Annotated in this window: 52 protein-coding genes, 1 tRNA gene, 1 riboswitch and 1 other annotated feature (2 of these 55 cut by a window edge); of the genes, 8 read left to right on the forward strand and 45 right to left on the reverse strand. The window is 50.3% G+C overall.

The window, feature by feature from the left end; genetic code table 11:
- The 3 genes in view from LAJLEIBI_RS10385 to LAJLEIBI_RS10395 are tightly spaced (at most 11 nt apart) and all read right to left on the reverse strand, a layout consistent with a single transcriptional unit that may run on beyond the window.
- Positions 1-103 carry the start of an ABC transporter permease gene (locus tag LAJLEIBI_RS10385; RefSeq protein ID WP_006441993.1) on the reverse strand. Its footprint begins 1,052 nt before the window's first position, so the window shows 103 of its 1,155 coding nt (coding positions 1-103); it begins with the start codon at positions 101-103; the stop codon falls past the left edge of the window.
- The gene (locus LAJLEIBI_RS10390) at positions 90-1,217 is read right to left on the reverse strand and encodes an ABC transporter permease (protein WP_006441994.1); all 1,128 of its coding nucleotides are present in this window, start codon (positions 1,215-1,217) and stop codon (positions 90-92) included. The genes LAJLEIBI_RS10385 and LAJLEIBI_RS10390 overlap by 14 nt, the downstream gene beginning before the upstream one ends.
- A gap of 11 nt (positions 1,218-1,228) precedes the next feature.
- Complete coding sequence (locus tag LAJLEIBI_RS10395; RefSeq protein WP_006441995.1) at positions 1,229-2,158, reverse strand: ABC transporter ATP-binding protein; 930 nt, start codon at positions 2,156-2,158, stop codon at positions 1,229-1,231.
- A gap of 115 nt (positions 2,159-2,273) precedes the next feature.
- On the opposite strand from LAJLEIBI_RS10395, the gene LAJLEIBI_RS10400 reads away from it, so the two are divergent.
- Genes LAJLEIBI_RS10400 through LAJLEIBI_RS10410 form a run of 3 tightly spaced genes read left to right on the forward strand, consistent with a single transcriptional unit; the run spans position 2,274 to position 6,110 of the window.
- Positions 2,274-3,335 (forward strand): sensor histidine kinase, encoded by a 1,062-nt coding sequence (locus LAJLEIBI_RS10400; protein ID WP_006441996.1) that lies wholly within the window; start codon positions 2,274-2,276, stop codon positions 3,333-3,335.
- Positions 3,336-3,341: 6 nt separating this feature from the next.
- Positions 3,342-3,962 carry a response regulator transcription factor gene (locus tag LAJLEIBI_RS10405; RefSeq protein ID WP_006441997.1) on the forward strand — a complete coding sequence of 207 codons (621 nt, stop codon included), beginning with the start codon at positions 3,342-3,344 and terminating at the stop codon, positions 3,960-3,962.
- A 33-nt stretch (positions 3,963-3,995) separates the two neighbouring features.
- Positions 3,996-6,110: a glycogen debranching protein gene (locus tag LAJLEIBI_RS10410; protein WP_006441998.1), complete on the forward strand. Its 2,115-nt coding sequence runs from the start codon at positions 3,996-3,998 to the stop codon at positions 6,108-6,110.
- Positions 6,111-6,169: 59 nt separating this feature from the next.
- Here the strand turns inward: LAJLEIBI_RS10410 and LAJLEIBI_RS10415 are convergent, their stop codons facing one another.
- The 7 genes from LAJLEIBI_RS10415 to LAJLEIBI_RS10445 form a co-directional block, all read right to left on the reverse strand.
- Entirely contained in the window at positions 6,170-7,531 is a 1,362-nt protein-coding gene (locus LAJLEIBI_RS10415) for an MATE family efflux transporter (protein ID WP_006441999.1), read from the reverse strand.
- A 349-nt stretch (positions 7,532-7,880) separates the two neighbouring features.
- The gene (locus LAJLEIBI_RS18695) at positions 7,881-8,876 is read right to left on the reverse strand and encodes a collagen-like domain-containing protein (RefSeq protein WP_050765467.1); all 996 of its coding nucleotides are present in this window, start codon (positions 8,874-8,876) and stop codon (positions 7,881-7,883) included.
- Positions 8,877-9,007: 131 nt separating this feature from the next.
- On the reverse strand, positions 9,008-10,195 hold the full coding sequence (gene dnaJ, locus LAJLEIBI_RS10425) for a molecular chaperone DnaJ (protein ID WP_138262075.1): 1,188 nt from the start codon (positions 10,193-10,195) through the stop codon (positions 9,008-9,010).
- Positions 10,196-10,315: 120 nt separating this feature from the next.
- Positions 10,316-12,196 (reverse strand): molecular chaperone DnaK, encoded by a 1,881-nt coding sequence (gene dnaK, locus LAJLEIBI_RS10430; RefSeq protein ID WP_006442003.1) that lies wholly within the window; start codon positions 12,194-12,196, stop codon positions 10,316-10,318.
- Between the two features lie 37 nt (positions 12,197-12,233).
- Complete coding sequence (gene grpE / locus LAJLEIBI_RS10435) at positions 12,234-12,929, reverse strand: nucleotide exchange factor GrpE (protein WP_006442004.1); 696 nt, start codon at positions 12,927-12,929, stop codon at positions 12,234-12,236.
- A 5-nt stretch (positions 12,930-12,934) separates the two neighbouring features.
- On the reverse strand, positions 12,935-13,978 hold the full coding sequence (gene hrcA, locus LAJLEIBI_RS10440) for a heat-inducible transcriptional repressor HrcA (protein WP_006442005.1): 1,044 nt from the start codon (positions 13,976-13,978) through the stop codon (positions 12,935-12,937).
- Positions 13,979-14,245: 267 nt separating this feature from the next.
- Positions 14,246-14,539: a hypothetical protein gene (locus LAJLEIBI_RS10445; RefSeq protein ID WP_006442006.1), complete on the reverse strand. Its 294-nt coding sequence runs from the start codon at positions 14,537-14,539 to the stop codon at positions 14,246-14,248.
- A gap of 175 nt (positions 14,540-14,714) precedes the next feature.
- Here LAJLEIBI_RS10445 and LAJLEIBI_RS10450 point away from each other — a divergent pair, with 175 nt between their 5' ends.
- Together LAJLEIBI_RS10450 and LAJLEIBI_RS10455 are read left to right on the forward strand one after the other, a co-directional pair.
- The gene (locus LAJLEIBI_RS10450) at positions 14,715-15,443 is read left to right on the forward strand and encodes an ABC transporter ATP-binding protein (protein ID WP_040434705.1); all 729 of its coding nucleotides are present in this window, start codon (positions 14,715-14,717) and stop codon (positions 15,441-15,443) included.
- Position 15,444: 1 nt separating this feature from the next.
- On the forward strand, positions 15,445-16,290 hold the full coding sequence (locus LAJLEIBI_RS10455; protein WP_006442008.1) for an ABC transporter permease: 846 nt from the start codon (positions 15,445-15,447) through the stop codon (positions 16,288-16,290).
- Positions 16,291-16,350: 60 nt separating this feature from the next.
- Here LAJLEIBI_RS10455 and LAJLEIBI_RS10460 read toward each other — a convergent pair whose 3' ends face one another.
- Genes LAJLEIBI_RS10460 through LAJLEIBI_RS10470 form a run of 3 tightly spaced genes read right to left on the reverse strand, consistent with a single transcriptional unit; the run spans position 16,351 to position 19,119 of the window.
- A complete protein-coding gene (locus LAJLEIBI_RS10460) occupies positions 16,351-17,667 on the reverse strand; it encodes a replication-associated recombination protein A (RefSeq protein WP_006442009.1) in 1,317 nt (438 codons plus the stop codon).
- Entirely contained in the window at positions 17,654-18,457 is an 804-nt protein-coding gene (locus tag LAJLEIBI_RS10465) for a tRNA threonylcarbamoyladenosine dehydratase (protein WP_006442010.1), read from the reverse strand. Before LAJLEIBI_RS10465 ends, LAJLEIBI_RS10460 begins: the two co-directional genes overlap by 14 nt.
- Before the next feature lie 20 nt (positions 18,458-18,477).
- A complete protein-coding gene (locus LAJLEIBI_RS10470; protein WP_006442011.1) occupies positions 18,478-19,119 on the reverse strand; it encodes a polysaccharide deacetylase family protein in 642 nt (213 codons plus the stop codon).
- A gap of 258 nt (positions 19,120-19,377) precedes the next feature.
- On the opposite strand from LAJLEIBI_RS10470, the gene LAJLEIBI_RS10475 reads away from it, so the two are divergent.
- Positions 19,378-20,748, forward strand: coding sequence for an MATE family efflux transporter (locus LAJLEIBI_RS10475; RefSeq protein WP_006442012.1), 1,371 nt, complete (start codon positions 19,378-19,380; stop codon positions 20,746-20,748).
- A gap of 575 nt (positions 20,749-21,323) precedes the next feature.
- On the opposite strand, the gene LAJLEIBI_RS10480 is transcribed toward LAJLEIBI_RS10475, so the two are convergent.
- On the reverse strand, positions 21,324-21,893 hold the full coding sequence (locus LAJLEIBI_RS10480) for a flavin reductase family protein (protein WP_006442014.1): 570 nt from the start codon (positions 21,891-21,893) through the stop codon (positions 21,324-21,326).
- Between the two features lie 24 nt (positions 21,894-21,917).
- Positions 21,918-23,564: a putative manganese-dependent inorganic diphosphatase gene (locus tag LAJLEIBI_RS10485; protein ID WP_006442015.1), complete on the reverse strand. Its 1,647-nt coding sequence runs from the start codon at positions 23,562-23,564 to the stop codon at positions 21,918-21,920.
- Positions 23,565-23,759: 195 nt separating this feature from the next.
- On the opposite strand from LAJLEIBI_RS10485, the gene LAJLEIBI_RS10490 reads away from it, so the two are divergent.
- Complete coding sequence (locus tag LAJLEIBI_RS10490; RefSeq protein ID WP_006442016.1) at positions 23,760-24,446, forward strand: S1 RNA-binding domain-containing protein; 687 nt, start codon at positions 23,760-23,762, stop codon at positions 24,444-24,446.
- Between the two features lie 14 nt (positions 24,447-24,460).
- Here LAJLEIBI_RS10490 and LAJLEIBI_RS10495 read toward each other — a convergent pair whose 3' ends face one another.
- The 6 genes from LAJLEIBI_RS10495 to LAJLEIBI_RS10520 all read right to left on the reverse strand — a co-directional run bounded on the left by LAJLEIBI_RS10495 (position 24,461) and on the right by LAJLEIBI_RS10520 (position 32,700).
- On the reverse strand, positions 24,461-24,877 hold the full coding sequence (locus tag LAJLEIBI_RS10495) for a C-GCAxxG-C-C family protein (RefSeq protein WP_006442017.1): 417 nt from the start codon (positions 24,875-24,877) through the stop codon (positions 24,461-24,463).
- A 29-nt stretch (positions 24,878-24,906) separates the two neighbouring features.
- Entirely contained in the window at positions 24,907-26,829 is a 1,923-nt protein-coding gene (locus tag LAJLEIBI_RS10500; protein ID WP_006442018.1) for an NAD(+) synthase, read from the reverse strand.
- A gap of 27 nt (positions 26,830-26,856) precedes the next feature.
- Complete coding sequence (gene hslO, locus LAJLEIBI_RS10505; RefSeq protein ID WP_006442019.1) at positions 26,857-27,732, reverse strand: Hsp33 family molecular chaperone HslO; 876 nt, start codon at positions 27,730-27,732, stop codon at positions 26,857-26,859.
- Between the two features lie 20 nt (positions 27,733-27,752).
- The gene (locus LAJLEIBI_RS10510) at positions 27,753-28,508 is read right to left on the reverse strand and encodes a class I SAM-dependent DNA methyltransferase (protein WP_006442020.1); all 756 of its coding nucleotides are present in this window, start codon (positions 28,506-28,508) and stop codon (positions 27,753-27,755) included.
- A 161-nt stretch (positions 28,509-28,669) separates the two neighbouring features.
- Positions 28,670-30,604 carry a hypothetical protein gene (locus LAJLEIBI_RS10515; protein WP_006442021.1) on the reverse strand — a complete coding sequence of 645 codons (1,935 nt, stop codon included), beginning with the start codon at positions 30,602-30,604 and terminating at the stop codon, positions 28,670-28,672.
- A gap of 17 nt (positions 30,605-30,621) precedes the next feature.
- The gene (locus LAJLEIBI_RS10520; RefSeq protein WP_040435355.1) at positions 30,622-32,700 is read right to left on the reverse strand and encodes an efflux RND transporter permease subunit; all 2,079 of its coding nucleotides are present in this window, start codon (positions 32,698-32,700) and stop codon (positions 30,622-30,624) included.
- A gap of 198 nt (positions 32,701-32,898) precedes the next feature.
- On the opposite strand from LAJLEIBI_RS10520, the gene LAJLEIBI_RS10525 reads away from it, so the two are divergent.
- A complete protein-coding gene (locus tag LAJLEIBI_RS10525; RefSeq protein WP_040434709.1) occupies positions 32,899-33,498 on the forward strand; it encodes a TetR/AcrR family transcriptional regulator in 600 nt (199 codons plus the stop codon).
- Between the two features lie 53 nt (positions 33,499-33,551).
- On the opposite strand, the gene LAJLEIBI_RS10530 is transcribed toward LAJLEIBI_RS10525, so the two are convergent.
- The 24 genes from LAJLEIBI_RS10530 to LAJLEIBI_RS10650 all read right to left on the reverse strand — a co-directional run.
- Complete coding sequence (locus LAJLEIBI_RS10530) at positions 33,552-34,577, reverse strand: branched-chain amino acid aminotransferase (protein WP_006442024.1); 1,026 nt, start codon at positions 34,575-34,577, stop codon at positions 33,552-33,554.
- Between the two features lie 107 nt (positions 34,578-34,684).
- Positions 34,685-35,200: an acetolactate synthase small subunit gene (gene ilvN / locus LAJLEIBI_RS10535; protein WP_006442025.1), complete on the reverse strand. Its 516-nt coding sequence runs from the start codon at positions 35,198-35,200 to the stop codon at positions 34,685-34,687.
- A 15-nt stretch (positions 35,201-35,215) separates the two neighbouring features.
- Complete coding sequence (gene ilvB, locus LAJLEIBI_RS10540; RefSeq protein WP_006442026.1) at positions 35,216-36,937, reverse strand: biosynthetic-type acetolactate synthase large subunit; 1,722 nt, start codon at positions 36,935-36,937, stop codon at positions 35,216-35,218.
- A 51-nt stretch (positions 36,938-36,988) separates the two neighbouring features.
- Positions 36,989-37,257 (reverse strand) — a binding site (T-box leader).
- A 41-nt stretch (positions 37,258-37,298) separates the two neighbouring features.
- Complete coding sequence (locus LAJLEIBI_RS10545; RefSeq protein WP_006442027.1) at positions 37,299-38,492, reverse strand: glycosyltransferase family 4 protein; 1,194 nt, start codon at positions 38,490-38,492, stop codon at positions 37,299-37,301.
- Positions 38,489-38,980 (reverse strand): dihydrofolate reductase, encoded by a 492-nt coding sequence (locus LAJLEIBI_RS10550; protein ID WP_006442028.1) that lies wholly within the window; start codon positions 38,978-38,980, stop codon positions 38,489-38,491. The genes LAJLEIBI_RS10545 and LAJLEIBI_RS10550 overlap by 4 nt, the downstream gene beginning before the upstream one ends.
- 12 nt (positions 38,981-38,992) lie before the next feature.
- Complete coding sequence (gene thyA / locus LAJLEIBI_RS10555; RefSeq protein WP_006442029.1) at positions 38,993-39,841, reverse strand: thymidylate synthase; 849 nt, start codon at positions 39,839-39,841, stop codon at positions 38,993-38,995.
- A gap of 115 nt (positions 39,842-39,956) precedes the next feature.
- The gene (locus tag LAJLEIBI_RS10560; RefSeq protein ID WP_006442030.1) at positions 39,957-40,241 is read right to left on the reverse strand and encodes a DUF2325 domain-containing protein; all 285 of its coding nucleotides are present in this window, start codon (positions 40,239-40,241) and stop codon (positions 39,957-39,959) included.
- A 30-nt stretch (positions 40,242-40,271) separates the two neighbouring features.
- Positions 40,272-40,703, reverse strand: coding sequence for a flavodoxin (locus LAJLEIBI_RS10565; RefSeq protein ID WP_006442031.1), 432 nt, complete (start codon positions 40,701-40,703; stop codon positions 40,272-40,274).
- Positions 40,704-40,734: 31 nt separating this feature from the next.
- Positions 40,735-41,343: a DUF3793 family protein gene (locus LAJLEIBI_RS10570; protein ID WP_006442032.1), complete on the reverse strand. Its 609-nt coding sequence runs from the start codon at positions 41,341-41,343 to the stop codon at positions 40,735-40,737.
- A gap of 248 nt (positions 41,344-41,591) precedes the next feature.
- On the reverse strand, positions 41,592-42,023 hold the full coding sequence (locus tag LAJLEIBI_RS10575; protein WP_006442034.1) for a MarR family winged helix-turn-helix transcriptional regulator: 432 nt from the start codon (positions 42,021-42,023) through the stop codon (positions 41,592-41,594).
- Positions 42,024-42,116: 93 nt separating this feature from the next.
- Positions 42,117-42,830 carry a DUF554 domain-containing protein gene (locus LAJLEIBI_RS10580; RefSeq protein WP_006442035.1) on the reverse strand — a complete coding sequence of 238 codons (714 nt, stop codon included), beginning with the start codon at positions 42,828-42,830 and terminating at the stop codon, positions 42,117-42,119.
- A 137-nt stretch (positions 42,831-42,967) separates the two neighbouring features.
- Positions 42,968-43,528, reverse strand: coding sequence for a folate family ECF transporter S component (locus LAJLEIBI_RS10590; RefSeq protein WP_040434712.1), 561 nt, complete (start codon positions 43,526-43,528; stop codon positions 42,968-42,970).
- A gap of 67 nt (positions 43,529-43,595) precedes the next feature.
- Positions 43,596-43,696: riboswitch (THF riboswitch) on the reverse strand.
- 22 nt (positions 43,697-43,718) lie between these two features.
- On the reverse strand, positions 43,719-45,107 hold the full coding sequence (locus tag LAJLEIBI_RS10595; protein WP_006442038.1) for an MATE family efflux transporter: 1,389 nt from the start codon (positions 45,105-45,107) through the stop codon (positions 43,719-43,721).
- Between the two features lie 16 nt (positions 45,108-45,123).
- Complete coding sequence (locus LAJLEIBI_RS10600; RefSeq protein WP_006442039.1) at positions 45,124-46,410, reverse strand: homoserine dehydrogenase; 1,287 nt, start codon at positions 46,408-46,410, stop codon at positions 45,124-45,126.
- 91 nt (positions 46,411-46,501) lie between these two features.
- The gene (locus LAJLEIBI_RS10605) at positions 46,502-47,041 is read right to left on the reverse strand and encodes a nitroreductase family protein (protein WP_170254064.1); all 540 of its coding nucleotides are present in this window, start codon (positions 47,039-47,041) and stop codon (positions 46,502-46,504) included.
- Positions 47,042-47,132: 91 nt separating this feature from the next.
- Positions 47,133-47,205 (reverse strand) — tRNA-Gly (locus LAJLEIBI_RS10610).
- Between the two features lie 156 nt (positions 47,206-47,361).
- Positions 47,362-48,585 (reverse strand): S24/S26 family peptidase, encoded by a 1,224-nt coding sequence (locus LAJLEIBI_RS10615; RefSeq protein WP_006442041.1) that lies wholly within the window; start codon positions 48,583-48,585, stop codon positions 47,362-47,364.
- Positions 48,586-48,704: 119 nt separating this feature from the next.
- Positions 48,705-49,208 carry a hypothetical protein gene (locus LAJLEIBI_RS10620; RefSeq protein WP_006442042.1) on the reverse strand — a complete coding sequence of 168 codons (504 nt, stop codon included), beginning with the start codon at positions 49,206-49,208 and terminating at the stop codon, positions 48,705-48,707.
- A gap of 131 nt (positions 49,209-49,339) precedes the next feature.
- Positions 49,340-50,254 carry a LysR family transcriptional regulator gene (locus LAJLEIBI_RS10625; RefSeq protein WP_006442043.1) on the reverse strand — a complete coding sequence of 305 codons (915 nt, stop codon included), beginning with the start codon at positions 50,252-50,254 and terminating at the stop codon, positions 49,340-49,342.
- A gap of 15 nt (positions 50,255-50,269) precedes the next feature.
- Positions 50,270-52,057 carry an aspartate--tRNA ligase gene (aspS, locus tag LAJLEIBI_RS10630; protein WP_006442044.1) on the reverse strand — a complete coding sequence of 596 codons (1,788 nt, stop codon included), beginning with the start codon at positions 52,055-52,057 and terminating at the stop codon, positions 50,270-50,272.
- 28 nt (positions 52,058-52,085) lie between these two features.
- Positions 52,086-53,357: a histidine--tRNA ligase gene (hisS, locus tag LAJLEIBI_RS10635; protein WP_006442045.1), complete on the reverse strand. Its 1,272-nt coding sequence runs from the start codon at positions 53,355-53,357 to the stop codon at positions 52,086-52,088.
- The gene (gene hemZ, locus LAJLEIBI_RS10640; protein ID WP_006442046.1) at positions 53,342-54,808 is read right to left on the reverse strand and encodes a coproporphyrinogen dehydrogenase HemZ; all 1,467 of its coding nucleotides are present in this window, start codon (positions 54,806-54,808) and stop codon (positions 53,342-53,344) included. The genes hisS and hemZ overlap by 16 nt, the downstream gene beginning before the upstream one ends.
- A gap of 98 nt (positions 54,809-54,906) precedes the next feature.
- Positions 54,907-55,527, reverse strand: a complete 621-nt coding sequence (locus tag LAJLEIBI_RS10645; protein ID WP_040434713.1) for an MBL fold metallo-hydrolase — start codon at positions 55,525-55,527, stop codon at positions 54,907-54,909.
- A 15-nt stretch (positions 55,528-55,542) separates the two neighbouring features.
- Positions 55,543-57,671: the 3' portion of a RelA/SpoT family protein gene (locus tag LAJLEIBI_RS10650; RefSeq protein ID WP_040434714.1), read on the reverse strand. The gene runs 214 nt beyond the window's last position; 2,129 of the gene's 2,343 nt are visible here — the last part of the coding sequence; its start codon lies off the right edge, out of view; its stop codon occupies positions 55,543-55,545.

The raw sequence follows: 57,671 nt of genomic DNA on the forward strand, positions 1-57,671 counted from the left end.
TGGTCTGGACCATAACGGCAATCGTGATAAATATAACCAGATACATAAACATCATGCCGAGGTTGCGCTTAACCATGATCATAAATCCTCTAAATACTGTCATAACGTTCCCTCCTCACTGACATAAACGCGATCCCTATGAAAAGTACGCTCATAAGCGCAAGAATAAGCAGATTTCTTGTAAATCTCTCCGTATCGTTGAACACACCCATACAGTAAAACGTATCACTTAATACCGCCGCCGGGTTGATCCGGTTGATGATCGGGCAGTTCTGCTCTATTATATTTTTCATGTTGCCGAACATCAGGCCCGCAAGAAATCCCGGAAGCAGCGTCATCATAACTGTCAGCCCCATCTTGATGCCCTCGCTCATCCTGCTCACACATCCGAGCATAATACCCATCGACACCCCGATCATGCTGCCGAGTAAGTCTACGAGCAGGATCTGTGCTATATTCCCGCCAAGCTCAATACCAAATCCAAACCTGACGACAAGCGTCAATATTACAATATTGATAAACTGTATAAAAAACAGTACGGACATATCCGTGAGCACAAGCCATAGTTTATGGGTCGGCGTCACGCTTCTTCTCGCCCCGAGGGCCGACAGATTGGCCTGCCCGTCAAGACTTGCCTGCACGCCGAGAAATGCACCCGACAGACATGCATAGGCAATAAGCGCAAAGAAATACGAGACATTCGGATCCATCGTCTTGCCGCCGAGACTTATCTCCTCCGTCATTGTCTGCCATCCGTCCAGCGCTTCTACCGCCTGCATCAGCCGATCGGGATGTTCCCGGGCGATCTTCATAAGCATGTTGGCATTCTTATTGTAGCTGTCCAGAAGCGACTTTAAAATGCTCGTATTTATGTCCGACTTTGCAACCGTGAGCGACGGTTCAGTGTCAATGTAATAGATTCCGGTGATCTCATCGCTTTTTAAGTCTTTCAGCGCTTTCTTTTCATCCGTCTTTACGATCTTAAGTGTCTCACCGTCCATCTCATCCAGAAAGGCACGGAACGCACTTCCCTGATCGGATTCCACATCGCGCTCAACTACAGCTACGCGGATCGTCTCCATCTCTTCCCCTGTCATACTGTTTCCAAAAGAAACAAAAAAGAATATACCGAGAATGATAGGAAACGCAAGTGCCCAGAACATAACGCTCCGTTCCCGGACCGTCTGTAAAAATCTGTATTTAATCAGATGCAGCATACTCTTCCCTCCTAATCCCTCAGCTCAGTCCCGGTGATCTCCAGAAATACGTCGTTCAGTGTAGGCAGCTCTGAAAATACCCTGCCAAATGAAATGTCCTGTTCTTCCATATAATGCAACACTCTCACAAGATTATGTTTCGCTCCGCTCAGCCTGATCTTTAACGTCTGCTCATCGTAAGACACGTCAAATACATGCGGAAGCTCCTTTATCTGTGCCAGATGCTTCTCTTCCAGAGCTGCTGCCTGTATCGTGATCGTCTCGCCTGTCTTGATCATGCTCTTTAACTCTTCCTTTGTCCCTGTGGCCAGCACACGCCCGTGGTCAATGATGGCTATTCTGGAGCAGATCTGTTCCACCTCTTCCATATAATGTGATGTATAGATGATCGTCGAGCCCTGCCTGTTCAGCTCCATGATCCCTTCCAGTATTTTATTCCGGCTCTGCGGATCGACCGCCACGGTAGGCTCATCCATGATGATAAGCTTCGGTTTATGGACGATTCCACAGGCGATGTTCAGCCGCCTCAGAAGTCCGCCTGATAATTTCTTCGGCCGCATCTTCGTATAATCTTCCAGTCCGACAAAACGGATCGCCTCATCGACCAGTTCCCGGCGTTTTCCTTTATCCCGCACATACAGGCCGCAGAAGTAATCAATATTCTCTCGCACGCTCATCTGCTCAAATACCGCCACATTCTGCATGACTACACCGATTTCTTTTTTGACGCTGTAACTGTCCGGCCTCATCTCTTTTCCCATGACCGTGATCGTCCCCTTGTCATATTTCAAAAGCGCCAGCAGACAGTTGATCGCCGTCGTCTTCCCGGAACCGTTCGGACCGAGCAGTCCAAATATCTCTCCTTCGTGTATCTCAAGGTTTAAATGGTCCAGCGCCAGCAGGCTGCCGTACCTTTTTACCAGATTTTGTATCGTGATCATGTTTAAATGCCCTCCTTCTCCTTTTCTACTTGTAGTATACCTTCCGCCGCTTTATAATGTAAGTGTCACGTGTCAGCGCTTAAAATGACATTTGTCACAAGATAAGGAGAACTCTATGAAACGAATACTTGACCAGCTCGTCCTTCTCATATTCAGCTTTACAACTATATTACTGATGCACATAGATACCGCTTTTATCATATCTTTTCTGACTGCCGTCATCTATATCTCTGCCAACTATTTTGTCGATTCACGAAAGTTCCACTTTCTGTCTTCTGCCTTCTATATTTTGCTGGCTGTCTTTTTCCCTGTTCTTCTGTACTTCCTTCCGGCGGTCCTTTACACCTGTCTCTGGTACGATAACTATATCGGTCTGGCCGCAGTCTGTGTTACTGCTCTTTGCAGGATCCTGCCGCTCTCCTGGCCGCTGTTTCTCCTTCTCGCGTTCGGCTGCGGCATATCGCTGCTCCTCTGTTTCCAGACAGACCGGTATGAACAGCTGGAACAACGGTTTAAACAGACACGGGACGACAGCACGGAACGGAATCTGCTGCTGAAGGAAAAGAACCACGCGCTCCTTGAAAACCAGGATTATGAGGTGTACACCGCTACTTTAAAAGAACGCAACCGCATCGCCCGGGAAATACATGACAATGTGGGACATATGCTCACCCGCTCTATCCTGATGACAGGCGCTATACGGACGGTGAACAAAGAGCCTGCTTTAGAGTCTTCCCTGATACAACTGGAAGAGACGCTCAACACTGCCATGACAAATGTCCGTGAAAGCGTACATGACCTGCACGATGAATCCATAAACTTAAAAGAAGCGCTCACAGGTCTTACCGACACCTTCACCTTCTGTCCGATCCATCTGGACTATGATATGGGCTATGACGTGCCAAGAGGCATCAAATACAGCTTTATCACGATCGTAAAAGAGGCGCTGAATAACATCATACGCCACAGCAACGCGACTGACGTTCACATTATCGTCCGGGAACACCCCGGGCTGTACCAGCTTGTGATCGAGGACAACGGAACCGTAAAGAGCCGCGGAAGCGGCCTTGGCCTCACTAATATGAAAGACCGGGTGGAAACACTGCGCGGTACGATGCAGCTGCAGACCGAAAAAGGCTTCCGCATCTTTATTACAATACCAAAAAGGGAGGATTAACTGACTATGAATATACTCGTTGTAGATGATGACATACTCGTCTCCAATGCTCTGAAAACGATACTGGAATCTGATGACACCCTCCATGTGGCGGGTACCGGAGAGGACGGGGAGGACGCAGTGCGGCTTTACGGCGAACTGAAGCCGGACGTACTGCTCATGGATATCCGCATGAAAAAACTGAACGGACTTGACGCGTCCCGCATGATCCTCTCCGATTACCCGGACGCCCGTATTCTTCTTCTGACTACATTCTCAGACGATGAATATATCGTGAAGGCTTTAAAATGCGGCGTAAAGGGCTATCTGCTCAAACAGGATTACAACAGTATCATCCCCGCAGTCAAAGCCGTACACACAGGACAGACCGTATTCGGGACAGAGATCATATCCAAGATCCCGGATCTGCTGCAGAAAAAAAGTGGATTTGACTATGCGTCCTGCGATATCGGCGAAAAAGAATATACGCTCATCACCCTCGTCGCGGACGGCTTCAGCAACAAGGAGATCGCCGAAAAAATGTTTCTGAGTGAAGGAACTGTCCGTAATTATCTGAGCAACATACTGGATAAACTGGACCTGAGAGACCGGACACAGCTTGCGGTCTTCTACTATCAGCATCTGTAACTGCCCACCACACCCATAGAAGGAGGCATCTGCATGACAGATCTAGACTATGACACACTTGAACTGGATACACCCCTGGCACCGGCCTATCATCATCTGAAGCCGCTTGACACCGTCAACGGCTTTAAAATACGCCCCGGCTTTTATGACCACAACGGCGCCTGGGCAATGCCCAACGGCGTAATCTTCACCGTACATTCCCAGGGAGCGGTATCGTGCGAGATACTGCTGTACCACCGCACGGAGACGCAGCCTTACGCCGTCATTCCCGTACCGGACTGTTACCGCATCGGCCACGTGTTCTCCATCTTTATCTTCGGCCTTGATGTGGAAAAATTTGAATATGCGTTCCGGCTTGACGGGCCGTATGACCCGGAGAAAGGCCTGCTTTTCAGCAAAGACAATATTCTCATCGACCCGTACGCCAAAGCCGTCACCGGCCAGAGCACGTGGGGTAAAAAGGCGAGTTCGGACGGATACCGTGCCAGGGTCGTCAGAAATAATTTTTACTGGGGCGCAGAATCCCCGTCTCAGATACCATTTGATGAACTCATCATCTATGAAATGCACGTCCGCGGATTTACAAAAATGGCCCAGGATGTGACCGCCCCCGGTACCTTTAAAGGTATCATAGAAAAAATCCCATATCTCAAAACACTCGGCGTGAACGCCATAGAATTAATGCCTATCTTTGAATTTGACGAGCTGATGGACCGGCGCACTGTAGATGGAAAAGAGCTGCTCAATTACTGGGGATACAGCACGGTCAGCTTTTTCGCGCCGAACACAAGCTACACATCCGCCGTGGAGTACAACCGGGAAGGACTTGAGCTGAAACAGCTCGTCAAGGCGCTGCACGACAACGGCATGGAGATCATCCTGGACGTCGTGTTCAACCACACAGCCGAGGGAGATGAAAAAGGGCCGGTCTTCTCTTTCAAAGGATTTGACAACAACATCTACTACATGCTCACGCCGGAAGGCTATTATTATAATTTCAGCGGCTGCGGCAACACAATGAACTGCAATCACCCTATCGTCCAGCGGATGATCGTGGACTGTCTCCGCTACTGGGTGGAAACTTACCGCATCGACGGCTTTCGTTTCGACCTTGCCTCCATCCTCGGGCGAAATGAGGACGGCTCCCCGATGGAGCATCCGCCGCTCATCAAGGCGCTTGCCTTTGACCCGATCCTCGGCAACACAAAGCTCATCGCCGAAGCCTGGGACGCAGGAGGACTGTATCAGGTCGGAGACTTCTCCGACCTCAAACGGTGGTCTGAGTGGAACGGACGCTACCGGGACGACCTCCGGGAATTCTTAAAAGGAGGCCTCTGGTGCGCAGGGGCGGCCGCCCAGCGTATGATCGGTTCCCCCGACTTGTATGACCCGGAGATCCGGGGCAAGAATGCCTCCGTCAACTTCATCACCTGTCACGACGGATTTACACTCTATGATCTGTATGCGTACAACACAAAGCATAATGAGGCCAACGGCTGGGATAACACAGACGGGAGCAATGACAACCGCAGCTGGAACTGCGGCGCGGAAGGGGAGACCTCCGATCCTGCGGTGAACGCGCTGCGCAGGCGGATGATCCAAAATGCCTGCCTTGTGCTCATGTGCAGCCGCGGCATACCGATGTTCCTTGCCGGGGATGAGTTCTGCAATACTCAGTACGGCAACAACAATCCATACTGCCAGGACAACGAGATATCCTGGCTTAACTGGGAGATGCTTGAGAAGAATCAGGATATCTTCCGCTTCTTCCGGTTCATGATACATTTCCGCCGCCGGCATGCGTCCATCCGTGGCACCTGCCGCCCGAACCGGTACGGACTGCCGGAAGTAAGCCTGCACGGCGAGACGCCGTGGGATGCCTCCTACGGCGCAGACACCAGAGTCATCGGCATCATGTATGCAGGCTACGACGAGGCGCGGAAAACAGATGATATCATCTACATTGCAGTCAATGCATACTGGGAGTCTGTGACCATCACCCTGCCGGAGCTTCCCGACCATCTCCGCTGGCATACTGCCGCCAATACCGGAGACACGGACCGCACCTGCTTTGAAACACCCGCTCCTCTGGATTCCGGGCACTTTCTCATGGGAGAGCGCTCCAGTATCGTGCTCGTAGCGCAGTAAGGGAGAGCAGGGCCTCTCTCCTTTCAGTGCCCGGACAGACCACAATAAAAGCAGACCTATCAACTGCATTGGCGTATGAGTTTCTTTTTTGCCCATACGTTACTTTTAAAATATAATAATCCGACGGCCGCGGGCAATATGGGAGAAACTGCCTGACCGATATATATTCCTGAAAAACCGATATCAACTGCAAAAGCCAGCAGCCAGCATACAGGAAGCCGGACAACTGCCGCGTCCAGAAGTGCATTTACCATAGCGGTACCCGCGGAGCCAATGCCGATCGCAAAGGAGTCAAACGTGTACATGACCGCGTAGATCAAACTGTTAATACCGCAGCATATTCTCAGATACAGGACACCGCCTTTGATGACTTCTGAACTTTCCGGTTCAAACAGCATGATGATCTGTTCTGCAGACAGCTGCACAAAGATAACTGCCATCAAGGTAATACATACATTCAAATACAGCCCGGTCTTTGTTGTCTTTCTCACGCGCTCCATATCATCCGCGCCCATATTCTGCCCTGCCATAGCAGTGACCGCCTGCCCGACAGCCCAGCATGGCATACCCGCAAATGTGTTGACCTTAAGGCCGACGCCGGACGCCGCGGCAACGGATACTCCGAAATTGTTGAGCATCCCTGTGATCAGAAGATAAGAGACATTGACAACTGCCATTTGAACAGCGGCAGGAAGCCCAACCTTTAAAATAGCCCTCAGTGTACCCCATCTTACGACAAAGCGGTTTAACTCAAAATCAAAGACAGCTGTTTTCTTTTTCAAGTAAACGATGGAGACAAAAAGCGAACCCCCCTGCGAAAAAACAGTTGCGCAAGCGGCGCCTGCTGTTCCCATACCGAACGGACCAACTAATATAAAATCCAGCACAATATTTACAACAGCCGCAGTCGCAACAAAATAAAGCGGGCTTTTGGAATCTCCCAGCCCTTTCATAACGGAACATACCGCATTGTAGCCAAATACAAATACCGTACCGCAGCAGACGATCTTCATATATTCGCAGGCGTCCTGCATGGAAGCCGCCGGAACATTCAGCACTTGAAAAAGGGGGGCATATACGAACAGTCCTATGACCGTAATGATAAATGAGGCAATGAGGGATATTCCAAATAATGTTCCAGCCGTCTCAATCTGTCCCTGTTCGTCATTCGCTCCTTTATACTGAGCGGTCAAAACCGTGCCGCCCATCGTAATGCCAATGCAGACAGAATTAATGATAAAACTCACCATAGATGCATTGCTGATCGCGGCAAGCCCTGTTTCGCCTACGATATTTCCAACAACAACCATATCTGCTATGCTGTAAACAGACTGCAGCAGATTGGCAAATAATAAAGGAAGTGCAAACAAAATCATTTTTTTGGGTACGCTTCCGGTAGTTAAATCTTGTACTTCTTTCATTTTCACTAATTCCTTTCTCAACACAAAAAAAACAGAGGGGAAACACGGTGACAGTGCGCCCTCTGCAAAAAACTCTAGCTATATGCAAAAGGCAGCAGACAAAACACTGTCTGCTGCCCCAAATATCAAATAAAGATAAGAATACGAGAACAAAGCTCCGGACTAAACTGTCATGCCGGAACAAACCTTGATCTAAACGTTCTCGTATTCATCAGGCTCCGTACAATGCTTTGAAGTATCAAATTGTGCGGAGCTGTAATCAATGCAAAATTTCCCAAATAACATTGTACTCACCTTTTCTTAATATTCTTTATAGTGCAATTATAGCTGTCTCCGTTCCCCTTGTCAATCATGACCATGTACCATAAGCAACGATGGCCGCATTCATCGATAATCCGGACGCCGAAGTGTCGCTATAAAACGAACACCTTACCTCGCCGCCGCTTATCGTCGTACGCTTAAAATAGATTCGTCCGTCTATAGAACCATTCCCAAGAGATGTGACAAGATTGTTGATTGTTATGCCCGCAGGCACTTTCGAGAAATATAAGCTGGATGTAACATACTTTCCAACAGATAACGTCGTACATACGATCCCTGTGAACTGTTTTGCACCATAGAGTATCACAGTTCCGTCTGAATACTTTATTATCTTGTGCCACGACTCCAAACTTGTAATATCTGCTATATATAGTCTGCTATTCACCATATCCGACAGCACCTTCCCCTGCCGGGCATCTAGCGCATATCCTTCCTCTGTAGTTTCAATGTTATTCGCAATATTCACCGGACCGGCCGGACCCTGATCTCCTTTATCGCCTTTTGGTCCCTGGATTCCCTGCGGACCCGGTGCTCCAGCTGGGCCGGTATCACCCTTGTCGCCTTTTGGTCCTTGTGGGCCAGCCACTCCGGGGTCTCCTTTTATACCTTGCGGACCGGCTGTTCCGGGATCGCCTTTGGGTCCTGTGGCTCCGGTTGGTCCCTGAGCTCCAGCCGAGCCGGTATCTCCTTTTGGACCTGTGGCTCCCTGTGGTCCTGTAGCACCCGTCGGACCCTGCGGACCTGTCAGCCCCTGAGGTCCCGTCAAGCCCTGCGGTCCTGTAGCTCCGGTTGCGCCCTGAGGGCCCACCGGACCAGTCTCTCCTCTGTCACCCTTATCGCCTTTCGGACCGGTTGCAGGCACCTGCGTATCTGTATCACCTATGTACCAGTTTCCGTTGGCGCCGATATGCGGCGTGATACCGTCGTCTCCTCTTGCTTTGACTCCCGTGTCATAATTGTTGATAAACCAGTTTCCATTTTCACCGATATAAATTTCCGGTATGAAGTTTGTGTTTTCTTCCATTTTGTGTTCCTCCTCGTTATGTGATAGTTGTATCTTATCAACTGTCACCGGGACAAAGAGGGACACATGTCAGGTTGTTTTAAAACTTTGCATAAAAAGCCCCGGAAAACGTTGGTTTTCCGGGGTTCATATTAATCGTCAAAGGCTTCTTTCATTTTATCCATAAAGCCTTTCTTTTTTCCTTTTGTACCCTTCGTACCTTCATCTTTGTTCTGGTTCAGGGTATTTCCGGTCAGTTCATCGAACTTGCGGAGCGCCTCTTTCGCCTCGGAACTTAAGTGTTCCGGTGTCTGGATGATAAGGGTCACATAGTGGTCGCCGCGCACCTGGGCATTGCGAAGCGACGGTACCCCCTTGCCTTTTAAGCGCACTTTCGTGTCGGTCTTTGTTCCTGGTTTTACAGAGTAGAGTACATCGCCGTCCACGGTCTTGATCTTCACATCCGCGCCGAGCGCTGCCTGGGCAAATGAGATCGGCACGGTTGAGAATATGTGCATATCCTGACGCTGGAAGATCGGATGCCTTGAGACAACCACCTCAACGAGAAGGTCTCCCCTCGGTCCGCCGTTTGCGCCCGGCTCGCCTTTCTCTCTGATGCGCACGCTCTGTCCGTTGTCGATGCCGGCCGGGATAGATACTGCTATCTTTTTCTTGGACGCTACAAATCCTGTACCGGTACAATCCGGACATTTTTCCCGTATGATCTTACCGGTTCCATGACAGTCCGGACAAGTCTGTACATTCTGCACGGTGCCGAAGAAGGACTGCTGCGTGTAGACTACCTGTCCCTTGCCGCCGCACTTGGAGCATGTCTCCGGGGACGTCCCCTGCTTTGCGCCTGTACCGCCGCATTTCGGACATGGGTCTTTCAGCACGACCTCTATCTCTTTTTCACAGCCAAACACTGCCTCTTCAAATGTGATCCTCACGCTCTTGCGGATATTCATGCCTTTCATCGGACCCTGGCTTCCGCGTCCGCGCCGGCCGCTTCCGCCGAACAGATCGCCGAAGATATCTCCGAAGATATCACTGAAATCAGCCCCGCCGAAGTCAAAGCCTCCGAATCCTCCGGCGCCGCCTGCACCGCCTTCAAAGGCAGCGTGGCCGAACTGGTCATACTGACGGCGTTTTTCCGGGTCGCTGAGAACAGCGTAGGCTTCGGAAGCTTCCTTGAACTTCTTCTCCGCCTCCGCGTCTCCCGGGTTCATATCAGGGTGATATTTTTTGGCAACCTGTCTGTATGCCTTCTTTAAAGTTGCGTCGTCAGCATCTTTGCTGACACCGAGCACTTCATAGTAATCTCTCTTTGATTCTGCCATTGTTCATCCCTTTCCTTCATGGAAGTCGACAAAGACAAGTTCCGGGGGACCGGGCTTATACCGCCAGGTTCCCCGGAACAGCCTTCTTACACTGAGCTATAACCGTTCTGCCGAGTGCTCTTAGACTTCTTTGTAATCTCCGTCTACTACATCATCGCCTGCAAATCCGTCTGGTGCCGGACCTGCTCCTGCTCCCATGTCAGGACCCGGACCCTGCTGTCCTGCTCCTGCCTGCGCGCCGGCCTGTTCGTAAACTTTTGTGAACAACTTCTGGGCACTTTCCATCAGCTTTTCCTTACCTGCTTTGATCTCTGCGATCTGAGCGTCCGTAAGGGTCTCTGTATTTGCTTTTTCAAGAATCTCTTTCAATGCCTTGCAGTCAGCTTCTACCGCTTCTTTGTCTGCAGCGTCGATCTTGTCTCCGACTTCACCCATGGCTTTCTCTGTCTGGAATACAAGCGCATCCGCATCATTCTTCGCGTCAATGCCTTCTTTACGCTTCTTATCCTGTGCTTCAAATTCAGCTGCTTCTTTTACTGCCTTATCGATATCGTCGTCAGACATATTAGAGCCGGCTGTGATGGTGATGTGCTGCTCTTTGCCTGTGCCGAGGTCTTTTGCGGATACATTTACGATACCGTTGGCATCGATGTCAAATGTAACTTCGATCTGCGGGATTCCGCGCGGAGCCGGCGGGATTCCATCCAGTCTGAACTGGCCGAGTGACTTGTTGTCTTTGGCAAACTGTCTCTCACCCTGTACAACATTGATATCAACAGCTGTCTGATTGTCTGCGGCTGTGGAGAATATCTGGCTCTTCTTTGTCGGGATCGTCGTATTTCTCTCGATCAGTCTTGTAGCCACTCCGCCCATTGTCTCAATTGACAGTGACAGCGGCGTTACGTCGAGAAGAAGTACGTCGCCTGCGCCTGCGTCTCCGGCAAGCTTTCCGCCCTGTACGGATGCGCCGAGTGCAACACATTCGTCAGGATTCAGGGATTTACTTGGTTCTTTTCCTGTCAGACGCTTCACCTCTTCCTGAACAGCCGGGATACGTGTAGAACCGCCTACAAGCAGTACCTGGCCAAGTTCAGAAGAATTGAGGCCCGCGTCGGAGAGCGCTCTCTTAACCGGCTCTGCTGTCTTTTCTACAAGGTCGTGTGTCAGCTCGTCGAATTTGGCTCTTGTAAGGTTCATATCAAAATGCTTCGGTCCTTCAGATGTAGCTGTGATGAACGGAAGGTTGATGTTTGTCGTTGTAGCGGAGGACAACTCTTTCTTTGCCTTCTCTGCCGCTTCTTTCAGTCTCTGGAGCGCCATCTTGTCTGTGGACAGGTCAACGCCTTCATTTTTCTTAAATTCTGCCAGCATGTAGTCTGTGATCTTCTGGTCAAAGTCATCGCCGCCGAGTCTGTTATTACCTGCAGTAGACAATACTTCAATGACACCGTCGCCGATCTCAATGATAGATACGTCGAATGTTCCGCCGCCCAGGTCATATACCATGATCTTCTGCTCTTTTTCATTGTCAAGCCCGTAAGCGAGCGCTGCTGCCGTAGGCTCGTTGATGATACGCTTTACATCAAGTCCTGCGATCTTTCCTGCGTCTTTTGTAGCCTGGCGCTGAGCATCGTTGAAGTATGCAGGTACGGTGATGACCGCTTCCGTTACTTTCTCGCCGAGGTAGCCTTCCGCGTCGGCTTTCAGCTTCTGAAGAATCATTGCAGAGATCTCCTGCGGTGAAAACTTCTTGTCGTCGATCGTAACTTTGTAATCAGACCCCATCTCTCTCTTGATAGAAGAGATCGTCTTCTCAGCATTTGTGACTGCCTGACGTTTTGCAGGCTCACCTACAAGACGTTCTCCTGTCTTTGTGAATGCCACGACAGACGGTGTTGTTCTTGCACCTTCTGTATTTGCGATAACTGTCGGCTGTCCGCCTTCCATAACAGCTACACAGCTGTTTGTTGTTCCTAAGTCAATACCAATAATCTTGCCCATGATTTTTTCCTCCTGATTTTTATTTTCAAATTTAGTGTTAGTTTGCTACTTTTACCATACTGTGTCTCACTACAGAGTCACGGTACATATAACCTTTCTGGAATTCCTCCGCGATAATGTTCTCGCCGAGCGCCTCATCATCCACGTGCATCACCGCATTGTGGAAGTCCGGGTTGAACTCCTGGCCTACGGCCTCGATCGGCTTCACCCCTATCTCTTCCAGCGTCGTCATAAGCTGTTTGTAGATCTTATCCATTCCCTGTACAAACGGATTTTCCTTCTCCTCCGCTGCGGCGTCAAGTCCGCGCTCGAAGTTATCCACTACCGGAAGGATCTTTTCTATGATATCTTTCGCTCCTATCTCGTACATCTGTGATTTTTCTTTGTCCGTACGCTTGCGGAAGTTATCAAACTCTGCCATCTGACGGGTGAGTCTGTCCGTCAGTTCCTCGATCTTTTCATCTTTTTTATCTTTCTTTGGCTTCTTGCCAAATTTTTTGATCTTTTTGTCGGCCTTTTCAGCCTCGTCGGAATCCTCGTCCCCGCAGTTATCTTTGGCGTCTTCCGCCTCCTCTGCCGTCTTGCCGTCTGCCTCTGTGGCGCCTTCGGCCTCCTGATCTTCCGGCTGCTCATCCGCTGCTTCGGATGCCGCCTTTTTCGCTTCCTCCACTGCCTCTTTTACCATATCTTCTTTACTTTTGTTTTCCTGATTATTTTCCAAGGGTTCTTCCACCTTTCCTAGTCATTATTATGAAACATCTGGTCCAGCTCGTTCTGCAGCTTTTTCATAGATTTGAGCACATGTTCATAATCCATTCTCTTCGGTCCGATAATACCTATCGTGCCCTTCATCCCTTCGCCTAATTCATAGGTTGCGGTCACAACACTGCAGTCTTTCATCGTCTGTACCGGCGTCTCATCTCCTATATATACCTGAATGCCCGTATTGTCTTCCTGTGACAGTGTCTGGGTCACCAGCTCTGTCAGCTGCTGCTTCTCTTCAAAAGCGCTGATGATCTCCTGTGCGCTCTGCTTGTCGCTGAGCTCCGGATATTTGAAAATGTTCGTGGCGCCGCTTGTGTATATCTGCATCTCATCATCGACCTGGATCACATCCGCGACCGCATCGAGCACATGGCCGATGACCTCGCTGTGTATACCTGCCTGCTCTTTCAGCCTTGCGATCAGTCCCAGGTTGATATCTTCGATGGACATGCCATTGAGCGTCGTATTAAGCAGCATATTGAGCTTCAGCAGATTCTCATTGCTGACCGGCTCTTCCATGTCGATTATCTTATTCTTGATAACATTTCCTCCGAGCACGATAACTGCGATCACCTGCTCTTCGTCTACCTGCGAGAGCTGAAGGAATTTTATTTTATTGCCGCTGTTGAGCGGAGTGGATACCATGGTTGCATAATTCGTGCTGTTGGCCAGCACTTTTGCCGCCTGTTTCAGAAGCTGTTCCATCTTGTCTGCCTTGTCGAGCATCTGCTCCTGCATCTCATTCAGCTCCTGTTCCTTCTCCTCCATCAGCATATCTACATAGAGCCTGTATCCACGGTCTGAAGGAATACGCCCTGCCGATGTATGGGGCTGCAAGATGTATCCCATTTCTTCCAGATCCGACATCTCATTTCTGATCGTGGCAGAGCTGAGATTCAAGTCCGTGTACTTGGAAATGGTTCTGGAGCCGACCGGTTCCCCGGTCTCCAAATAGTTCTGGATGACCGCGTGAAGTATCTTCATCTTACGTTCGTCCAGCCTTTGTTCTGATACCATCTATTCGCCTCCTTTACCGGATTTTCAGCCTGTTAGCACTCTTTTAAACCGAGTGCTAATATCTTCGTTTATTAATGTATCACTATAGATTTTATTTGTCAACACTGTTTATACTTTTTTTATATTGAAACACAAAATATTCAGCGCCGCATAAATCACCTCATAAAGCCTCATTGCCCGGGCGACACAAAAATATCCGGGATAGCTGTCAATTTCTCATCTATCCCGGACTGTCTTTATTTCTATGGCCTATGTACCTGCCGCCTTTTAACTGAGCTCCGCTCTCTCTGCCTCCTCCGGCTTAAAATCATTTTCCAGATCGTAGATATTGTGGCCGGTCGATTCGCTGAGCACTCTTCCTTCCAGAGAATAGCACCGGATAAAACGCTTTCCGTCAACACTTGACCAATGTTCCACATCCCATGTAAGATAGCCGTCCTCGTCTGTCTTCTTCTCCTTCAGATACAGATCGACCTGGCGCCCGTCCTTCATTACATTTATAAGGCCTTTTGTGCCGTCGATCTCAACCTCTTCTTTTTTTACTGAATCATAAATCTTCATATAACATATCCTCCTGATCTTGTTTCGTTCTCATAAAATCATTATACCTGTATTGTCCGTAAAACTCAATGGCGCTTCCACATTTTAAAATTACACTTGACTTTTCTTCTGTACTATTATATTATTGTACTAAATCAATAGTACAATTTGCAATACACATAAAGGAGGCATTTACATGAGTGTTATACTGAGAACGAACCATATCACAAAACGGTACGGCAGCCGCCCTGTAGTCAGTGATCTTTCTATGACGATACATAAAGGTGACATCTACGGGTTTATCGGAAAAAACGGAGCCGGAAAGACTACCCTCATCCGGATGATCACCGGTCTCGCCGCGCCAAGCGACGGAAATATCCTTCTGTTTGGAAAGCCCGACCTTCTCGAAGGCCGCAGGAAGATCGGCACAGTCATCGAATCTCCCGCATTTTATCCCGGCATGACCGCCCGGGAGAATCTGATCGCTCAGTGCAGGCTTCAGGGAGAAGACACCGCCCAGGCGGACGAGATTCTGGCGCTTGTAGGCCTTGACGACACAGGAAAGAAAAAAGCCAAAAACTTTTCTCTCGGAATGCGCCAGCGGCTTGCCATCGCCATCGCCTTAACCGGCAGCCCGGAACTGCTCATCCTCGACGAGCCGACTAACGGACTGGACCCGGAAGGCATAAAGGAGATCCGTGAACTGATCCTTAAGTTAAATAAGGAACGGGAGATCACAGTCCTTATTTCAAGCCACATTCTGGGGGAGTTGTCCAAGTTTGCCACGAGATACGGCATAATACATCAGGGGAAACTGATCGAAGAATTCACAGAGGACGAACTGTGGGAGCGCTGCCACGGCTCTGACCCTCATAAGTCCATGGATCTGGAAGATTATTTCTTAAAAAGAATAGGAGGTATGTAAGATGAGGAACTTGCTTAGAAATGACTTTTATAAATTAGGGAAGGCAAAATATTTCTGGGTATGCCTGATCGTGACCGTCGTGCTCGCCGCCGCTTCGGTCTTCCTGTTGGATTTCACCTACAAGATCGCCGGAGATCAGATGTCCGCACAGATGGAACAGCAGCAGAAAGCGCTGGATGATAACGGGGTAAATATAACGACGGAAGGCGTGCCGGCAAGCTACGATGAACTGAGCGCCTCCGGGCAGCTGCTCTCTTTCTTCGCCGGCAACACGACACTTTTGCTTGCAGTGCTCGTCTCCCTCTTTGTCGGAAGTGAATTTAATAACGGTACGATCAAAAATATCGCTTCCAGGAATTACAGCCGCGGCAAGATCTATTTATCAAAACTTATCGTATGCATCATCACGGGTGTCGTATTTACACTCATATATGCCGCTGTCTCAACTGCCGTTTCATCTGCGCTCTGGGGCTTTGGCGACATATCCGCCGGCTACTGGCCCGAATTTTTTAAAGCCGCGGGGATTGAACTGCTGCTCGGAAGCGCCTTTGTATCTATCTTTGTCATGTTCAGTATGCTCATCCGGCAAAACGGCGGTTCACTTGCGGCGAATATATGCTTTCTTGAATTCATCTCACTTCTTGTCATGCTAGGAGAGATGCTTCTCAAAAAGCTGTTCCACATAACCGCCACACTGTCGAACTACCTCATAGACACAAATATGACCGCCGTGTCCGCCGGGCTTACCCGGGCGACCGCCATACGCGGCGTCACAGTCGCCGTGTGCTTTCTGGCTGCCGCAGCGATTATCGGCATCGTCAGCTTTCAGAAACGGGATATCAAATAAGAAAAGAGATGCCGCAGCCTGCTGTAATTCACAGTGGACTGCGGCATTTTTCTCTATCATTTATCTGCTGCGTATATATTCCATCCATTCACTTATCTTTTTCTCATATCCGTTGCTGCCGGCTTCATAAAACCGTGTCCCGGCGATCTCGGACGGAAGGTACTGCTGCTCCACATAATGATGCGGATAATCGTGGGCATATTTATAGCCGATCCCGTGCCCGATCTTCTTTGCGCCCCCGTAATGTGAATCCTGAAGGTGCGGAGGCACTGTCGTCTTATGCTGTCTCACATTCTCCATAGCGTCTGCGATCGCATTTACCGCCGAGTTGCTCTTTGGCGCCGTCGCAACATAGAGTACCGCCTGGGAAAGGATGATCTGCGCCTCCGGCATGCCTATACGCTCCGCGGCCTGGGCTGCGGACACGGCGACGTTCAGCGCCATAGGATCCGCGTTTCCCACATCCTCAGAGGCACAGATCATGATCCTTCTGGCAATAAACTTGATGTCCTCTCCCGCATACAGCATCTTGGCGAGATAATACACCGCGGCATCCGGGTCGGAACCGCGCATGCTCTTTATAAACGCCGAGATCGTATCATAATGATTGTCCCCGGACTTGTCATACCGGACGACTCTCTTTTGAATACACTCAGACGCCACGTCCAGCGTGATGTGGATCTTACCGTCCTCACTCCGCTCCGTCGTCAGAACGCCCAGCTCCACCGCATTCAGGGCATTTCTCGCATCGCCTCCGGCAATGTCGGCAAGGAATTCCAGAGCGTCCTCCTCTATGACGGCCTGGTAGCTTCCCATCCCTTTTTCCACATCCGTAAGCGCCCGGCGGATCAGCGTCCTGATGTCTTCCTTGTCAAGCGGATGCAGCTCAAAGATGCTGGAGCGGGAAATAAGCGCCCCGTTCACTTCAAAATACGGATTTTCAGTCGTTGCGCCGATGAGTATGAGCGTTCCGTCCTCCACGAACGGAAGAAGATAATCCTGCTGCCCTTTGTTGAACCGGTGGATCTCATCGACAAAAAGGATCGTCCTCTTCTGATACATCCCCTGAAGTTCTTTTGCGTGTTTTACGACTTCTTCCATGTCCTTCTTGCCTGCCACCGTCGCATTGATCTGTGTAAACTCTGCGCTCGTCGTGTTGGCTATCACTTTGGCAAGGGTCGTCTTGCCTGTCCCCGGAGGACCGTAAAATATAATGGAGCTCAGCTTGTCCGCCTTGATAGCCCTGTACAGGAGCTTGTCCTTTCCGATGATATGCTGCTGGCCCACCACTTCATCCAGCGTTGCAGGCCTGAGTCTGGAGGCCAGCGGAGCCTCATTATCCATATTCTTTTCTCTGGCGTAATCAAATAAATCCATTTCTTTCTTCACCTCTCTGACGGGGGTCTGTCCCCTCTGCCTCATTTTCACAGGGGTATGTCCCCTTTGCCGCGCTGCCTGCCATGATATCCCTGACCGCTTCGCCTGCTATGAGCAGCCCCGCAACAGGCGGAACAAAGGAAATGCTTCCGGGCAGAGAACGCCTGCTTCCCTTGTCTTCTTCGGATGCTCTGGCAGATATATCCACCGGCTTCTCTTTTGAATACAGTACCTTCAGATGACGGATGCCCCGCGCCCTCAGTTCTCTGCGCATCACCTTGCAGAGCGGGCAGACCGAAGTCCTGCTGATATCCGCGATCTCAAACAGTTCCGCGTGCAGTTTGTTGCCTGTCCCCATACTGCTGATGACAGGTATCCCGTATTCCAGCGCTTTCTCTACTACCGCCAGTTTGGCGGTGACCGTATCTATCGCATCTATGACATAGTCCGGACGCTGCGAAAACAGCTCCTCCACATTGTCCGGCAGTACGAAAGTCTCATAAGTCACCACCTCCGTCTCCGGACAGATATCTTTTATCCTTTCCCGCATCACTTCCGTCTTAAACCGTCCGATCGTACTGTGTGCGGCGATGGACTGGCGGTTGATGTTCGTCAGTGATACGGTGTCATTGTCCACGAGGACGAGACGGCCGACGCCGCACCGCGCCAGCGCTTCAATACAGTGTGAACCGACACCGCCGACACCGAGCACCATCACGGTGCTCTTTCTTAATATATGAAGCTTCTCTGCCCCGATCAGCAGTTCTGTCCTTGAAAATTCATTTATCATAATGTAAAGCCCTGCTCCTTTTATTCCATGATCAATTTATCTGCTGTCACGAACTCAAACCCTTTTTTCTGCAGGATGTCAACAATTCTAAGAGCCGCATCCACAGAGGATTCATAACAGTCGTGCAATAGAATAATATCATTTTCCTCCGTTTCCGTCACTACCTTATTCACAATTTCATCTGTATTCTCTGTCGTCCAGTCAAGCGGGTCCACCGACCACATCACAGGCATCACATCCATCTCAAGCTCCAGATTCTTCTGCCATACGCCGAAAGGCGGGCGCATGTATTCCACGTGTTCTCCTGTGACAGAGGATATCACCTTATCGGTGTCCTCAATTTCTTTCCTGGCCTCCTCGTCAGACTTTTTTGTGATGTCCACATGATGGTATGTATGATTTCCAATAAGGTGCCCTTCCTCGTATATGCGTTTCACAAGATCCGGGTTGTCTTTTGCGTTCATGCCGATCAGGAAAAATGTGGCCTTCACCCCTCTTTTTTTCAGTCCGTCCAGCAGCCTGCCCGTACACTGGGCATTGGGGCCGTCATCAAAGGTGAGGGCGATCCTGGGCGCCTCCCTGACGACCGAAGAATCTACGAAATCGACTGCTTCTTTCAGTTGTCCGGAATCTTCTGCTCCTGTTTTGTTATTCAGATCCATTGATATGCCAAGTATGCTGAACAGGCAAAGCGTATATGCCAATCCACAAAAATAAAGCACTTTATGTCTGCCCGGCCTGCCAGGTATTGCGCGTCTTTTATTCTGATGCTCCACGTTACAGCCTCTTCCTTCTTTCTGACCTGTATACTTCTCTAATGTATATGAATCATAAGAAATTAGTATGAGGCTGATTGCATTATATTTTTTATGGTGGTATAATAGCCCTTGCTGTACTATAACACAAAGGAGGACTCACACATGCCAGAAATACAGAAGCAAGAAAATAAAATGGGTGTTATGCCAATTCCCAGACTGTTAATTACCATGTCCCTGCCAATGATGCTTTCTATGCTCGTGCAGGCTTTATATAATATCGTGGACAGTATGTTTGTCGCCCAGCTCAGCGAAGACGCCCTGACTGCGGTCTCACTCGCCTTCCCGATCCAGACACTGATGATCGCGGTAGCTGCCGGAACCGGTGTAGGCATCAACGCGCTGCTCTCTCGCAACCTTGGGGAAAAGAATTACGAAGGCGCCAACGATGCCGCCAGAAACGGTCTTTTCCTCGGTCTCATCAGCTGTGTCGTATTCGCGGTGCTCGGCGGGATCGGTTCACACTTTTTCTTTGCCATACAGACAGACAACGACGTCATTGTAACATACGGCACACAGTATCTCACGATCATAACTGTGCTCTCCTTCGGCATCTTTCTGCAGATCACGTTCGAGCGTCTGCTTCAGTCAACGGGAAAGACGATCTATAATATGATCACCCAGGGCACCGGCGCTGTCATCAATATCATTCTTGACCCGATCCTTATCTTTGGTCTGTTCGGCTTTCCGAGACTTGAGGTCGCAGGAGCAGCCATAGCTACCGTGATCGGACAGATCGTAGCAGTGACCATGTCATTTTTCTTCAACCTGAAGAAAAACAGGGAGATCAATATCAACATGCGGGGATTCCGTCCTCACGGAAGAACGATCGCCGTCATATACGAAGTCGGCATCCCTTCCATTATCATGCAGGCTATCGGCTCGGTCATGACATTTGGAATGAACAAGATTCTCCTCATGTTCTCCTCCACGGCGGCCGCCGTATTCGGAGTGTATTTCAAGCTGCAAAGCTTCGTCTTCATGCCCATTTTCGGGCTGAACAACGGCATGATCCCGATCATAGCCTTCAATTACGGAGCCAGAAATAAAAAGCGCATCACAGATACGACAAAACTGAGCGTGATCATAGCGGTCGTCATCATGCTGGCCGGTTTCGTTATCTTCCAGACATCGTCCGGTTTCCTGCTGAAAACATTGTTCGACGCTTCTGACAATATGATCGAGATCGGCGTTCCGGCGCTTCGGATCATAAGTCTCAGCTTCCTGTTTGCCGGATACTGTATCATCGTAGGCTCCGTCTTCCAGGCGCTCGGAAACGGTATGTACAGTCTCATCGTATCCGTCGCGAGACAGCTTATCGTGATCCTGCCCGTCGCCTATATTTTCGCGACAGTGTTCGGACTCCACATGGTATGGTGGTCCATCCCCATCGCAGAGATCGTGTCCGTGATTCTCTCCACACTTCTGCTAAAGAGAATCTACCGGCTGAAAGTAAGGCCGCTGGGGGAGCAGTGATTGGGGATTTTGTTGTAGGGATTTGAACAGCTGCAGCGTACGGCAGAAAAACGGCGGCAGGGAGCTGCGGGACATCTCCTATGAATCAAATTCCTTCAACGCGTAAGATTCCCTGGGTAAACCTTAATGGATTAACACTGTGGCAATTACCTTCGGATCCCCATCTATAAATGCGTGCCTGACACACCATAAACTAATATTCACAAACTCTGTTCCTCAGAAACGAGTCTACCCATTTGAGCGTCCCGAGACGGCCTTCAGTTGGGAATGTTTACCGTCTGGAGATGAACAGGCAAAGGGGGCGGGTGTACAGGGTGTGCAGAAGCGCGTTCGGAGGCGGGCGAGGAAGCTGTTGCTGCAGAAGGAGCCGGAATCAGACACGGGAATGTTATCACAAATAACATTCCCGAGAGCCTCTGAGGGAGGAAATCCTTTCAGGATTTCATTCCGAATAGGCTCGGTTGTCTGATTCCGGCTCCTTCTGAAGTTACAGCTTCCCGACTGCCGGAGCGCGCTTCTGCACACCCTGTACACCCGCCCCCTTTGCCGTCCACCGCCACACAAAACACCCCCAACTACCACTTCTTTTTCACACTCCACCCGAACTTCCCAAGCTTTCTGCCCAGCGTCATATACTCCCCGTGGGAGTAAGCCAGAAGACCGGAAGCGTTCAGCTCAAACTTTCCTTTTTTGTCCATATAGTCCTCATCCGCCTGTACGGCGGCAACTTCTGCCATAAACATATGGTGGGTCCCCAGTTCTTTTATCTCGGTCACCCTGCATTCTATATTTACCGGGCTCTCCTCGATCACAGGCGCATAAGAAAGCTTCTGTGCCTTTCCCTTTGTGAGCTTCATCTCTTTCCATTTATCCACATCTCTGCCTGACTTTACCCCGCACCAGTCTGTAGCTCTGGCAAGGCGTTCTGTCGTCAGGTTGACGACAAACTCCCCGGTCTCCTTTATCATATGGTAAGAATACCGCTCCGGCCTTACTGAGATATAAAGCATGGCAGGGTCGGAACAGATGGTCCCTGTCCACGCCACTGTGATGATGTTCGACTCCCCGCTTTTATCAGCTGTGCTGACCATGACAGCCGGCAGCGGATAGAGCATATTTCCCGGTTTCCATAACTGTTTTCCCATTCTTTTCCCTTTCCCCGGCGCGGCTTACTGCTGCAGCACTCCAACGAGCGCAGGTATGAGCTGCTTCTTGCGTGACACCACGCCCTTCAGTATGATTTTCTCAGAGTCTTCCGGCAGATCGAACGCGTCCGTCACATATGCTTTCGCGCCTGTGCCGCAGCACATAAGCTCTGTGGATTCACCCAGTATATCTGTCAGCATGAAATAGATCATCTGCAGGTTGTGCTCTTTCAACACCTTCGGGAGATGTTCCTTGAGCATATCCTTGATCTCCGCCAGCTCTTCCCTGCTCATGGAATTGATCTGTCCAACGCCGAATACGGCGTCGTTGACCGTGAACTGCTTGAAATCCTGGAAACAGATATCTTCCGCGCTCTTGCCCTTCAGACTGCTTCCGGCGTTGAACATCTCCTTGGCCATCTCTTCCATATTGATGTCCGCGATCTTTGCCAGCTTCCTGGCCGTCTGCTCATCCAGCGCCGTGCAGGTCGGTGAGCGGAATAAGAGCGTATCTGATATGATCGCACAGCAGAGCAGGCCCGCCATCGTGCGTCCCGGCTTTATACCTGCCTCCTCGTACATCTGGCAGATGATCGTAGCCGTACAGCCGACCGGCTGGTTGCGGAAGAACACCGGACCCATCGTCTCTATGCTGCCGAGTCTGTGATGATCGATGATCTCTACGATCTCCGCCTCCTCAATGCCGTCCACTGCCTGGGACTTCTCATTGTGGTCCACAAGGATCACTTTCTTCTTACTCACATCCATGAACCGCCGCCTGGATATAAAGCCCTTGAACCGCCCGTGCCGGTCCAGTATCGGGAAATCACGGAATTTCTTCTTCGTCATCACCTCTTTGATATCTTCCACATAATCACTCATACGGAACGTCGTGAGAGGCCCCTGGCTCATAAAATGCTTCACCGGTATGCTCTGGTTGATCAGTCTCGCCGCGGTGAACGTGTCGTGGGGTGTGCTGATTATGACAATGCTCTGCTCTTCTGCTTTCAGGATAAGTTCCTCCGGCACCTCAGCCCCCTGACACACTACGATGCAGCTTGCGTCCACATCCACGGCGCACGCCTGTGACTCATACCGGTTGCCGAGTATCACGAGATCATCCTTCTCGATAAATTCTGCCATCAGATCCGGGTTGGATGCCCCGATGGCCACCTTCCCTTTCGTAAAATATCCGTGTTCATTCCCTGTGACAAGCCTGCCGTCCAGCGTCCTGATAATGTTCTTGTACTGCGTCTTGGCCTTGGACAGGATCGTACTGTCATACACCTCCATGTAGGAAGTGGCGATATCCCCGGTAGAGATGACCCCCACCAGCTCATCCTCCTTCAGCACAGGGATCGTCTTTACATTATTCGCCTTCATCTTTGCCCACGTATCCTTGATGGACACATTTGGCGCAACCCCGTCTATTTTGTGTATATCCATATCTTTAACCTGAAGCTTTACATTTGACAGAAGCGCCGGAGGCTCCACACCGAACTTCTCCAGCACATAATGTGTCTCCTCATTGATCTGTCCGGCTCTTCTGGCAACATACTCTTCCCCGGTGATCTCTTTTTTCAAATACGCATATGCGATAGCGGAACAGACCGAGTCCGTATCCGGATTCTTATGCCCGACCACATACACTTTCCCAGCTTTTTTTCCCATGGTTTCACTCCTTGCAAATTGACCTCTAATAGTAAGAGTGCCATTTTTTGCAGTTTTCGTCAACCTAATTTTTCCACATATATGTTTTTTTCTTTGAACATCCTGTACCTTTTATGCTATACTATTAATAATGTCACATGTCAGACAGTGCGGACCCTGCGGGGCCGCATATTATATGTTAGAAAGGATTTTACTATGAGCGAAGAATTATTACATGATGAAGCAGTAAACGAGCCGCAGACGATGGCGGATCTGGAGGCGCATTTTGACGATGCCAATCCGTGGAATGTCGTAAAGAACTACATGGAAAAAGGCACTGTTCTCCCGGTAAAGATCGAAGGGATCGTAAATGGGGGCGCCATTGCGATGGTGGAAGGCCTGCGCGGATTCATTCCCGCATCCAAGCTCTCCTTGTCTTATATCGAAGATCTGGAGACCTATCTCTTAAAAGATATCGAAGTACAGGTCATTGACGTTGACCAGGCAAACAACCGGCTTGTATTATCTGCCCGCGAGATTCTCAAGGAAAAGGAACGAAAAGAAAAAGAGGCGAAGATCGCAAGCGTTAAGATCGGCAGCGTGGTAAAGGGCACGGTGGAAAGCCTCCAGAACTACGGAGCTTTTGTTCGTCTCGAAGACGGTCTCTCCGGTCTCGTGCACGTATCCCAGATAAGCCAGAAGCGCGTAAAAGCGCCAAAGGATGTGCTCAACACAGGCGATGAGGTCACAGTTAAGATCATCGGGCTCAAAGACGGCAAGATAAGCCTCAGCATGAAAGCCCTCGAAGAAGTGAAAGAAGAAGTTGAGGAAAAGGTCGATATTCCCAAATCCGAAAATATCGGTACAAATCTCGGCGACTTATTCAAGAACATCAAATTATAAAGAACAGGCGGGACTTAATGGTCCCGCCTTAAATATTTATCAACTATCTTTGCCGCGTCTTCCACGCATTTTACACAGCAGGCAAGCGGCTGGCCGCCTTCCTCTGTCTTCAGGTCCCGGCAGTAGAGGGAATGGTTTTTTTCTTTAAATTCCTCCGCCGCCTCCAGTATACTGTCGTATGTTTCCAGCTTCGTGGTCTTCGGATTTTCCATATCTCCCGCGCTCTTTGCAAGACTTATGACGAGAAACATTCCCACAACCGCGCCGCACGTATCCTTAAGTCCGCCCATACCGGAACCAAAGCCTTCCGTCATCCTGAACACATCTTCTTCCTTTACGCCCAGTTCCTCACAATACGCGCAGGCCACTGCCTGGCAGCAGTTGTAGTCCTTTCTGAATTTCTCAACCGCTGTATGCTTATCTGCTGTCATATTCTTCCTCCTTTGCAGAACAGATCCAATTACTGACCTGGCTTGACGCGGGCAAGGTCTTCAAGCCATGACGCCGCGCACGCGTCGCTCGGCATGCGCCAGTCGCCCCTCGGAGAAAGCGCGACCGTCCCGACTTTCGGCCCGTCCGGCAGACAGGACCGCTTAAACTGCTGACCGAAAAACCGCCGGTAAAATGTCTCCAGCCATTTCAGTATGGTGATATTGTCATATTCGCCCTCAAACGCCAGCCTGGCTATTCTGTATATCTTACTTGGTTCATATCCGAAACGGATCATATAATACAAAAAGAAATCGTGCAGTTCGTACGGCCCCACCAGATCCTCTGTCTTCTGAGCGATCTCTCCGTCTTTTGGCGGAAGCAGTTCCGGACTGACCGGCGTGTCCAGCACATCGTACAATATAGCCTTAAGCTCCTCATCCCCGCACGTATCCGCGTAATAATGCACGAGATGTCTGACGAGTGTCTTCGGAACAGACGCATTCACCCCGTACATGGACATATGGTCTCCATTGTACGTCGCCCATCCAAGGGCCAGCTCAGACATGTCCCCTGTACCGATCACGAGTCCGCCGGTCTGATTGGCAATATCCATCAATACCTGCGTCCGCTCTCTCGCCTGGGCATTCTCGAATGTGACGCTGTGATCCTCCGGGTCATGGCCGATATCCTTAAAGTGCAGGCTCACCGAGTCGGCGATCGGAACTTCACGAAGCACGGCTCCAAGCTTCTGCGACATCCTGCACGCATTCTGGTACGTCCGGTCCGTCGTTCCGAAACAGGGCATCGTCACCGCCGTGATGCCCTTCCGGCTAAGCTGAAGGGCATCAAACGCCTTTGCTGTCACAAGCAGCGCAAGCGTTGAGTCCAGACCGCCCGATATACCTACTACGGCGCTGCTGCACCTGGCGTGTGCCAGACGCTTTTTAAGTCCCATCGCCTGAATGGTAAGTATTTCTTCACACCGTCTTGCCCTCTCTTCTCCCGCCCCCGGCACGAACGGCCTGGACGGAAACGTCCTCGTGAGCACTGTATCAGTCTCCTCAATATAAAACGGGATCCTGAATAGCTTTCTCTCCCCGGATGTCTGGAACGTCGTGTTCTTCCTCCGTTCACCTGCGATACGATTTACATCGATCTCTGAACAGATCACTCCGTTTTCAAAACGGCGGCCTGACCGGAGCACCGTGCCGTTCTCCGCAATGATATTATGTCCTCCGAACACGAGATCCGTCGTGGATTCTCCCTCACCTGCGTTGGCATATACATATCCGCTGATCAGCCTTGCGGACTGCCCTTCGATCAGACTTTTCCGGTAAGACTCCTTTCCGACCGTCTCATCGCTGGCCGAGCAGTTGACGATGATCGTCGCCCCTTCCCGCGCCGCTTCAATGCTTGGAGGCACCGGCGACCAGACGTCCTCGCATATCTCCGCGGAAACGACGAGACTGTCCATGACCGTTGACTCGAACAAAAGCTGCGGCCCGAAGGGAATGACCTGACCGTCAAACAGGATCTCCCTTGCCTCCTTTGGCCCCTGGCGGAACTGCCGCATCTCGTAAAACTCACCGTAATTTGGCAGAAATGTCTTCGTCGTAAGTCCCAGTACAGCTCCCCGGTTGAGGGCGGCCGCAACATTATAAAGCTCCCCGTCCACCGAAAGCGGCAGGCCGACGAACACGAGCGCGTCCTTGTCCTTCGCAAAACCGGCGATCCGGTGCAGCGCGCTCCTTGCATCCGTCAGAAGTATATCCTGCGTGAACAAGTCGCCGCACGTATATCCTGTGACGCAGAGTTCCGGAAACACAATGATCTTTGCCCCTTCGTCTGCCGTCTCCTCTATCAGTCTGCATATCTGCTCCGTATTATATGCCACATCTGCCACCCGGATATCAGGGGTAGCCGCTGCCACCTTAACAAATCCCTGTCTCATGATCTTCCTCCGTCCAAACGTTTTTTCTTATCTGCTGCGTTTTATGATCTCTTTTAATTCCTCTATCGTGTAATTGTAGGCGGCGCCGCAGAAATGACATTTTACCTCGATGTCTTCACCGTCGCCGATCATCTCTTCGAGTTCTTTTCTGCCGATACTTGCAACTGCCTTTTCCACACGTTCTTTTGAACAGTCACAATAGAACTGTGTCGGTACCGTGTCTGTGATCTCCAGGCCCAGATCCCCGAGCAGTTCCCCGAGCAGCTGTTCCGGAGAATACCCTCTGTCGAGAAGTTCCGTCACTGACGTCACCTTTTTCAGGTTCTCTTCCAGCCGGCTTATCGTCTCCTCTTTGGCAAAAGGCATGAGCTGTATGATAAAGCCTCCTGCACACCGCACCGTATTGTCGTGATTCATCAGCACGCCCAGGCCGACCGAGGACGGCACCTGCTCCGAATTGGCAAAATAATATGTCAGATCTTCCGCGATCTCGCCTGATACGAGAATCGTCTGCCCCACGTACGGCTCTTTGAGTCCCATGTCCTTGATCACCTGCAGAAGACCGATACCGACCGCTCCTCCTACGTCCAGTTTGCCGTTTTTCGCAGGCAGCATGACGTCCGGGCTGTTGACATATCCTTTTACATGAGCGCTGCTGTCCGCCGTCACCGTGATGCCTCCAAGGGGGCCGTCCCCCCTGACCTGCAGCGTCAGTACATCTGACTCATTCTTCATCATGCTTCCCATCATGGCCCCTGCAGTCAGAAGCCTTCCGAGCGCGGCCGTTGCCACAGGGCTCGTGTTATGGTACGCCCTTGCCGTCTCTGTCATCTCTGCCGTCGTCGCGGCGAACGCTCTTATCTGGCTGTCTGCCGCTGTAGCTCTTACAATATAGTCCTTCATCTATGTTCTGTTCCTTTCTTTTATTTCCCCTGTTCCTGTGCAATGACGCAGATCCGTTCACTCGAACAAAGCGGCGCGTCTTCTGTGTACGCGTCATACGCCGCCAGACAGATAAGCCCGGCCCTTTTCAGTAATGACTGTATCTGCTCAAGCGTATAGCCTCTCTGGTAATGTGTCTCCTGATATTTCCGGTACAGAGGGCTGTCTTCCTCCTGGACAAAAAGTGTCAGCTCATATTCATTGATCTGCTGTTCCCGGTCATAATAATTATCCCAGATAAAACTGCACTCTTCCCGGTCTTCGGCTATGATCCTGCTGCCGAGTATCTCCCTGTATTTATATTCTGTATTAAAGTCAAAGAGAAAGATACCGTGCGGATCCAGATAGTTGTTGACGAGCCGGAATACTTCAAGCAGATCTTCCGGGTCTGTGACGTAGTTGATGGAATCACATGCGCTTATCACCGCGCGCACCGTACCGTACAGTTCAAATTCCCGCATATCCTGCAGCAGGTAAAGTATGGAATGCCCGCTCACAGAGCGCTTGTCCATGGCAATCTGGAGCATGTCCTCCGAGTTGTCGGCCCCGATCATATCATATCCCTGGTCAGCCAGAAGTTCTGTCATGCTTCCCGTACCGCAGCCCAGTTCCAGCACGATGCCTTCCTCTATCCCGTATTTACTTAAGATTCCCACTATATACTCCGCCCATTCTTCATAAGGAACATTGTCCATGAACGTATCATAGACCTGAGCAAAACTTGTGTACGCCTCCATCTCTTTCCTCCTTTGTCCGCTGTGTCATTTTACAATGGCACGTATATAAGTATATCACGCGGCCGACGTTTTATAAAGTAGTGATTCAGACTTCCAATAATAACGAAGGAGAGGAGGATGTATCATCCGCCTCTCCTTCGTTATTATTATACAGATCCGTTCTATTGCGCCGCCTCTGTCTCTATGACGAACTTCGTATTTCCTTCCATACCGTCCCGGATACCGCCGAACGACCTGTAGTTCTGTCCGAGCGTCATCATGGCATTGATCCTGGAGGTCACTCCTTCAATATCACCTTTGAATACTTCTGTCAGCTTATCGATGCCGTCCGCCTTGAACTCCGCCATTCCATCCGCCAGTGTTCCTGCTCCGTCTGCCAGCTGTCCAACGCCAGCCCCCATCTGGCTGCTGCCCTCTTTCAACTTGGAGGTGCCGGTGATGAGCAGGCTGCTCTTTTCATTTAAGGCCGCCGCCCCCTGCTGGAGGGCTGCCGCCCCGTTGTACAGATCCGTCGTCCCGTTTACGAGGTCGCTGCCTCCGGCGCTGAGGTCGCCGAGACCAGACTGGAGCGCAGCGGTGCCCTCCCTTAGCTTTGCGATCCCTGCCTGAAGGGAACCGGCTCCATTTGCCAATGCGCTGACGGTCTGTTTGACCGTGTCCATACTTCCCAGCTGACCGTTCACTTTATCTGCCATATTAGTCTTTATGGCGCTTTTGTATCCTGCCGCAAGGTCGGCCGTAAAGGCAGCCTGATCTGATATCAGATCCCTGGCGTCCGCCGGCAGCTGATTTACAGCCTCCTGTGCCAGCGCGTTTGCAAGCTGTTCCACCTGACCGTCGCTTATCCCTGTCGCGGATGCGCTTTGTAATTCGTTGTTCAGCTTCGTTAATCCTCCGCTCAGATTATTTATTCCTGCAGTGGCCCCGTCCTTCGGCTTATCGAACCCCGCCATCAGCGCGTCGGCTCCTGCTTTGGCGTCATTGATCCCCTGCCGGGCCTTTGCCGCTCCGTTTTTGAGCTTTGCCGCTCCGGCGGCCACCTCACTGCTTCCTCCTGCCAGCTGGCTTACGCCGCCTGCATAAGCGTTGACTCCGTCGGCCAGTTCATTGACGCCGTTTTTTAAGTCGCCTGTCTTACTGTTCAGCGTATTCACTCCGTCGGCCAATGTACTGCTCCCATCCTTCAGCTGCTCCGCAGCGCCGGACAGTTCGTCAATAGAATCTCCGAAGCTTTCAAAATCATTGACATCGCTGAGGCCGAACTTATCCAGCAGATCAGAAGATACGACTGTGATCGTCGTCCCTGCGGACGCTTTTTTGACATCCGCTGTGATCGTCACACTCTCAGGTATCTTTACATCCACATCCTGGAGGCCGAGATTTTCCGTAAGACCCGGGAACCCGAGTCCAAGTACGATATCTTTATCTGCGTCGGATACTATTTTTCCGCTGTCAACCGTGACATTTTTATATTCATCCGTCGGCAGCATCAGCGCGGTCACCATCGTGAACGGAGTGTACATCTCTACGTCTTTGCCGTCCACCTGTACGGTCTGTCTGGAATGGTTCTTATAGTCAATGTGTATCGTAAGCTTACCGGACTTCCCTTTCAGCTTTTCCGCCGGTATTTTCTTTCCGTCCAGCTTATACGTTATATTTACTTCCACCGGCAGGGCTTCCTCCGATTTACCCTGATAGTATATATCGTTTCCTTCTGCCTCCCATATGACACTTTCTTTGCCCTTCTGGGAAAATGTCTCGTCGCCTTTTACATTTTTAATGTCTTTCAGACCGGAGATATCCTCAAAGGAGCCGCTGCCCGGGTTCTTGAGCCATTCGCTCACCGTCGTGTCCGTGGCCTTTCCGGAAGCGTCCGCTTTCACATATACGGTCTCGTCTTTATACACGCCGTCTGTCTTCGTGTCTGTATCTCCGAGCGCTTCCGCTGCCGCCTCCTTAAGTGTCTCTACATCCTTATCCGCCGCTTTGACATCCGCCGCGGCCATATTGTGCCAGCAGGAGACGCCTGCCATGGAGACAGCCAGCACAAGAGCCATACTTCCTGCCATGATCTTATTCTTTCTACTCTTTCTCATTATAGATACCTCCCTGATTATTCTGCCTCTTCCGGCAGGAATCCTTTACTTGTTTTACAGATCAGTTTGTCAAATACCATGAACATCGCCGGCAGTACGCAGATGACGACGACTGTACTGATGATCGCTCCCCGGGACAACAGTGTGCAGAGCGAACTGATCATATCGATCTTGGAGTACAGTCCCACGCCGAACGTGGCGGCAAAGAAGCTGACGCCGCTGATCAGGATCGACTTCATGGACGACTGGTGGGCCAGGCTGATCGCCTCTTCCTTGGAGCGGCCGCGGCTTCGTTCCCTCTGGTAACGGCTCGTCATCAGTATGGCATAGTCCACTGTGGAGCCAAGCTGTACTGTTCCGATCACGATGCTCGCCACGAACGGAAGCTCTGTCCCTGTATAGAACGGGACCGCCATATTGACGCAGATGGCAAACTCGATGATCGCCACGAGTATCACCGGCAGTGATACGGACTTAAATACAATACAGATGATAATAAAGATCGCAATGACAGAGATCACATTTACATTTCTCATATCGCTGTCCGCTATCACCGTCAGATCCTTTGTCAGCGGCGCCTCCCCGATCACCATGGATTCCTTGTTATAACTCTTTACTATTTTATCGATCGATTTCACCTGTTCGTTCACCTCATCGGTTGCGGTCTTGTAATCCGAACAGATAAACTGTATCTCATAATTGTCACTTTGAAGCTTTGATTTTACGGCCGGCGGTATAAAATCTTCCGGCACGGACGGGCCGATCACAGACTCCATGCCGATGGCCCACTTCACGCCGTCCACAGCTTCAATCTGCTCCATCATCTTTGCTTTTTCCTTCTGGTCCATCTCATCATTTTTCAGCATGACCATATATACGTTGTTCATGTGAAAATCTTCATCCAGCTTTTTATTGGCGACCGAACTTTTCAGAGTGTCCGGAAGCCCCTTATCGATATTGTAATATACGTCGGTGTGCGCATTGCCGTAGATGGCCGGTATGAGCAGGATGAGAAAGGCTGCCAGCCATACTTTGTTGTGCCGCGTAATAAACGCGGACAGCCTGCCAAGGTCCGGCAGGATCGGTTTATGCGTCGTCCTGTCGATCCATTTGTCAAATGTAAGCACAAGGGCGGGCAGCAGCGTCACACAGCACACGACTCCAATGGCCACACCTTTTGCCATTACGATCCCGATATTTGTTCCCAGCTTAAATGTCATGAAGCAAAGCGCCACAAATCCGGCAATGGTCGTCACAGAACTTCCGACCACCGACTTGAAGGTGTTGGAAATGGCATGTGCCATGGCACGGTTCCGCTCTCCCGGGAATCTCTTTTTATTTTCCTCATAACTGTTCAGCAGGAAGATGGAATAATCCAGCGTCACCCCAAGCTGAAGCACCGCGGCAAGCGCCTTTGTAATGTATGACACATCGGACAGGAACATATTCGTTCCCATATTATAAAGAATGGCGATACCGATGCTGAGCATAAATATGAACGGCGTTATCCACGAATCCATCGTAAGCGAAAGGATGATCAGACATAGTATGACCGCGATCAGCACGTATATCGGCATCTCACTGAGCGCCAGAGACTTGATGTCCGTAACGACGCCCGACATGCCGCTCACGAAACAGTGCTTCGCGCTGATCTTCCGAAGCTGCGTCACCGCGTCCATCGTCTCATCCGAAGAAGTCGTATTGTCAAACAGCGCCACGAGCATGGTAGAGTCTCCGTTTTTGAACACCTTTTCGTACTTGGACGGGATCATCTCCATCGGAACGCTGATATCCATGAGGTCGTCATACCAGATGACATCCGCCACATGGTCCACTGATTTCATCTCTTCCTTCAGCGCCACTACATCCTTTTCATCCATCCCCTCCACGATGACCATGGAAAAGGCTCCCATCCCGAATTCGTCCACCAGGGTGTCCTGCCCTTTTACGGTCTCAAGACTGCCCGGAAGATAGCTGAGTACGTCATAGTTGATCCTCGTCATATTCATTCCGATGATAGACGGAATGATCAGAAGTAATCCCAGAACCAAAATGATATTCTTATGTTTTGCGATCCATTTACCGATTTTCACCATCATGTTGTTTTCATCCTCCCGTCCGCGCAATAATGACCATTAGTCATTTAACTCAGTTGACACTATACACCAAAAATGACCATTAGTCAATACTTATTTTGACTTTTGGTCATTTTTCTGTTATACTATGTGAAACTACTGAAAATTGTGAACGGAACAAGTACATTTAATAGTTATGCGGAGCAGGGAGAGCGTATTATGGGTAAAGTCGACGAGAATAAAAAGAAGAAAAAAGAAGCATTGTTTAACACTGCTTACGAGTTGTTTGTCACAAAGGGGATCAACGGGACTTCCATATCAGATATCGTGGAAAAAGCCGGTGTGGCTAAAGGTACGTTTTATCTTTATTTTAAAGACAAGTATGATGTGAAAAATAAGCTCATAGCCCACAAGACCCACGAACTCTTTACAAAAGCAGGAGCAGCGATGGAGGAAGCCGGTGTGGCAGGGCTTGAAGAACAGCTCATATTTATTATTGACCATATTGTAAATGAGCTGGTGGACAACAAGGCGCTCCTCAACTTTATATCCAAAAATCTTGTCATGGGCGCCCTCCGCTCGGCGCTGCTCACCGGGGAGAGCTCCGACGCCGTATTCTACGATAAGTATATGATGCTGCTTGAGAACGATTCCCACACTTACACGGACGAGGACGTAATGCTGTTCACTATCGTGGAACTGGCAGGATCTACCTGTTACAATTCCATCTTGTTTGAAGAGCCGCTTCCCATCGGACAGTATAAGCCGTTTCTGTACCGGACCGTGCGGCTCATCATTCAGAGCCACCGGACCACATAAGAGAAGAAAAGGGGACGCTGCTTTCATGATAAAGCACAGTCCCCTGTCCCGTTCTAACAGATCTGGCAAATCCACCCTTCGGGCGCTTCGATCTGTCCCATCTGGATCCCCGTCAATGTGTCATACAGTTTCTTTGTAATTGGTCCCATCTCGTCCATTCCGCTTTGGAAGCAGATATCTCTGCCGTGGTCAACGACTTTTCCTACCGGTGAGATCACGGCCGCTGTTCCGCAGAGCCCGCATTCTGCAAAGTCTTTCACCTCGTCGAGATATACTTCTCTTTCTTCCACTTCAAGCCCCAGATACTTCTCCGCCACATATAAGAGCGAACGCCTTGTGATCGACGGAAGGATCGTGTCAGACTTCGGTGTTACGACTTTATTGTCCTTTGTCACAAATATAAAATTAGCTCCTCCGGTCTCTTCCACCTTTGTCCTTGTGGCAGCATCGAGATACATATTTTCGTCGTAACCTTCTTCATGCGCGCTCATGATCGCATGAAGGCTCATGGCATAGTTAAGGCCTGCCTTGATATGTCCTGTCCCGTGCGGCGCCGCCCTGTCAAAGTCGCACACGCGGATCGTGATCGGCTTTGCTCCCCCTTTGAAATACGGTCCGACCGGGGTAGAAAAAACCCGGAACTGATATTCGTCGGCCGGTTTTACTCCAATGACCGGGTTGGAGCCGAACATATACGGTCTGATATACAGCGTAGCGCCTGAGCCGTATGGAGGCACATAAGCGGCATTGGCCTCCACGACCTGCTTCACCGCCTCCACAAACCGGTCTTCCGGAAATGCCGGCATTTCCAGTCTCCTGGCGGAATCGACCATCCGCTTTGCGTTCAGATCCGGGCGGAAGGTGACGATGTGTCCGTCTTCTGTCGTATAGGCTTTCATCCCTTCAAAGATCGTCTGCGCGTACTGGAGAACTCCGGCGCACTCATTTATGACCACATTGGCGTCGGAAGTCAGCGTACCTTCATCCCACGCCCCGTCTTTGTAGTTGGAAACGTATCTTTTTTCTGTCGGGATATATCCAAATCCCAGATTAGACCAGTCAATATTTTTCTTATCCATGTTTTCATTCCTCCGTACTGACAAAACTACTGTTTTTCTCTTTACTAATTATAATACTGCGCCGCTCAAAATTCAAGAGTGCACTCTGTTTTTGCATCTGTATATTGCTATCTCTCCATCATGCTGATGGATTCTATCCCGACACTTCCGCCTCTCACGACTTCTATGCTCTGGAACTCCTCTTTCATCAGTTTGATGACCGCGTCGTTCTTTGTGGCCGTCTGGACGAATTCCAGGAGCAGACTGTCTTTGCCGTAATCGATGACCTTTGCCTTGAATGTCTCCGCGATCTGAAACAGTTCTACCTTGTCTTCCGGCGTACATTTCCTCACCTTCACATACAGGATCTCCTTCATTCTTACAAAGATATCTGTGAAGTCTATGACCTTTATAACTTCCACGAGCCGGTTCAGCTGCTTTTTGATCTGTTCAAATGTCTCGTCGTCGCTGACCGTCGCTATTGTCATTCTGGAGACAGTCGGGTCTTCCGTCGTACCCACGGTGAGACTGTCCATATTATAGGATTTTCCGGAAAACAGCCCGGAAATTTTCGAGAGAACACCTACCTGATTCTCCACATATAGCGATATCCATCTTTTCTTCATACCAGTTCCATTACTCATCGTCCTCTCTCCTTTCTAACAGTCCAGAATCATATCTTCCAGCGTCCCGCCCGGCTGTATCATCGGGTATACCAGGTCTTCCGGGTCTATGGTAAATTCTATGATCACCGGTGTCTTCGTGCTCTTCTTAGCCTCTTCAAACGCAGCTTCTATCTCTTCCTTCTTCGTCACGCGGATCCCTTTTGCCCCGTAGCTTTCTGCAAGCTTTATAAAGTCGGGCGTATATTCCGGGCATGCCACCTCCCCGCATTTTCCTCTGCAGGCCGCGCCTGCCCGCAGGCATGTCATGGAATACCGCTTTCCGTAGAAGAGCTTCTGCCACTGCCGCACCATACCGAGATTATTGTTGTTAAAGATGCAGGAGATGATCGGCAGTTCTTCCAGTACCGCCGTCGCCAGTTCCTGTATGTTCATCTGCATGCCGCCGTCGCCTGATATGGAGATGACCGGAATGTCCGGATTGCCTATCTTGGCGCCGATCGCTCCCGGCAGTCCGTATCCCATCGTTCCAAGACCTCCGGACATAAGCAGGCGTTTCTTCTGCGTCAGTTCCACAAACTGTGCCGCAAACATCTGGTGCTGCCCTACGTCCGTCACTATAATGGCCTCGTCAAACATCTCATTCATCTTCTCTATAATATCCTGTGGCGTCATGATCGGCTTCTGCTTCATCGTCATCGGATGACTGCTCTTCCACTCGTTTACTTCGTCCAGCCATTCCTTTGTGCCGCACTCCGTCACATATTCCAGCATACGCTCGACAGCCTCTTTCGCATCCGCTACGATCGGCACGTCTACCTGCACGTTTCTGGATATGGCCGCCGTATCGATGTCAATATGTACGATCTGCGCGTGAGGAGCAAAGGAATGGAGCTTCCCGGTGATGCGGTCGTTAAAGCGGGTGCCGATGGAAAACAGAAGGTCGCATTCATTGACCGACATGTTCGCCGCATACGCGCCGTGCATCCCGACATTCCCCACATAGAGCGGATGATCCGTCGGTATGGCGCCCCGCCCCATGACCGTCGTGATGACCGGTACATTCGTCTTCTCGGCCAGCTCGGTGAATGCTTCGTTTGCCCGGGCGATATTGATGCCGCCCCCGGCCAGAAAAACAGGACGCTTCGCTTTCCCGAGCATCTTGATCGCCCGCTTCAGCTGTCCGATATGCACATGTGTGTTCGGCTTGTAGCCGCGGATATTCACCTCTTGTGGGTATTCTGCCGGGCCGAGTTCCTCCATCACATCCTTCGGCAGGTCTACCAGTACCGGGCCGGGTCTTCCGGTGCGCGCGATGTAAAACGCCTCTTTGATTATGCGCCCCAGGTCTTCCCTGTCCCGCACTGTGATTCCGTATTTTGTGATGCTTCTCGTGATGCCGACAATGTCTACTTCCTGAAATGCGTCATTTCCGATGAGATGTCTTGCCACCTGTCCGGTAAAGCATACGAGCGGCACACTGTCATAGTTGGCCGTTGCAAGTCCGGTTACGAGATTCGTCGCCCCCGGTCCGCTTGTGACAAGGCAGACACCGACTTTACCGGTGGACCGCGCATATGCGTCGGCCTCGTGGACGAGCGCCACTTCCTGTCTCGGCAGGATGACCTTCGTATAATCCTGTTTATACAACTCATCGCTGATGTCGATCGTACACGCCCCCGGGTATCCGAACAGGGTATCTACGCCTTCTTCTCTCAGCGCCTTTACCAATAATTTGTTTCCACTGATTCTCTTCATAATCTACCTCCTTAATCTCCCGGACGAAAAAGAAACGCCCTAAGCCGTCCGGCTTAGGGCGAATATTACATCCGTGTTACCACCTAATTTCAGAGAACTGCGCTCTCTGCACTCAGCCAATACAGGAGACGTTTCTCTCATCTCCGATATTGTTCCCTGTTAACGCTGGGAATGCGTTGAAGTCTACTGAGACATCTTATTGTGTCCTTTCGGTTCACTGCTCAAAGGCTACTTCCATAATTCCGTCACGAAGATTCTCACCGGCCATCTTCTCTCTTTGCATCAGGGGATCATGTACTCCTCCTTGTCATAGCATTTCTCAGATAATTAATGTTATTATAGTAGATTTGCCTCACAGATGTCAACTGATTTCCAAAATTCTTTCGCAAATATTTTCCCACGACAGGTGCGTCATATCCACCGCGCCGTCCATTGCAAATTCCGCGCATTCTTTTATTTTCTCTGCAAGCCCGCGCTCAAACGACTCGAGCGACTCCGGCACTGCCTCATCTGTATTCTGCATCTGCGGCAGAGGCACGTAAAAGACCGGCGCTCCCGGCGCCTGCTCCTTAAGCCAGTCCTGAATGCCGGGGAAGTCTGTCATGACGACCTTGTCTGCGCATGCCAGCGCCTCTATCACCGTAAGCGGCAGACCGTCAAAGAAAGAAGGCAGCACAAAGATGTCACTTTCATTGTACACCGTGGCAAGTTCCTTCTGGGACAGCTTCCCGAGTAATTCTACTCTGTACGGCGCCTCTTCTGCCAGGCGCACTATTTCGCGGTACTCTTCTTCATTTCCGGCGCCTCCTGCAAGCCGGAGAACGAGAGACTCTCTGTCATACGGCAGATACCTGAGGCTCCTCAGGAGACTCATAACGCCCTTCTTCTCCGCTATCTTTCCGGCGAATACAAGGCGGAGAATGCCGTCTCTTTGGCGCAGGCCCTCCACTTTGCGGAATATTTCCTGGTTATATCCGCTGCCCGATATATGTATTCTGTCCGGCGGCATCCGGTATATTTGTACCACGCCCTCCGCCTGGGCTGTCTGCGGAACAAATACCGCGTCGAGTCTGCGGATCTGCTCTGCGATATAGCCGCGCCTGAGCGGATTCTTTCTCATCTGCCGAAGATCCGTATTGTGGCAGAAGCCATAGATCCTCTGTTTAGGGAAATGCTCCCGCACGAGCGCGGTGAGCAGATACAGATGATGGCAGAGGATCAGATCCGGCTTAAATTCCTCCACCGCTCTTCTGACCACATCCAGAAACGCATTCTCAAACTGCTTTGCCATCTCGTCTGTCATATCACAGTAACGCGTGCTTTTATAAGGCATCTCATCAGACATGCCCGCTATATAAAATGGAAGCGCTCCGCTTGAAAAATATACCGGATAGAATTCCGTTCCTTCTGCAAGCTGAGGCTCATCATCCCTGTATATTCCGGCCACGACTGCCTGTCTGTGCCCGCGGGCGGCAAATGTCCTCACAAGCTCCGTCAGATAGATCCCGCTCCCTGTACTTTCCGGCTTCTGAGCCGTAATGCTTAAAATGTTCATGATACCCTTTCATATACGGTAAATGCATATTCCAGATCAAAGTACGTCTGTTCCTCACTCGTCTTCGTCATTTTCCACTGCGGATCTTCGTCCAGGTTCGGGAAATATGTGTCCGCGTCATATGCATGGTCGATGCGGGTTATATACGCCCTGTCACAGTGCGGAAGAAGCTGGCGGTAGATCGTCTCCCCGCCGATGACATAGATGTCTTCGGACGGATATTTTTTGAGCTCGCACAGCATTTCCTCAAGAGAGTGCACGAGCACAATGCCGTTCGTACTGTATGCTTTGTCAGTCGTCATCACAATGTTCACTCTGTTTTTAAGCGGCTGGCCTCCCGGAAAGCTCTCCAGTGTCTTGCGTCCCATGGCCACCACTTTGCCTTTTGTCGTTTCCCGGAAAAACTTCATATCCTGCGGGATGCTTACGAGCAGTTTATTGCCCGCTCCTATCGCCCAGTTCTTGTCCACTGCTACTATCAGGTTCATACGTCTTCCTCCTTATACCGCAACCGGAATATTTTTGATCTGTTCATGTGTATTGTAATCGATCAGCTTCACATCGTCCCGCGTAAATTCATAAAAGTCTTTTATCTCCGGGTTCAGCCAGAATGCAGGCGCCGGCAGCGGCTCACGCGCGATCAGCTCTTCTATCATCGGGATGTGCCTGTCGTAGATGTGCGCGTCCGCTATGACATGTACAAACTCTCCGGCCTTCATGCCGCACACCTGCGCCAGCATATGAAGCAGGACGGAATACTGGCACACGTTCCAGTTGTTGGCCGCCAGTACATCCTGGGAGCGCTGGTTCAGGATCCCGTTCAGCGTCAGCCTGTCACTGCCCTTTTCCTTCGTCACATTAAAGGTCATACTGTATGCACACGGATAGAGCGCCATCTCGTGCAGGTCCTGGTGCACGTATAAGTTCGTCATGATCCTGCGGCTGTAAGGATTATGCTTCAAGTCATAAATAACACGGTCTATCTGGTCAAACATCCCTTCTTTATACTGATGCTTCACGCCCATCTGATACCCGTAGGCCTTGCCGATGGAACCGTCCTCATCCGCCCAGCTGTCCCAGATATGGCTGTTTAGATCATGGATGTTGTTGGACTTTTTCTGCCATATCCAGAGAAGTTCATCCGTACAGCTCTTGATGCCTGTCCGCCGAAGTGTCAGGGCCGGAAATTCTTTTGACAGGTCATACCTGTTGACGACACCGAACTTTTTGACCGTGTAGGCCGGAGTTCCGTCTTCCCACACCGGGCGCACCTTCTCACCTTTTGTGTCCGTACCGTTATCTATGATATCTCTGCACATATCGATAAACACTTTATCTGCATAACTCATGTTTTATACCTCCTGCGTGATCTATCAACTATAATACCATGATTTCCTCCATCTGTCATGAAAAAAAGCAGGCGGTGCCCGTTATGGGGACCTGCCTGCCGATGTACCGGATATCCTATGCTGTTTTTACGCTCTGAAGCACTGTATCCAGCGCATTTGCACTGCTGCTGTGGGCGCGCTCTACCCGGATATTATAACGCTCTGCTTCTTTCAGCGCACAGTGGACCATCTTGTGCGCCACGGTAGAAGTGAACAATATAATCAAATCCGGCTGCCCTATCTGAGTTTTTAGATTTCCGGACATTCGAGTAAATACCTTTGCCTTATATTTGTGACGCCTGCAGATCTGTTTATACTGCTGCTCCATCCGCTCATTTCCGCCTATGATCACAACACTCATCTATGCCACGCTCCTTTCTGCCAGTCTGTCTTACACCGCCGCGGCCAGTGCTTTCCCTGCTTCCTCACATGCCTTCACCGCCGAGTCGTCCGGCGCTTCATTGGCGATAACGCCCCCGCCGTTGACAAGCAACGCTCCCGCGTTTTTCATCCGCTCTTCCCATGTCCGCATCCATTCGCCGTCTCCCCAGCCGTAAGAACCGAACAGGAGTACCGTCTTTCCCGCCACATTACCTTCCAGCGCCTGGACAAAAGGCTCCATCTCGCTTTCTTCCAGTTCTTCTGCTCCCATGGACGGGCATCCAAGTGCAAACGCCTTTTCATCCGCCAGCCGGCCGGCGTCCGCTCCGCCGACACTGCACAGATCCGCCTCCTGCCCTGCCGCCTTGATTCCGGCCGCAACAGCCTCAGCCATCTGTTCTGTATTCCCTGTTCCGCTCCAATATACTACCGGTATGCTCATTGTTCATCCTCCTTATACTTGCTCAATGCCCCTATGCCGCCGCACATGCGATATCTCTGATATGCCTGCCCACCAGAAACTCATTCACTGCGCTCGTCTTTGCCTTGTCATAGGCAAGAAACATCATCTGCGCCTTCTCGGCGTCACCGTACACCTTCCAATATCCGGTGATCAGACAGTTCCTGCCGCCGTTGTCTATGAATCCTTTCACATCCTCCAGCGGATAATCAAGAAACGCGCCGATCTCATGGGGAAACGCTATGTCCTCCTTAGAGTAACGGCAGACCCTGGCGGAAAGTCTCTGCAGGATGCCGTCGACATCCGCCTCCCCGCCGGCACATCCATATCCATATAAAGAAAGAAATTCTCTGATATCCTTCCGGTTCAGATACGCCTTAAAAGCCTCCCGACGGAAGAAAAACACAAGACATCTGCCCTTTCTCACTGTAAGTATTCTATATTCAATTCCGGTTCCCGCAAGCACCGTCCTGAGTTCCCGGCAGACCTCCTTATCCACATTCGTGATACAGGCAACCTTGATCCCCTTTAAAAACGGGGCACACTGCAGAATAAGCTGGAACTGCAGCCGACGCTTCACATCCTCGACCGACAGCATATAAGATACAACTTCAATGGGCATAATGTGATCCTTTCTTTAAATGTTTGATGCGCTTTATTGATTTTGATTATCATTTACATTAACAAATATACCATAACCGTTTTTATATGGCAAGTATAATGTGATTATTGATAGTCTTTTCTCAACAAACTCTGATTATACAAAAAGGGACAGGGCAAAAGCGAATTGGGGACGGAGGTTTTTTAAAAAACCTCCGTCCCCAATTCGCTTTTGCCCTGTCCCTTTTTGAAATCTCCGGATCTTGAAATCTATGGATCTGATATATTATAAAGCACTTTTCCAAGCATTCTCTGCAGCGCCTCTACTTCTTTTTTCGTCATGCCGATCGTAAGCTTTTTGTCTATTTTTTTCCGGTCCGCCTCCATCCTACGCTGGATGTCGTATGCCTTTTCCGTCAGGTAGACGATCTTGCACCGCTTGTCTTTATTGCTCGGCACGATAAGTATGAATCCTTTTTCATCCAGTCTTTTCAGAAGTCCCGTCACCGTCGGATTCTTGAGACTCAGCGCTTTCTCGATATCTCTCTGGTTCACTTCTTCCTTCCTGCTGGAAAAAAGGTAATCCAGCACCGCGCACTGGGACGCAGTGATGCCAAGCGTCCGGAGCAAATTATTAAATTCTTTCTCATATACATTATTTATCTGCTTAAACACGAAACCTACCGGTAATCTTTCCTGCATGCCGCCACCTTTATCCTCTGTATCACAACAGTACCATATATAGCATGCTATATTACCGGCAAAATGTCAAGCCATGCAGTCGCATCTCCTGACTTACATTACCTGTGTCCAGATCCACGAAAAGGGCATGACAAACGCCATCGCAGGCAGCATATTGGCGATGGGAAACTGCTTTATCCCGGCGATCCGGAAGCCGGTGGCCAGCATCAGCACTCCTCCGCATGCCGTAAAATCTGCCAGCATCGTGTCTGTCGTCAGCGGCATGATAAGTCCTGCGCACAGGTAAAGCAGCATGAGTATGACAAACTGCGGAACCGCCACGAGTGAAACAATAAACCCAAGGCTTGCGGCAAATATGGCCGCCGTGAACAAATCAAGTATGGCTTTGGATATGAGGATCGTATGATCCCCTGTGATACCGGACTGCAGCGCTCCGAAGATCCCGGTTCCGCTGGCACAGAATAACACAACGATACTGATAAATTCTGCCATAAACGTATCCCTGCTGTCCTTTGTATCTGTCTTCATGATCCTGGCCACCGGCGCCTGCACTTTCTCCGCCGCTTTCGCGATTCCCTTCTCCAGGTGCAGAAGTTCACCGGCTACTGTCCCGAGGATGACGGCAAATATAACTGCCGGCATCTGCTCCATCTTTGTGATACTTGTGATCCCAAGCGTCATACTGCACACGCCAAATACGAGCGTCAGTGTACTGCACAGGTTCTTGTCGAGCCGCTTCCCGAGAAACGCCCCCGCTATGCCTCCTGCAAATACACATATACTATCCACGATCACTCCAACCGGCATCTTTCATTCTCCTCCTTTGTTTTCCTGTCTATCTGTCCCGCTACGCGGCAGCAGGGCAAATGTCCGGCTGCCGCCGTAACATTTACCCTGCACTTTCACTTTCCGGACGTCCCCGCCCGTTTCTTTCAAACTACCTGTTACTTCGCAACGCTCCCCTGTCCCGCAAACAGATGCGCTCTGGAGAGCACCTTCGCCACCGCATAAAACAGGACCACCTCTATCGGCATCATAATGATCTGCTTCACGATCCTGGCCGGGAAAAGCGCCACAAACGTATTGCCGTAGAGCAGGGTGAGCCAGTATGTATTCAGAAGCAGATTGATGAGCACCGTCACAAGTCCGTTGGCGACAATGATCCGCCTGATACTGAGCGGCCTTTTATACAATACGATTCCGTATATGAGGCCGCCTAAGAACCCGCTTATGGTAAAACCGGGGAAAAAAGGCCCCGTAGGCTTCACGAGATACTTTACAAGATCCGCAAGGCCTCCCATGACGCTCCCGACTACCGGCCCGAACATCATACCGGTCAGTTCATTGGCAATGTACGCAAAACCGATCTTGATATAGTCGGTCAGCTGGAGCGTGTAAAATCCAAGCACGACCGCGATCGCCAGCAGCATGGCCGTCATGGCCAGGGTCTTTAAGTTTCTCAACTCGTGAAAGGAGTCTGTGAACAGTGACTTGATTTTTTTCATAAAAAATACCTCCTTTGCAGTAGTTTTCCTTAAAGCTACGCACAGCAGGTATCTTCTGTCTATGTGTAGCAGCGGGATGCGAGATATGTACCGCAAGCTTCCAGGCTTTTCGTCCTGCCGGCAACTCCCCGTCCGGCTGGCACTTAACGCACACATCTCTACTCTGCTTTTCTATTTAATTTTTACTATATCATTCTAGCACATTCTCCTTAGCAGGGCAATGGTTAAACTTCTTAAGCTCACGGTACGCATATACGATCGCCACCGCCGCCGCTGCCGCATCTGCTATGGGCCCCGCATACATGACGCCGTCGATCCCCATAAACAGCGGGAAAATGACGATCAATGGCAGCAGGAATATGACCTGTCTCGTGAGAGATACCACGATCCCAAGCTTCGCCTTTCCGATGGATGTAAAGAAACCGGATGACATCGGCTGCAGTCCGTTTACAAATGTCATAAACATAAAGATACGGAAATACCGCTCTGCAAAATGGAAATATTCCTCACTCCCGCTTCCGAATATGCTGACGAGCTGTCTCGGAAATATCTGGAACCCAACAAAGAAAAGGATCCCTACCGCAAGGGAGATCACCGCTGCTTTCTTATATGTCTCCTTCACTCTGCCAAAATTTCCGGCGCCGTAGTTAAATCCCCAAATAGGCTGGCACCCCTGTGAGATACCGATACAGATGGCCATAAAGACCATGTTTACTTTGGAGATAACCCCAACGCAGGCAAGCGGAATATCCGTGCCGTACATCGAAGACGCCCCATAGTGGCGCAGCGTATTGTTCATCGTGATCTGTACGACGGCCATGGCGATCTGATTGATACAGGATGCCATGCCAAGCGACGCGATCGCTTTGAGATAAGAGCCTTTCGGCCGCAGCAGGGAAGCCGACAGCTCCATATGCCGAAACCTGGCAAAATAGATGATCACCATAAGCCCGGAGATTATCTGGCCAATGATCGTCGCCCACGCCGCACCTTTGATCCCCCAGTGAAACCCGAAGATAAAAAGCGGGTCAAGTATTGTGTTGATGATCGCACCGGTCAGCATACACGTCATGGAATACGTCGGACTGCGGTCCGCCCGGATCAGATGATTGCCGCCCGTCGTCAGCACGAGAAACGGGATCCCAAATGCCGTTATCCCTGTATAATCCTGGGCATATGGCAGAACATCCGGCGTGACACCGAACAGATGCAGCAGCGGATCAAGAAACAGAAGCACTATGACCGCGATGAGCACTCCGCTCACCGCGAGCACAGATAAGCCTGTCCCTGCGATTCCTGCCGCACGTTCTGTATTGCCCGCCCCCGATTCGAGATTAAAATTAGAAGCGCTCCCGATGCCGAGCAGAAGCGCTGTCGCCGTACAGATGATGGACACCGGAAATGCGATATTCGTCGCCGCATTTCCAAGCATGCCGACTCCCTGTCCGATAAATATCTGGTCTACAATATTATAAAGCGAACTGACAAGCATGCTTATGATTGCCGGTATCGCAAATTTTGCTATTAGTCTGCCTACTTTCTCTGTAGCCAGAGGATTCTGTTTTTCTAACCTTTCCATATTTCACCTGTCATTTCTAATACTCACGGATAATACTGCTGATTTCCCGCGTTGTCTCCATATCCTTCAAATGTTCCAAAGCATCCTGCATATGATATTCCTTCACCGCTTCTGTCACTATGACAAGTTCCGCCGTCCCGTCTGTGATGATCTTCTGCACGACCTTGGAAATGCTCACCTTGTGGACACCAAACACACTGGCGATAGCAGCCAGCACTCCCGGCTTATTGTCCACCTGCATGCGGAGAAAGAACTTGTTCTTCACATCGTCAAACCGCTTGATCGGTGTCTTACGGTAGCATGTACAACTGATCCTTCCTGTACAGTGGTACTGGATATCTCTCGCCACATCGATGACATCCCCCATGATAGCGCTCGCAGTCGGCAATTCTCCCGCGCCTCTTCCATAGAACATGGCATCATCCACTGCATCGCCGTGGACAAAGACTGCGTTGAAGGAATCTCTCACTGATGCCAGCGGATGGTCCTTTGGAAGCAGCATCGGATAGACACCTACTTCAATGCCGTCCTCTGTATTATGCGCAACTCCGAGCAGCTTGATCACACTGCCGAATTCCCGGGCATACTGAATGTCCCTTGCTGTAATTCCGGTGATCCCTTCCGTGTACACGTCGGGAAATACAACTCTGGAATGAAAGGCGATCGATGCCATGATGGCCACTTTGCGCCCGGCATCGAGTCCCTGGATATCAGCCGTAGGATCCGCCTCCGCATAGCCCAGCTCCGTGGCTTTAGCGAGCGCCTCCTTAAAGTCCATACCGTCCTCAAACATTTTCGTCAAAATATAGTTGGTCGTGCCGTTTACGATTCCGATCACTTCATCGATCTCATTGGACGCAAGGCACTGTTTTAAAGGACGGATGATCGGGATCCCTCCCGCAACCGCCGCCTCAAACAGGAAATCCACCCCATTGTTCTCCGCCGCATCGAGCAGCTCTTTTCCATACTCCGCCACCAGGTCTTTGTTGGCTGTCACAACATTTTTTCCGGAATTCAGCGCCTCAAGGATCATCGTTCTGGCCGGTTCGATGCCGCCCATAACTTCTATCACGATCTCGATCTCATCATTATCTATGATATCCGTCCATTTGTCGGTCAGCAGCGACATATCTACGCCTTCCCGCTTCTTATCCATATTATGTACAAGAATTTTCTCAATACACAGACTGGCGCCGACCTTGTGCACCATCTCCTTCTGCTGTCTCTCCATCAGCTTATATACACCGCTTCCGACTGTTCCAAGCCCGAGCAGTCCTGCCTTTATCGTTCTTTTCTCCGTCATAACTCTCACCTGTCCGTTCTTTTTTGCTCTATTCTCTACAATTACGTTATGTTATAAAGTATAACATAATCAAACCGCAACTTCCAGTAAGCTACTGCCATTGATTAAAGCTTAGAATTTCCTCCAGGCTCTTCCTGTTCTTTTTCCGCGGGGCTCCCTCTCTGGCCGGATGACCAACCGTTATGATGAGGCGCACAGTCCTCTCTGCCGGAATATCAAATGCCTTGTGCAGCTTCTCCTGGCTCATCGTCCCGATCATGCACGTGCCGAGTCCGATGGACGCAGCCTCACAGCAGAGCGCCATAGCCGCCATGCCGATATCCATCTGCGCAAAATGCTGGGATCCATAGTGCTCGCCGACACCGGGCATAAGATGCGCCTCATCCTCACAGATCAATATAAATGCCGGCACTTTATCTCCCCACGGGCAACCGGTCAGCTCTCCATCATAAAGCGCCTCCATCACCTTCCTGCGCGCCTCAGGTTCATCGACTATGATAAAACGCCACGGCTGGGCATTGCAGCCGCTGGGAGACAGCCGCGCCACATCCACCAGGCGGATCAGCATCTCTCTGGAAACCGGTTTTTCACTGTAGATCCTGCAGCTTTCCCTCTTCAATTGCATATCCATAAATTCCATAACTAACTCCTTTCTGCCACGAATTTGATAATATAAACTGTATTTTAAGAAAAAAAAGAACAGGCATAACCTGTTCCGTGAGAGCGACAGACGGGATTCGAACCCGCGACCCCGACCTTGGCAAGGTCGTACTCTACCAACTGAGCCACTGTCGCATATGTTGTGTTTTTGTTCCTCAGAACAATAACTAATATACTATATACTCTCCTAATTGTCAACACCTTTTTTGGGATTTTTTCCATTTTTATTTTTCCCGGCTGTCATCACAATCTTGCTGTGAGGGACGGACCCTTGTCCGCCCCCCTTATTCACTACTTTCCAGCTTTTATCTCCGCTGAATCAAGATTTATTTTTATTCCTTCCTCTCTGAGCACGTTCCTGATTTTCTTAAAAAGTTCCAGCACATCATTTTCATGCTTCATATTCTTTTTGTACTTTTTATAATATGTATAGTCTTTTGCTTTCATCTTTTTAAGATTGTTATGTCTGATATTCCAGGCAGTCACCATGCGCCCCCGGAAGATGAAGAAGCTGCCCCTTCCAATGCTGAAGCCGTTGTCAAGTGTCTCCGGAAGGTTCCGGATGACAAGCTGACTGTCCTTCATGATTTTCTTAAGCTTCTTTAAGCTCCTGCCGCTGAGCCTGGAGTCCCTGACTGCCTCTCTGCCTTTTCCTCCGGCATACGCCTCATAGCGCATTGTACCGTCCACGTCCACCGTAAGCGAGAACCCGGCGCTGCCGCTTTCAAACGCGCCGGACGACGGGGCCATGCGGTACCCGAACAGCACTTTGCCGCTTATCTCCGGCTGTCCATTCACCATCTCCGGTTTAGCGCACAGTTCTTCTGCTTCTTCGGCTGTTGCGTCAACGGCTGCAGTCTCTTCTGCCTCCATAATAGACGAGGAAGGCTCCTCCTTGGGTATCACACAGACACTTTCAGTCTCAGGAGGGGCTTTGTCCAAACCAGAGTCAATAACATTACCGGTCTCCGCTATCTCAACCAGCAATTTCTCCTCATTGTCAAATTTGTTCCACAAAATATGATAAATAATCAAAAAAATACAGATGAGACCAAGTTCCAACAGTGCAAAAGGACTTTGAAGGAACCTGACCAGTTTACCCGCATACGGGATGTGAAATTGGTAAGTGCCAAGGATATCCTCCCTGTAGGTTACATAATCGTCATACCGCTCAGCGTTTTCTGCTATCGTATAATACCTTTCCTTTCCCGTTTCATCTATCTCTTTCTTTTTGAAGTAATGCGTAAATATAACGTCATCACCAAGCCGGTCTACGCGGAAAGAAATAATCTCGTTCTCTTTTATCTCCTCTTCATCCCCTAAGTTCCTGACAACTACGAGGGAATCAACCGGTATGGTAGGTTCCATACTGTCTGTCAATATAACAAATGTCTGGTAACCAAGCCGTTCTTTCAATTGTTCAGGAAAAAAACGCATAACTGCTATATAAGTCAGCAGCCCTGCGATCAATATACCTGTAATTAAATTGCTAATAACTTTCAACACTTTTTTCATTCGTTTTACCAGACTTTACTGCTTATTTTTCCTCTATCTCATTATAAATGCCTGAAAGAAAAAATACCATCAATGGATGGCATTTTTTCTAATATCATATGATAAAACACTTAATAGCTTTATGGAGTTGATGGTGCATCACCTAAAGTTCCTGTAACTTCAACATTTAAAGCCTGCCCTGCGATTGCTTTTGCTTCGGGAGTATCATTAGGCGTTATTGTAACAGTATAAGTATTTGACGCTTCTACGCTTGGGTCTACATTATTAGTCACTGCATTATTTCCGGTACCGGTAATCTCTACAGTAAAGTTACCTGTCTGGTCTACATTTGAACCATCCGTGATTTTGCAACCCAATTTCAGCTGTTTATCTGCTGCATTAGCCAGTCCATCCACTTCAAAAGTTACATTCTTATTATAGCTGGGAGTCGCTTCCAATGAAGCCTTTGTCTCAGTAAACTCACCTATATCCTGTGTCTTAACCACAATAGGAGAGGCTACTGTAAGTGTTCCGTTTGATTTGGTACTCAGCGTATCCCACACCGCAAATGATCCGACCGTCGTAGCCACGATCGCCGCGGCTGTCAATAAACCTAATATCTTTTTCTTTCCTAATTTCTGCATATGTATTTCCTCCTCAATGATAGTACAGATTTTCTTAACCTGTCTATATTATAACGAATGAAATACATTTTGAATAATGCTTCTTTCTCATTCCTCCGCGATAAATAAAAGGCATCACAAACACTACCGCTTCAGTCCGCGTAATTCTCCATGAGAATATCGAGAAACCCTCTCGCCTGAACGGAAAGAATCTCTTTTTTGCGCTTGATCCACATGAGTTTTTTCCCCACGCCGCAATTATTGAGCATAAGACTGTCAATATGCCCCTTCTTAAGCTCGTCGATCTGCCATTTGCCGCCGAAGATAAACGCATCGGTTCGTTTGATCATACTGACAATGGCGTGATAATTATTTATGACTATCGTGCGCTTAAAATCCATCACCCGGATATCTCCAAGCGTGACAACCCGGTTTATATTTGAAAAATAATCATAAGGCAGATGCACATACGTGTGCTGAAGGAGTTCTTCGGGTTCAATGCATCCGCGCCCGTATAGCGGACTGTTGCCGCCGACGTGTACGTAAAGCGGGCTTGAAGCGATCTCATGCACTTCCAGCCCTTTGATCTCCAAAATCTTGTTCAGCGCAGGACACTGCTCTGTGTTCACGGCAATGATACCTATCTCCGCCTCCAGCTTTGACACATTTACAAGCACTTTTTCAATCGAAGTCTCATATATGGAAATGTTGGCATGCCGCGTCCGCAGATTCTCATAGAAATCCAGCATTATCTCATCTTTCAAAATAATATTTCCAACAGACAAGTCGAGTCTGTTCTGCATGAACTCCTTGTCCTTGAGTTTCAGCGCGTCGATCTCATTCAGCTGATTGATGACAGACTGGGCATAATAATACAGGCTTTCTCCTGTCGTTGTGAGGCTCACTCCGTGGTTGGAACGCACGAGCAGCCTCGTCCCCATCTCGTCCTCCAGATTCTGCATGGCCCTCGTAAGGTTCGGCTGGGTCACGTACAGCCGGTCCGCGGCCTTACGCATGCTTTTTTGTTCGGCTATCTCTACAAAATATTTTAAATGTTTCAGCTCCATACGATTACCTGAACGTTATTCCTGAACAGTTACGGAAAGTCCCAGCTCCTCGAGCTGCTTCTCTTCCACAGCGGTCGGCGCCTCTGTCATCAGGTCTGAGGCATCCTTTACCTTCGGGAACGCGATGACGTCACGGATACTGTCCTCCTTCGCCATAAGCATGACCATACGGTCGAGACCATAGGCAAGTCCTGCATGAGGGGGCACTCCGTATTTAAACGCGTTCAGCAGAAAGCCGAACTGCTCCTGCGCTTTTTCCGGCGTAAAGCCGAGTACCTCAAACATCTTGTTCTGCACGTCCTGATGATAGATCCTGACGCTTCCGCCGCCGATTTCATTTCCGTTCAGCACAATGTCATAAGCCTTTGCCCGCACTCTGCCCGGGTCAGTGTCAATATATTCCAGGTCCTCCTCCATCGGCATCGTGAACGGATGGTGCATGGCTGTATAACGTTCCTGCTCCTCATTCCACTCAAGCAGCGGAAATTCTGTCACCCAGAGGAACTTATACTCGCTCTTGTCGAGAAGCTCCATCTGACGCGCCAGTTCAAGACGCAGATTGCCGAGCACATCCCAAACGACTTTATTTTTATCTGCCGCAAAGAGAAGCAGGTCGCCGTTCTCTCCGCCCATAGCCTCGATCAGCCCCGACATCTCCTCTTCCTTCATGAATTTCGCGAATGAAGACTTCACCGAACCGTCTTCCTGTACCGCAATATAGGCAAGTCCCTTTGCCCCGAAATCTCTGGCAAAATCCACCAGCTTGTCGATCTTCTTGCGGGGCATGCCGCCCTGTCCTTTTGCGTTGATCCCCCGCACAGTACCGCCATTTTCTATGGCGCCTTTGAACACGGCGAACTCACAGTCCTTCACCACATCCGTCACATCTGTAAGCTCCATGCCAAAACGCGTATCCGGCTTGTCCGAGCCGTACCTGTCCATGGCTTCCTGCCATGTCATTCTCGGAATCGGAAGCACAACTTCCACGCCAAGTACGTCCTTGAAGAGCTTTGCGAGCAGCCTTTCATTCACATCGATGACATCGTCCACGTCCACAAAGGAAAGCTCCATGTCGATCTGTGTAAATTCCGGCTGTCTGTCCGCCCGCAGATCCTCATCGCGGAAACATTTTGCGATCTGAAAATATCGGTCATACCCGGAACACATGAGCAGCTGCTTAAAAAGCTGCGGAGACTGCGGCAGAGCATAGAAATGCCCCTGGTGGATACGGCTTGGCACAAGGTAATCCCTCGCCCCTTCCGGCGTGCTCCCGATCAATATAGGCGTCTCTATCTCAAGGAAGCCTTCTTCCGCCAGGAACTGGCGGGTGAGCGTAGCCACCTGGCTTCTCATGATCATATTCTTCTGAAGATCCGGTCTTCTCAGATCAAGGTAGCGGTATTTCAGCCGCACTTCCTCTTTTGTTTTGGAGTTCTCCTCGATCGGAAACGGCGGTGTCTCGGACTCGGACAAAATACGCAGCTGTGACGGAATGATCTCAATATCTCCTGTGGAGAGATTTTCATTTACCGCGCCGGAGCGCTTCTTAACCTCCCCTGTGACCGCCACTACAAATTCCGCGCGCAGCTTCGCCGCCTTCTCGATAAGGCCGGAGTCTGTGCTGCCTTCCTCAAACACGATCTGTATGATGCCTGAACGGTCTCTCACATCAATAAATACGAGCCCTCCTTTATTGCGGTTCTTCTGCACCCAGCCCATCACCGTCACAGTCTGTCCCGCATTTGCGCCGGACAGTTCACCGCAGCGGTGTGTTCTCTTTATTCCCTGCATTGATTCTGCCATAATCTCATTCTCCTTATATTCTTTTGAATTATAAACTGTCGATGGAATCGCAGTAGCACTCGATGATCTGTGTGTATCCTTCCGACTCCAGCTGTTCTTTCTGAAATTTCTTATTCTTTTTCATATTAGCGATCATAACCTGAAGGCCGTTTTCACGGTCAGCCCTGGCAAGACTGAGCACTCTGAGCATTCCCTCCGGGGAAAGCTTTTTCTCCAGCAGATATGCTTTCTTCGCGCCCTTTCCGGGCACTTCATAGCCATTTTCCAGAAGCAGCATCACAATACGCTCAAATCCGATGGAAAAGCCGCAGGCCGGCGTATCCTGGCCGGTAAATCTGCCTATCATCTTATCATATCTTCCGCCCCCGGCCACAGAGCCGCCGAACTCATCCATCGTCACTTCAAAGATAGTTCCTGTATAATACGACTGGCCCCTCACAAGGGTCGGATCGAACTTCATCTGAAAATCCGCTTCTTTTGCCGCCTCTACACTTGAAATGATAAGCTCCATCCCGTCTGCGGTCTCCGCAGGAAGATGCGCTCCGAGCTTCTCCCTCAGGTAGCCGATCCCCTCCACGCCCGGGGATATCTCATCGAACAGCTTAAGATATGTGTCCACATTCTCTTTTGCGTAACCAAGCTCCTGCAGTTCCGCAGACACTCCCTCGCTTCCGATCTTATCCATTTTATCCAGAATGATGAACACTTCATCGTAATCTTCTTCTTTAAAACCGCTGTACGCGGCCATTGCTTTCAAAATGTTGCGGTCGTTGATACACACCGTAAAGTTTTTAAGGTTAAGCTTTCCGAGCATGGCGGTCGTCGCCAGAATAAGCTCGATCTCCGCGAGATTGCTCTGTTCACCGAGAATATCGATGTCACACTGCATAAACTGGCGGAACCGTCCTCTCTGCGGGCGGTCGGCGCGCCAGACATTGCCGATCTGCATCGCCTTAAACGGGGACGGCAGCTCGTTTGCATGGTTTGCGTAATATCTTGCAAGCGGTACGGTCAAGTCATAGCGCAGCCCCCCGTCGACGAGGTCATTTTCTTCTTTCGCGTCTTCTATCTTAAGCTTCTCCCCGCGCTTTAATATTTTAAATATAAGCTTCTCATTGTCTCCGCCCTGTTTACTGCACAGGTTTTCAATGTGCTCCACACAGGGTGTCTCCATGGAAGAAAAGCCGTACGTCTTATACGTCTCCTTAATGAGCCAGATGACATGATCCCTGATCTCCATTTCCTTAGGGAGCATGTCCTTCATTCCGGTAACCGGTTTCTTCTTTAATGCCATAACCATTCTCCTTTTCGTTCTATCATCTCACCGATACGTGCGATATAAGCATCGATCGCCTTCACATTCTCTATACGCACCAGATTCGTCTTCTTACCGTTTTTACTGCCCGGCAGTTCTGCCGCCTCCTTCAGCACGATCTTCGTGGAAGCCCCCGCCCCTGCGGCAATAATGGATTGTTTTTCCTCCATAATAAGTATATTGTATATTCCTGCTTTGTCAACCTTTGCATAGCCAACATTTTCAAAATTACCCGCAATATTCTTCTGGCGGTAAAGATAATACGGCAGAAGGCCCATGCGGCGCGCGCTTTCAGCCGCCGCGCGGATCATCTCCGTCATGACCTGCGCCATTGTACCGGTATCTCTCTCCAGCGCTTCCACATAGCCCCGGGCGCTCTGCTCCTGTCCCATCTGTGCGGCGCGCTTGATGGCAAGGGAATGCACCGTCAGGCTGTCCGGCGCCAGTGCCTCAGCCTGGCGGAGCGTATCACGCATATCCGCGGCAGACTCCCCCGGAAGTCCTGCGATCAGGTCCATGTTGATATTGTCGAACCCGGTCTCTCTTGCCAGCGCGTAAGTCCGGACAATATCCTCCACTGTATGGCGGCGTCCGATCAAGTCAAGAGTCTTCTGCTGCATACTCTGCGGATTAATGGAAATCCGCGTGATGCGGTGGCGGTACAGTACGCTCAGCTTCTCTTTTGTGATACTGTCGGGGCGCCCCGCCTCCACCGTGTATTCCAAAAGATGTTCTCTGGAAAAATTACTGTCTATACAGTCCAGCAGCCGCTCCAGCTGACACGCCGTCAGCGTCGTCGGCGTACCGCCGCCGATATACACGGTGTTCAGCTTCTTCCCGGCGGACACTTTGCCGATGTAGGCCAGTTCCTTCATAAGGGCGTCCAGATAGTCTTCCACCCTGTCCTTCCACGCTTCAAGCGCGCCGGAGCTGAACGAACAGTAAGTACAGACAGAAGGACAGAAGGGTATCCCTACATAGAGACTGTATCCGTCTTCATAGTCGAGCTGCTCAAGCAGCGCCTTCTCTCTGCCCGCGATCTCCCATGCAAGCTGTGCCTTCTCTCCGCTCACAAAATACTGCTCCTGAAATGAGCGGAGGAACTCCTCCATCTGCGCGCCGCCCTCCAGCTCCTTCATGGCGATCTTAGAAGGCCGCACTCCGGTCAGAAGGCCCCACGCAAGGGAGCGGCCGGTGTACTGTTCCAGCCCGGTGTAAATCTCCCTGTCCACACAGCGTTTTCTCTCCTGCCGGTCTGCACAGCGGTCCGCCGCGCGCTCTGCCAAAAGAACCGTACCGTCAGGCAGCGTGACGCGGACCGCGTCCGCACAGGTCCGCTCAACGCTCTGTTCCACCTTTTCAGACGGAAAGAACGCCTTCGTGATATGGTAAACATTATATGTATACAGTTCATCACTGCAGATGATCTCAATCATAACCTAACCTCTTCATGTCTATAGGGACAGGATAAAATGCAATTCGGGACGTAACCCTCCTGCAAGGTGTTACGTCCCTTTTTTATAACGTCCCCTTTTTATAGAAATGGATTGTGACTTTTCTCATAACCGATTGTCGTCTCGCCCATGTGACCCGGATATACGAGCACGTCATCCGGCAGCACCATAAGCTTTTCTCTGATTCCCCTCACCAGATCCGACATGCTGCCGAGCGGAAAGTCCGTCCTTCCGACAGAGCTCTGAAAGAGTGTATCCCCGCTGAACAATACTTTCTCAGCCTCCGCATAATAACACACGCCCCCGGGCGTATGTCCCGGCGTGTGCAGCACTTTGAACTCAAATCCCGCCGTCTTAAGCGTCTCGTTGTCCTCTATATATGTGGCACTGCCAAACGTATAGCCCGACGTGTAGACACCGGACTGGTTAAGCCCGGGGTCCTTAATAAGCTGCTCGTCGTCTCTGTGCAGATATACCGGCACGTCATACTCCTTCAGGAAGCCGTCCAGACCCATGATGTGGTCGAAATGTCCGTGTGTCAGAAGGACAGCCTCTATTTTCAGCCCTTCGCTTTTTATATGCCCCATCAGGTAAGACGGGCACGCCGCCGGATCGATCACGGCTGTCTGTCTTGTCTCTTCATTGACCGCCAGATAACAGTTCGTACTGATGATCCCCGTAACAAATTTCTCTACTTTCATGTAATCCTCTCTCACTTAGCCTGTTGTTCTCTCTATATCCATAACGCCTTCCACCTGGCGCAGCTTCTTTACTATCGTGTCCAGTTCTTCCCTTCCGTGCACGATAAAGCCGGTCTCGATCGTCGCCGTTCCCTGCTTGCTCGTGCGCACGTTCATGGACTTCACATCCACCGTCGCCTCGGTAAATATCTTGGACATCTCCATGAGAAGCCCCTGCCTGTCATGCGCAAACATCTTGATCTCCGCCAGGTACTGTCCGCCGTTCTGCTCCGCCACTTCGCTTTCCCACTCCGCGTCGATGAGCCGGACACGCTCGCCCTCGGTCAGATGTATCATATTCACACAGTCTGTCCTGTGGATGGACAATCCCCGCCCGCGGGTCACAAACCCGACGATCTCATCTCCCGGAACCGGGTTGCAGCATCTGGAGAAACGGACCGCCATATCGTCGATCCCTTTGACGACGATACCGCTCTTTGATTTGGCGATATGCACTTTGTTCTTGGACGCTTCCGCCACACGTTCCAGTACGACTTCGTCGGTCATCTCCTGCTTGTGTTCCTTGCCGTACTCTTCCACAAGGCGGTTCACGACCTGTCCTTCCTTCAGTCCTCCGTGTCCGATGGCCGCCAGCACAGACTCCCAGTCTTTAAAACCGTATTTCTTCTGCACGATCTCCATGTACCTGTTGATCATGATATCGCTCTGGGTGATCGCCTTTGCTTTACAGTAGGCGGCGATCATCTCCTTGCCCTTTACGATATTGCTCTCCTTGAATTCCTTCTTGAACCACTGGTTGATCTTGTTTTTCGCCTGTGTGCTCTTTACAATGCCCAGCCAGTCCCGGCTCGGGCCCTTGGAATTCTGGGAAGTCAGGATCTCTATCCTGTCCCCGTTCTGTATCTTATAGTCTATATTGACCAGCTTTCCGTTGACGCGGGCTCCTACCATCTTATTGCCGACCGCACTGTGGATGGCATATGCAAAATCGATCGGCGTGGAGCCGTTCGGAAGATTCTTGACGTCCCCCTGTGGGGTAAAGCAGTACACATCCTCGGCAAACAAGTCCAGATCGCCTTTGAGCAGATTTAAGAATTCCCTGTTGTCGGACATGTCTCTCTGCCATTCGAGGATCTGCCGAAGCCAACTCAGCTTCTCCTCTTCCTGCGCCTGTACGCTCTTCTTGCCGTCATTGGATTCTTTGTATTTCCAGTGGGCGGCAATACCATATTCCGCCGTCTTGTGCATTTCCTCCGTACGGATCTGTATTTCAAACGGCTGCCCGACCGAACTCATAAGCGTCGTGTGAAGCGACTGGTACATATTCGGCTTCGGCATTGCAATATAGTCTTTAAAACGCCCCGGTATCGGCGTATACATCTCGTGGATCACACCGAGCGCGGCGTAACAGTCCTTTACAGAATCTACGATGATCCGCACGGCGAACAGGTCATATATCTGGTCCACCGTCTTCTCCTGGTTCACCATCTTCTTATATATGCTGAAGAAATGCTTCACCCGGCCGTTGACGTCTGCCTTTATGTTGGCGTTCTTCATATGTGTGGACACTTCATCTACGATCTGCTGTACAAACTCCTCGCGCTCCGTCTTCCTCGAATTGATCTGATTCACAAGATCAAAAAACACTTCCGGCTGTGAATACTTGAGCGCCAGATCGTCAAGTTCTGTCTTGATCTTGGATATACCGAGTCTCTGGGCGATCGGAGCATAGATATCCATCGTCTCCTTTGCCTTTTCCTTCTGCTTGGCCGGCGTCATAAACTGTAGCGTCCGCATGTTGTGCAGCCGGTCCGCAAGCTTGATGATAATGACCCGGATATCCTTTGCCATGGCAAGAAACATCTTTCTTAGATTTTCCGCCTGTACTTCCAGTTTATCCGAAGAATAAGAAAGCCGGCCGAGCTTTGTGACCCCGTCCACCAGAAGCGCAACTTCTTCCCCGAAATTCTTTTTTATCTCTTCTTCCGATACAGATGTATCCTCCACGACATCGTGGAGCATTCCTGCCGCGATCGTCTCCTTATCCATCTCCAGATTGGCCAGGATGATGGCGACCCAGAGCGGATGGACAATGTACGGCTCTCCGGACTTGCGGCACTGGTCCCCGTGCGCTTTCCTGGCTG

This window comes from [Clostridium] hylemonae DSM 15053 (assembly GCF_008281175.1).
In the GTDB taxonomy this organism is placed as follows: Bacteria; Bacillota; Clostridia; order Lachnospirales; family Lachnospiraceae; genus Extibacter; species Extibacter hylemonae.

Excerpts from the sequence above, each read along its gene's own strand:
- LAJLEIBI_RS10390 (WP_006441994.1), bottom strand. The coding sequence starts at position 1,217 with ATGCTGCATCTGATTAAATACAGATTTTTACAGACGGTCCGGGAACGG.
- LAJLEIBI_RS10395 (WP_006441995.1), bottom strand. The coding sequence starts at position 2,158 with ATGATCACGATACAAAATCTGGTAAAAAGGTACGGCAGCCTGCTGGCG.
- LAJLEIBI_RS10400 (WP_006441996.1), top strand. The coding sequence starts at position 2,274 with ATGAAACGAATACTTGACCAGCTCGTCCTTCTCATATTCAGCTTTACA.
- LAJLEIBI_RS10405 (WP_006441997.1), top strand. The coding sequence starts at position 3,342 with ATGAATATACTCGTTGTAGATGATGACATACTCGTCTCCAATGCTCTG.
- LAJLEIBI_RS10410 (WP_006441998.1), top strand. The coding sequence starts at position 3,996 with ATGACAGATCTAGACTATGACACACTTGAACTGGATACACCCCTGGCA.
- LAJLEIBI_RS10415 (WP_006441999.1), bottom strand. The coding sequence starts at position 7,531 with ATGAAAGAAGTACAAGATTTAACTACCGGAAGCGTACCCAAAAAAATG.
- LAJLEIBI_RS18695 (WP_050765467.1), bottom strand. The coding sequence starts at position 8,876 with ATGGAAGAAAACACAAACTTCATACCGGAAATTTATATCGGTGAAAAT.
- dnaJ (WP_138262075.1), bottom strand. The coding sequence starts at position 10,195 with ATGGCAGAATCAAAGAGAGATTACTATGAAGTGCTCGGTGTCAGCAAA.
- dnaK (WP_006442003.1), bottom strand. The coding sequence starts at position 12,196 with ATGGGCAAGATTATTGGTATTGACTTAGGAACAACAAACAGCTGTGTA.
- hrcA (WP_006442005.1), bottom strand. The coding sequence starts at position 13,978 with ATGGTATCAGAACAAAGGCTGGACGAACGTAAGATGAAGATACTTCAC.
- LAJLEIBI_RS10445 (WP_006442006.1), bottom strand. The coding sequence starts at position 14,539 with ATGAAGATTTATGATTCAGTAAAAAAAGAAGAGGTTGAGATCGACGGC.
- LAJLEIBI_RS10450 (WP_040434705.1), top strand. The coding sequence starts at position 14,715 with ATGAGTGTTATACTGAGAACGAACCATATCACAAAACGGTACGGCAGC.
- LAJLEIBI_RS10455 (WP_006442008.1), top strand. The coding sequence starts at position 15,445 with ATGAGGAACTTGCTTAGAAATGACTTTTATAAATTAGGGAAGGCAAAA.
- LAJLEIBI_RS10460 (WP_006442009.1), bottom strand. The coding sequence starts at position 17,667 with ATGGATTTATTTGATTACGCCAGAGAAAAGAATATGGATAATGAGGCT.
- LAJLEIBI_RS10465 (WP_006442010.1), bottom strand. The coding sequence starts at position 18,457 with ATGATAAATGAATTTTCAAGGACAGAACTGCTGATCGGGGCAGAGAAG.
- LAJLEIBI_RS10470 (WP_006442011.1), bottom strand. The coding sequence starts at position 19,119 with ATGGATCTGAATAACAAAACAGGAGCAGAAGATTCCGGACAACTGAAA.
- LAJLEIBI_RS10475 (WP_006442012.1), top strand. The coding sequence starts at position 19,378 with ATGCCAGAAATACAGAAGCAAGAAAATAAAATGGGTGTTATGCCAATT.
- LAJLEIBI_RS10480 (WP_006442014.1), bottom strand. The coding sequence starts at position 21,893 with ATGGGAAAACAGTTATGGAAACCGGGAAATATGCTCTATCCGCTGCCG.
- LAJLEIBI_RS10485 (WP_006442015.1), bottom strand. The coding sequence starts at position 23,564 with ATGGGAAAAAAAGCTGGGAAAGTGTATGTGGTCGGGCATAAGAATCCG.
- LAJLEIBI_RS10490 (WP_006442016.1), top strand. The coding sequence starts at position 23,760 with ATGAGCGAAGAATTATTACATGATGAAGCAGTAAACGAGCCGCAGACG.
- LAJLEIBI_RS10495 (WP_006442017.1), bottom strand. The coding sequence starts at position 24,877 with ATGACAGCAGATAAGCATACAGCGGTTGAGAAATTCAGAAAGGACTAC.
- LAJLEIBI_RS10500 (WP_006442018.1), bottom strand. The coding sequence starts at position 26,829 with ATGAGACAGGGATTTGTTAAGGTGGCAGCGGCTACCCCTGATATCCGG.
- hslO (WP_006442019.1), bottom strand. The coding sequence starts at position 27,732 with ATGAAGGACTATATTGTAAGAGCTACAGCGGCAGACAGCCAGATAAGA.
- LAJLEIBI_RS10510 (WP_006442020.1), bottom strand. The coding sequence starts at position 28,508 with ATGGAGGCGTACACAAGTTTTGCTCAGGTCTATGATACGTTCATGGAC.
- LAJLEIBI_RS10515 (WP_006442021.1), bottom strand. The coding sequence starts at position 30,604 with ATGAGAAAGAGTAGAAAGAATAAGATCATGGCAGGAAGTATGGCTCTT.
- LAJLEIBI_RS10520 (WP_040435355.1), bottom strand. The coding sequence starts at position 32,700 with ATGGTGAAAATCGGTAAATGGATCGCAAAACATAAGAATATCATTTTG.
- LAJLEIBI_RS10525 (WP_040434709.1), top strand. The coding sequence starts at position 32,899 with ATGGGTAAAGTCGACGAGAATAAAAAGAAGAAAAAAGAAGCATTGTTT.
- LAJLEIBI_RS10530 (WP_006442024.1), bottom strand. The coding sequence starts at position 34,577 with ATGGATAAGAAAAATATTGACTGGTCTAATCTGGGATTTGGATATATC.
- ilvN (WP_006442025.1), bottom strand. The coding sequence starts at position 35,200 with ATGAGTAATGGAACTGGTATGAAGAAAAGATGGATATCGCTATATGTG.
- ilvB (WP_006442026.1), bottom strand. The coding sequence starts at position 36,937 with ATGAAGAGAATCAGTGGAAACAAATTATTGGTAAAGGCGCTGAGAGAA.
- LAJLEIBI_RS10545 (WP_006442027.1), bottom strand. The coding sequence starts at position 38,492 with ATGAACATTTTAAGCATTACGGCTCAGAAGCCGGAAAGTACAGGGAGC.
- LAJLEIBI_RS10550 (WP_006442028.1), bottom strand. The coding sequence starts at position 38,980 with ATGAACCTGATAGTAGCAGTGGACAAGAACTGGGCGATAGGAGCGGGC.
- thyA (WP_006442029.1), bottom strand. The coding sequence starts at position 39,841 with ATGAGTTATGCAGATAAAGTGTTTATCGATATGTGCAGAGATATCATA.
- LAJLEIBI_RS10560 (WP_006442030.1), bottom strand. The coding sequence starts at position 40,241 with ATGAGTGTTGTGATCATAGGCGGAAATGAGCGGATGGAGCAGCAGTAT.
- LAJLEIBI_RS10565 (WP_006442031.1), bottom strand. The coding sequence starts at position 40,703 with ATGAGCATACCGGTAGTATATTGGAGCGGAACAGGGAATACAGAACAG.
- LAJLEIBI_RS10570 (WP_006442032.1), bottom strand. The coding sequence starts at position 41,343 with ATGCCCATTGAAGTTGTATCTTATATGCTGTCGGTCGAGGATGTGAAG.
- LAJLEIBI_RS10575 (WP_006442034.1), bottom strand. The coding sequence starts at position 42,023 with ATGCAGGAAAGATTACCGGTAGGTTTCGTGTTTAAGCAGATAAATAAT.
- LAJLEIBI_RS10580 (WP_006442035.1), bottom strand. The coding sequence starts at position 42,830 with ATGCCGGTTGGAGTGATCGTGGATAGTATATGTGTATTTGCAGGAGGC.
- LAJLEIBI_RS10590 (WP_040434712.1), bottom strand. The coding sequence starts at position 43,528 with ATGAAAAAAATCAAGTCACTGTTCACAGACTCCTTTCACGAGTTGAGA.
- LAJLEIBI_RS10595 (WP_006442038.1), bottom strand. The coding sequence starts at position 45,107 with ATGGAAAGGTTAGAAAAACAGAATCCTCTGGCTACAGAGAAAGTAGGC.
- LAJLEIBI_RS10600 (WP_006442039.1), bottom strand. The coding sequence starts at position 46,410 with ATGACGGAGAAAAGAACGATAAAGGCAGGACTGCTCGGGCTTGGAACA.
- LAJLEIBI_RS10605 (WP_170254064.1), bottom strand. The coding sequence starts at position 47,041 with ATGGATATGCAATTGAAGAGGGAAAGCTGCAGGATCTACAGTGAAAAA.
- LAJLEIBI_RS10615 (WP_006442041.1), bottom strand. The coding sequence starts at position 48,585 with ATGAAAAAAGTGTTGAAAGTTATTAGCAATTTAATTACAGGTATATTG.
- LAJLEIBI_RS10620 (WP_006442042.1), bottom strand. The coding sequence starts at position 49,208 with ATGCAGAAATTAGGAAAGAAAAAGATATTAGGTTTATTGACAGCCGCG.
- LAJLEIBI_RS10625 (WP_006442043.1), bottom strand. The coding sequence starts at position 50,254 with ATGGAGCTGAAACATTTAAAATATTTTGTAGAGATAGCCGAACAAAAA.
- aspS (WP_006442044.1), bottom strand. The coding sequence starts at position 52,057 with ATGGCAGAATCAATGCAGGGAATAAAGAGAACACACCGCTGCGGTGAA.
- hisS (WP_006442045.1), bottom strand. The coding sequence starts at position 53,357 with ATGGTTATGGCATTAAAGAAGAAACCGGTTACCGGAATGAAGGACATG.
- hemZ (WP_006442046.1), bottom strand. The coding sequence starts at position 54,808 with ATGATTGAGATCATCTGCAGTGATGAACTGTATACATATAATGTTTAC.
- LAJLEIBI_RS10645 (WP_040434713.1), bottom strand. The coding sequence starts at position 55,527 with ATGAAAGTAGAGAAATTTGTTACGGGGATCATCAGTACGAACTGTTAT.